Below are 57,671 nucleotides of genomic sequence, written 5' to 3'. Positions count from 1 at the left end.
AAACACGTCACGATCGATAAATACGAGGTCAAATACGCCATCGACAACCGGCGGATCGATCGCCTGAAAACCGGTACGATCGAGGCCGTTCTACTCGTTCAAAAGCCCGAACTCGCCATCCTGATTATCGGCCGGGACAGAACGATCGTCCTCGAACCCTTCCAGCGACTCGAAGACTGTCAGGCCTTTCTCACCGCGCTGGAGAGAGCGATCGAACCCTTCCGAACCCCCCTCGAACCGGAATCGGAAACCCCGTAATTTGCTACGATAATGAATGAAGAAATGTAAATAACGGATTTAGAGCGAAAAAAACGGCATGGGCAACGACACGATCACGTTACTTTCCTCGCGGGAAATCGAAAAAATGCGACGCGCCGGACGATTAGCGGCACAACTCCTCGACCACCTCGCGCCGATGGTCAAACCGGGAGTCACCACCCTAGAACTCAACGATGAAGCCGAGCGCTGGACGCGCGCGAAGGGAGCGAAAAGCGCGCCACTAGGCTATCACGGCTTTCCGAAATCCATCTGCACCAGCATTAACGAGGTGATCTGTCACGGCATCCCCAGCCCCGATCGAGTTCTCCAAGATGGCGATATTATTAACATCGACGTGACCCCGATTCTCGACGGCTACTACGGCGACACCTCGCGTACCTTTTTCGTGGGAACCCCCTCCCCCATCGCCAAAAAATTAGTCGAGGTGACGCGCGAATGTCTACAAAGAGGCATCGACGCGGTAACGCCGGGGGGCAAAATCGGCGATATCGGTGCCGCGATCCAGGAATACGCCGAAGCGCAGGGTTTTTCCGTCGTGAGGGATTTCGTCGGTCACGGTATCGGCAATGTCTTCCACACCGGCCCGCAGGTTCCCCACTACGGGACGCGGGGCAAGGGCAAAAAAATTCGCCCCGGCATGGTATTCACCATCGAACCGATGATCAACGAGGGGACGTGGGAACATATTCTCCTAAAAGACGGCTGGACGGCGATTACCAAGGACGGCAAACTGTCCGCGCAATTCGAGCACACCATCGCCGTCACGGAATCCGGGGTAGAGATCCTCACCCTCTCCGATTAAACTCGATCGGGGGAGTCCGATTTTCCGACTCCCCGTGTCGCGAGATTACCCGCGTTTGTCGCGACGGCTTAAGAATAAACCGCCACCGAGAATTCCCAACGCCATCACCGTCCCCGGTTCGGGAGTGGACGAGAAAGAAGCGTTTTGGATGCTAAAACCATCGACCACACCATTCCCACTACTAAAAAAGATCGAACTGAAATTCGCGGTACCGATAACACCCAAAAATCCATTCGCGCCACCGATAGTGTTATTGACCAAAATGTTTTGAATTCCCAGACCGTCGAAATTGCCCGATAACGTTAATCCATTAGAGTTCGCGCTGATAAAATCGGCACCGAAGGCGAACACGGATTTTGGAAAATCCCAAGTGATCGTGGCGGACGCGGTAGCGCCTCCCGCGGCATTCTGGTACACGCCGCCGGAAACGGAGTTATTATTGAAGGCGTTGGGAAGAGTGACCTCGGGGGAATTGGTCGAAGTAATCCCCGAATCTAAAAGGATCGATTGTGCCGAACCGATATCGGTACTGAAAGTATCGGTGGTGGTGACACCGTTAAGCGCATCAACGGCCGCTTGCCACGCCGCCCGATCGGTGTAAACGGTGAAGGCTCGCGCGGAAGAAAGGCTTCCGAGAACGAAGGTAGCGGTTCCAGCCGCTAAAGCGAAAGATTTTACGGTAGCAGATAGCATCATCTAAATTGACTCCACAAAACAAGAAAGTAGGAAAAAATGGCTCTCTTGTATATGGGCTTAAAATGTATTCGCCGAAGTATTCGCCGAACACGTTTTAAGGTGGTGTACGCTTTTAATCCCTTCCACACCGGCTTGTTACGGCGCCCTTGATCTGATTTTTTGCCGTAACCCCGAGACAGCCGAAACTTTAAACAGACGCTAGATTAGCATGAAAAGTAACATCGGTGTCAAAAACTGTCACGAGCCGTAATATAAAATTAATTTATCGCAATATTTACCGCGTAAATATCAAAAAATACTTTATTTTACTCGAATTTAATTAAAATGTGCTAGACAAAATAATTTTTGTAGCGATCGATTCGATCGAGTCCGTCCGTCGGTGAATCGTCCTCCCGTTCGATCGGTCATAATGGCGATCGAACAGTCACGGACGCGAACACCATGAGTAACCTGAGCGGGACTTGGTTAGGAACCTACTGGCAGGAAGGTCAACCGACGCGATTTGAAATGACTCTGGTACAGGGGGAAAATACCCTCAGCGGCAATATTCTCGATGACGGTTATCTCGGTGAGGCGACTCTCGCCGGGGAAGTCATCGGCCGGCGGATCTCTTTCACCAAAACCTATCTAGGCGGGATCGGCCATTCCGTCGCCTACACCGGAATCGTGGCCGAGGATGAAGATTCCATGTCCGGGGATTGGCAGATTAAAAACCTCGTTACCGGGACTTGGGAAGCCCATCGTAGTAAAGACGATTTAACCGCCGAGTTAATGTCCCGTCTAACCGCGAAAGTTCCCGCGGGAGTCCGTTAAAAACCGTCGGGTGGGTTAGCGAAGTGTAGCCCACCGAAAACCAGGGAAAGGAACCTTTTAAATCAAATTTTCCAGTCTTGGCGATCGAGGGATTCGCCGATCCTCCAACGAATGACATTTTCAGAACCGCGGGCTATTATGGTGACATGAACCATAACGAGATCACCATGTTACCCGTCCCCCCGTTTTTCGATCCCCGGAAAGCCCGGGAAGTCTGGCGCGTTCCCTACCAACAGCGAGCGATCGAGGCGACGGAACACGCGAGAAAGTACAATATTACCCCGTCTAGTGAGGATAGCGAGAAAATTTGCCTATTACTCATCGATCCACAGAATACCTTCTGTTTACCCGACTTCGAGTTATTTGTCGGCGGTCGGTCGGGGACGGGAGCGATCGAGGACACGATCCGGATCTGCGAGTTCATCTATCACCACCTCGATCGCGTCACCCGGATCGCGGTGACACTGGACACCCACGGCGCCATGCAGATCTTCCACCCGATTTTCTGGATCGATGCGGACGGGGAACACCCGAACCCGATGACGCTCATCACTACCGAGGACGTGGAAACCGGAAAATGGCGCGTCAATCCCGCGGTAATGGACGCGTTAGGAATCCAAGATTACCGAACCCTACAGGATTACGCCCGACACTACACCCGCGAACTGGAGAAAACGGGGAAATATTTACTAACCGTCTGGCCCTACCATTCCATGCTCGGGGGAATCGGTCACGCGGTCGTCTCCTCGATCGAGGAAGCGATCTTTTTCCACTCGATCGCCCGGCAGAGTCAACCGCTCTTTGAACTCAAAGGCGGTAATCCCCTCACGGAAAATTACTCGGTTCTACGCCCGGAAGTGCTGGAAAACGAGCGCGGGGAAGCGATCGCCCGCGAGAACCTTCCATTCCTCCAGCAATTACTAGCATTCGACAAAATCATCATCGCGGGACAGGCGAAAAGTCACTGCGTCGCCTGGTCGATCGAGGATTTATGGAAACAGTCCACAGCACACGAACCCGAATTTGTCAAGAAAATCGTTCTCCTCGAAGACTGTAGTTCCCCGGTCGTCGTTCCGGGAGTGATCGACTTTACCGAAGCGGCGGAAGCCGCCTACCGACGTTTCGCCGACGCGGGAATGCGGGTAGTTAAATCCACGGATCTCGATCGATCCCTCTAAAGAAATCCGAATTTTCGTGTGGTTAGGGAGTCAGGAGTCAGGAATCAGGAGTCAGGAGCCAGGAGAAAGAAGATTATCGTTATAAATTGCAGAAAACCTCTATGTACGAATGGCGCGAGGGGATAAATCGGCGGGATTCGATCGACAACATTCTTTACTCTTCCTCCTGGCTCCTTATCCACGCGAAACACGAAAAATTCTCAATTCCGCGCGCGGGCTAAGGTAGATGGATAAGCCTTTCCCCCTTCCCCCTTTCCCCTTTCCCCTTCCCCTTTTCCCCGCTCTTGACGTTCAGAAATTCGGTATTCTCCCTCTCCCGCCAGGATTAAGCGCGAACACTACCGATCAGGTTCGGATACCTACACTATCGAGAACGCGGGGTTATTTAGCACTATAGAGATAACGAAGGAACCGGTGGAGTGGGTATCGCCCCGATCGCCGCGTACCGTTCCCGTTAGCAGTCAATATTTAGTTTGTATCGGAGCAGCGCAAAGTCATGGGAAAAGTAGTTGGAATCGACTTAGGGACGACTAACTCCTGCGTCGCCGTAATGGAAGGGGGCAAACCCACCGTTATCGCCAACGCGGAAGGATTTAGAACCACTCCCTCGGTCGTCGCCTACGCCAAGAACGGCGATCGCCTCGTCGGTCAGATCGCCAAACGTCAAGCGGTGATGAACCCGCAAAATACTTTCTATTCCGTCAAACGCTTCATCGGACGCAAATTCAACGAAGTCACCAACGAAGCGACCGAAGTTTCTTACAAAGTTCTCCAGGACAGCAACGGTAACGTTAAATTAGACTGTCCCGCGCAAGGCAAGCAATTCGCGCCGGAAGAGATCTCCGCGCAGGTTCTCCGCAAACTGGTGGAAGATGCCAGTAAATACCTCGGCGAACCCGTTACCCAGGCGGTAATCACCGTTCCCGCCTACTTCAACGACTCCCAGCGTCAAGCCACCAAAGACGCGGGCAAAATCGCCGGGATCGAGGTTCTCCGCATCATCAACGAACCCACGGCCGCCTCTCTCGCCTACGGGTTAGATAAAAAAGCCAACGAAACGATCCTCGTTTTCGACCTCGGCGGTGGTACGTTCGACGTATCGGTTCTAGAAGTCGGTGATGGCGTGTTTGAAGTGTTAGCCACGTCCGGTGACACCCACCTCGGCGGTGACGACTTCGACAAAAAAATCGTCGATTATCTCGCCGATGAATTCAGAAAAGTCGAGGGTATCGATCTCCGTCAGGATAAACAAGCCCTGCAACGTCTGACCGAAGCGGCAGAAAAAGCCAAAATCGAGCTTTCTAGCGTATCTCAAGCGGATATTAACCTTCCTTTTATCACCGCTACCGCGGACGGGCCGAAACACCTCGATACGACCCTCACCAGAGCGAAATTCGAGGAACTGTGCGCCGACCTGATCGATCGCTGTCGCGTCCCGGTCGAAAACGCCCTCCGCGATGCCAAGATCGACAAGGCGAATATCGATGAGGTAGTTCTCGTCGGTGGTTCGACCCGGATTCCCGCCGTTCAAGAGGTGGTGAAAAAGGTTCTCGGCAAAGACCCCAACCAAAGCGTCAACCCGGATGAAGTGGTCGCGGTCGGCGCGGCGATCCAGGGTGGTGTTCTCGCCGGGGAAGTGAAAGATATCCTTCTCCTCGATGTTAGCCCCCTCTCCCTCGGTGTGGAAACCCTCGGCGGTGTCATGACCCGCATCATCCCCCGCAACACGACGATCCCGACCAAAAAATCGGAAGTGTTCTCGACGGCGGTAGACGGTCAGACCAACGTGGAAATTCACGTCCTCCAGGGCGAACGGGAAATGGCCCGCGATAATAAGAGTCTCGGAACTTTCCGTCTCGACGGTATCCCTCCCGCGCCCCGCGGTGTTCCCCAAATCGAGGTGGTTTTCGACATCGACGCGAACGGGATCTTGAACGTGACCGCGAAAGATAAAGGAACCGGCAAAGAACAGTCGATCAGCATCACCGGAGCCTCTACCCTGCCGCAAAACGAGGTAGAACGCATGGTGAACGAGGCGGAAAACAACGCCGCGGCCGATAAAGAACGTCGCGAACGGATCGATCGCAAGAACCAGGCCGATTCTCTCGTCTACCAGGCCGAGAAACAGTTAAAAGAACTCGGCGACAAAGTTCCCCCGTCGGACAAAACGAAAGCGGAAGGACTGATCAAAAACCTCAAGGATGCGGTCGCGGCCGACGACGACAACAAGATCAAAGAACTCTTACCGGAACTCCAGCAAGCCCTCTACAGCATCGGTAGCAGTGTATACCAACAAGGCGCGCCCGGCGGCCCCGGTGATGGTGGCGCGGGTGGCGCGGGTGGCGCGGGTACCGGTGGCGGTGGCGATGACGTGATCGACGCGGAATTCTCCGATGCCAAGTAAGTAGTTGAATTAGTTGTTTAGGACATGAGGACACGATCGGATCGTGTCCTTTTTGTTGTCGATCGGAGAGAAAAATTGTTATCTTAAACGTAGTCGTTATGAGTTTAAATAAAACGATGGTCAAAATCGTCGGTATTAGCGGCAGTTTACGGGACGGTTCCTATAGCGCGCGGGCGCTGGAAGAGGCGATCGATCGAGCGAGAAAACTCGGCGCGGAGGTAGAACTTCTCGATCTACGGCAACTTTCCCTACCCTTCTGCGACGGGGGGGACGAGTATCCCGACTATCCGGACGTGGAGAAATTGCGCCACGCGGTTCGATCCGCGGACGGATTAATTCTCGCCACGCCGGAATATCACGGGAGCGTGAGCGGCGTACTGAAAAACGCTTTAGATCTGCTCAGTTTCGAGCATTTATCGGGCAAAGTAGCCGGCACGATCAGCGTTTTGGGCGGACAATCGAACAATAACGCCCTGAACGATCTTAGGGTGATTTTACGCTGGGTTCACGCCTGGGTGATCCCGGAACAGGTGGCGATCGGCCAAGCGTGGAAAGCCTTCGATAACGACGGGAAACTGATCGACGAGAAGCTATCGGAACGTCTGGACACTTTCGCAAGAAGTTTGGTCGAGAATACCCGGAAACTCAGATCGATCGAGTGATATCGATGGTGATTTTCCCGCCGAAATCGGGAATCGGGGCGGCCGGTTTCGAGAGTCGCACCCGAACCGATCGAACCCGATCGAGCGTTAGGATATCCTCGGCGATCGCGGTGGCCAGTTTCTCCACGAGGGCGAATCTCTCGTTTTGAATGCGGTGTTTGACGAACTCGATCGCCCGACGGTAATCGATCGTATCCTCGATCGCGTCGCTCGCGCCCGAAACCGAGAGATCCACCTCGATCGAGAGATCCACCTCGAACCACTGCCCCAAAACCCGTTCCTCCGGTAGATAACCCGTGTACCCGTAAGCGCGAATTCCCGTAACGTGAATATTGTCCATAATTTCTAGGTTTTTGTGAAAATAAAGCGAAAATTGGAGCGATCGGCAATCAGCGCGTTTACGGCGACCTTCAATGGCTTTTAAATAGTCGCTAAGGCTGAAAAACTCATATCTTGAAAGCTAATAGCCGATCTCTGATAGCTTAACGCCTCCTAGATCCATCCTCCCGAGACCTTGAAGCGCGATTACTTTTTGAGAATCGAAAATCGAGACAAATTCCAATTTAAAGAGATAGATCGCTCTTGTGTAGAGTTTTGGATGGTTTTATTCTGTATTCCCCCTCCTGACTCCTGACTCCTGTCTCCTGTCTCCTTAACCACACGACAATTTTTGAATTCCGCGAGAGATCTCCGGAGTCCCGAAACGGTACAATATAGAGTTTAGTGATTCGGACGCGGATATCCTAGTTCAAGATTAATATGGCAGAAACCCTATTATTTAACGCCCTGCGGCAAGCGATCGACGAGGAAATGGGACGGGACGAGACGGTATTCGTCCTCGGGGAAGATGTCGGTCACTACGGCGGTTCCTATAAAGTCACCAAAGATCTCTATAAAAAATACGGCGATCTGAGAATACTCGACACGCCGATCGCCGAGAATAGTTTCACGGGAATGGCCGTCGGCGCGGCCATGACGGGATTACGACCGATTATCGAGGGGATGAACATGGGTTTCCTCCTCCTCGCGTTCAACCAGATCGCCAACAACGCCGGGATGTTACGCTATACCTCCGGCGGGAACTTCAAAATCCCGATGGTCATCCGCGGCCCCGGTGGGGTGGGTAGACAACTCGGCGCGGAACACTCCCAACGCTTAGAAGCCTATTTCCACGCGGTTCCGGGCCTGAAAATCGTCGCCTGTTCCACCCCCTACAACGCCAAGGGATTATTAAAATCCGCCATTCGCGACGATAACCCCGTTCTGTTTTTTGAACACGTCCTGCTGTATAACCTGAAAGACAATTTACCCGATCGAGAGTATCTTCTACCCCTCGACAAAGCGGAAATCGTCCGTAAGGGGGAAGACGTAACGATTCTGACCTACTCGCGGATGCGTCATCACTGTGTACAGGCGCTCAAACAACTCGAAAAAGACGGCTACGATCCCGAGATCATCGACCTGATCTCGCTCAAACCCTTCGATATAGAAACGATCGCCGCCTCGATCCGGAAAACCCACCGGGTGATTATCGTCGAGGAATGTATGAAAACCGGCGGGATCGCGGCGGAATTAATCGCTGTAATCAACGATCAGCTATTTGATGAACTAGACGCGCCCGTTCTCCGGTTATCGTCCCAAGATATTCCCACGCCCTACAACGGCAATCTAGAGAGATTAACGATCATTCAACCGGCCCAGATCGTCGAGGCCGTACAGAAAATGGTCGGCGATCGCATCTAATCGCCTCCCGGAAAAATTCCCCTCTCCCCTGAAGTTATGCAGAAACAAAACTGGCTGTTACTGTTAATCGCCGCGCTCGTGATAGCCTCGATCGTCATCCTGATCAAACTGCCCCTCCAACTCGGTTTAGACCTGCGGGGGGGGACCCAGTTAACGGTGCAGGTCAAACCCACCGAACAGGTGAAAACGATCGAACCCAACGATCTCAAAGCGGTACAGACCGTCATCGAGAACCGGGTCAACGCCCTCGGCGTTTCCGAATCCCTCGTGCAAACCGTCGATACCAAAAATCAGGTGATCGTGCAACTTCCCGGAGTCACCGATCCTAAAGAGGCCGAACGGATCTTAAACGTGCAGGCGCAATTAGAATTCCGCCAGCAGAAACAGGGGACAGACGGGGAATTCCGCGCCGAGTACACGGTTTTCCAGCAGAATCAAGCCGAACTCGAAGTGCTGAGAAAACAGAACGACCCGAAAAACGCCCCCCGGATCGCCGAACTGGAAAAATCGCTCGAAAAATCGAAGGCCGCCATTCTCGCGCTGTTTGAATCGGTGGGATTGACCGGGAAAAACCTACAAAACGCCCAGATCAGTTCTACCCAGGGCAGGAACTGGGAAGTGGCGATCACCTTCGACGGGGACGGGGGTAAAAAATTCGCCGACCTCACCAAAGCGATCGCCGGGACGGGACGCACGATCGGCATCTTTCTCGATAACGAGTTAGTCAGCGCGCCCGTGGTCGATATCCAATTCGCCCAAACGGGAATTACCGGCGGAAAAGCCGTTATTACGGGTAATTTCACCGCCGAATCCGCAAACGACCTCGCCATCCAACTCCGCGGCGGTTCCCTCCCCTTCCCGGTGAAAGTGGAAGAGATCCGCACCGTCGGCGCGACCTTGGGGCAGGACAGCATTCGCCGCAGTATCTACGCGGGATTGGTGGGCTTGCTGTTGGTTTTAATCTTTATGGGAGTTTACTACCGTTTACCGGGAGTGATCGCCGACATTTCCCTGATTATCTACACGATTCTCTCTCTAGGAGCCTTCGCGCTAGTCGGGGTCACGCTCACCTTACCGGGTATCGCGGGATTTATCCTCAGTATCGGGATGGCGGTAGACGCGAACGTGTTGATCTTCGAGCGTACCCGCGAGGAACTACGGGCGGGAAAATCGCTGTTTCGAGCCGTGGAATCGGGTTTTTACCGCGCTTTCTCCAGTATTCTCGATAGTAACGTGACGACCCTGATCGCCTGTGCCGCCCTATTCTGGTTGGGGTCGGGTTTGGTGAAAGGGTTCGCGTTAACCCTGGCGATCGGCGTGGCGATCAGTATGTTCACCGCGTTAACCTGTAGCCGTACCTTACTGTACCTGACGGTGTTAAACGTGCCGAGCGTTCGTCAGAAACCGCAACTTTTCTGCCCCAATCTACCCGTCAATCAGTGAGGTGAGTATGACTTTCCGCGTGAGCAAACAGCGTAATTTCTGGTGGTCGTTTTCGGCACTGTTAACCATCGGCGGCCTCCTGGCGATGATCATCTCCTGGTTCACCATTCAAGCGCCCTTGCGTCCGAGTTTGGATTTCGTGGGGGGAACGAGAATTCAGACGACTCTCGCCTGTGCCAAACAGAACAACTGCTCGGAACCATTAACCACCGCGCGGGTGCAGGCAATTCTCGACGAGGAAGGACTGAGCAATAGTAGTATTCAGGTGTTGGATAAATACACCCTCTCGGTTCGCACGAAAACCCTCGACGAGACCCAGAAAACGACCTTAAGAACCGCGCTAAACGAGAAAATCGGGAAATTCGACCCAGAAACGAGTCAGGAAGATACGGTCGGCCCGACGATCGGGCGGGATCTGTTTCAATCGGGCTTACTGGCGCTGATCGTCTCTTTCTTCGGGATCGCCGTGTATCTCAGCTTCCGTTTTCAACGCGATTACGCCTTTTTCGCCATTGTCGCCCTGTTTCACGACGTTTTAATTACCGTCGGCGTGTTTGCGGTGTTGGGCCTGATCGCGGGGGTAGAGGTAGACAGTTTATTTCTCGTTTCCCTCTTGACGATCGTGGGCTTTTCGGTCAACGACACGGTAGTTATCTACGACCGGGTGCGGGAAAATCTGGAGAAAACCCCCGATCTCCCGATCGATGAAGTGGTCGATAACGCGGTCGAGCAAACTTTAAGTCGATCGATTAACACGACCTTAACCACCTTACTCCCTCTCGTGGCGATTTTCCTCTTCGGGGGCGCGACGCTGAAATATTTCGCCCTCGCGTTGATTATCGGGTTCGCGGCCGGCGCGTATTCGAGTATTTTTATCGCCAGTACCCTCCTCGCGTGGTGGCGCGGCCGCGGGAGCAAAACCCGGATGGTAGGAGCGTAGCCTCCTGCCAAAAATCCGAATCTCTGGTCATGACAGGAGACAGGAGCCAGTATTCAGGAGTCAGGAGGAAGGAGGATACATAAATTGTACGAACGCCCGTAAAAACTTTAAAGCTCAGTATTTTCTGTCTGAAAAGTTCGAGACAATTTTACTTTTGCCAGAGGTCTATCAAAGTCAGGACACTTCTCGCCCGAACGATTTTTACAGGATAAAATTTCAGAAATTCGATGTTTAGGAAGATAAATCGCTTTTAAACACGAATATACGGAAAATTTATCTTTATTATTTCTCCTGACTCCTGACTCCTGACTTCTGACTCCTGCCTCCTACTAAGGCAAGGGTTCGATCGCTATCCGCGCTTCCAGTTGTGAATCCAGCCGTAAATCCGTTGTTTTCACCGGTTTCGCCGTTCCCGTCACCGGCGCGCAGTAGGACGGGATCGGACTCGACACGAGGGCGATATGGCGATCGCTCACCGCTAACCCGTGCGTCGGATCGTAACCGCGCCAACCCCCTCCGGGTAGATACACCTCTACCCACGCGTGTAGATCCCTCTCTCCCCCCTCCGGATCGCCCTCCTGGTAGCCGCTGACGAACCGCGTCGCCAATCCCACCGCGCGACACACATCCATGAACAACACCACGAAATCCCGACAAGATCCCTGCCGTTTCGTCCAGGTGATGCCCGGTGTCCAGGGTTCCCCCTCCGGCCGGACGGTGTATTCGCAATCCTCATAAATCCGGCTAGTAAGGGCAGAAAGGAAGGAAATCGGGTTATTTTCCGTTTCGTGGAGAAGATCCCTCGCCAGTTCGCTAACCGCCGGATCGCCCAGCGTCCCGAACGGCTGGAGATAGGGCTGTAATTGCAGTTGTAGGGAACCGGGATAATCGAAGGGTAAACGCGTCGCCCAGGGTTCGAGAAGGTAGTAAAAAGGGTTATCGACGCGCGTTTCTACTCGGCTTTCCGTCTCGATTTTCAGGGTTTCGATCGCCTGTCCGAACCAGATCTGAATACTCGAATTCCCGTCGAGATCGATTATCTCGCTCGTTCCCGACGGGTTCGGGGTTACTTTCAGGGTAAAACGTTCTACCGTCTGCCAACCGTTCGATCGGGGCCGTAAACGCAGGAGATGCGGCGCGAGAATTACCGGTTGATTGTAGGTATAAACGGTCTCGTGATGGATAGAATAGCGCACGAATTAAGCCATGAATTGGGAACTGACTAACTGATTGGTCGGGGTGGGGGTGGGATTGAAAACGAAGAAAGTATCCGAGATTTTTACCCCGACCTCGTTGACGCGTCGTTGGACTCGATCGAGAAACTCGTGTAAACCGATCTCGATAACATCCTCGATCGTCAGATAACCCATCTCCGCGCACAGACGGCCTAACGTTCTCTCCGCGGAATTACTCCACGTCCCGAGGGGGGTTCCCGTCACCTGATGGAGACAGTGTTCCAACTCCCGCAGACAGAAATGGATCGATCGAGGGAATTCTCGATTGAGAATCAAAAACTCCGCCACGTTCCCCGGAGTGATCCGGCGCTGACACTTGCGATACATCTCGTAGGCGCTGACCGATTTCAGCAGGGCGATCCATTGAATCTGATCGAGAGAAGTTCCCACCCATTGCGCCGACGGAAGGAGATAATAGTATTTCACATCGAGGATTCGGGCGGTTTTATCGGCTCGTTCCTGTAAACGACCCATAATCCCGAAATGCCAGCCCTCGTTATGGGTCATCGTCGCGTCCATCACCCCCGCGAACCGGTGGCTGGCCAGTTTCACCCGCGTGAAAAACTCCGGTAACGCGATATGGGACGAGTTTTCGGAAGCCTCGTTCACCAGCCGGTAAAAACCGTTTACTTCCTCCCACATTTCCGAGGAAATCACCTCCCGGATCGATCGAGCGTTTTCCCGCGCCCACCGCACACAGGAGATGATCGAGTTAACATATTCCGTATCAAATGTCAAGAATCGAATCACATTTTCGGCGGTCGCCGCACCGTAGCGTTCTCGAAACTGTTGTAAATCCCCGGTCGTTAACACCAACGGTTCCCACTGTTGCACGACACTCGTGGGAACATCGAGCATGAGATTCAAATTCACATCCACGAAGCGGGCCACATTTTCCGCCCGTTCGATATAGCGATTTAACCAATAAATAGAATCAGCGACCCGACTTAGCATGATAATTTCGGTGAATAAATTGAATGAGGGAATGGGGAGATAGGGAGATAGAGGGATGGGGAAATGGGGAATTTTTTCAAGTAAAAGGGGAAGAGGAAAAGGAAAAAGAGCTTTCTTAATTTTTTCACCTTTACCCTTTACCCTTTTACCTTTTCCCTCACCTCCCTCCTATCTTAAGTCAACACCCAAGTATCCTTACTTCCCCCTCCCTGACTGGAATTGACGACGAGAGAACCTTTTTTCAAGGCGACGCGGGTTAAGCCACCGGGATGGACGTAGATTTCATCGCCTCGGTGGAGAATATAGGGACGTAAATCGACGTGACGACCCTCGATTTCATCGTCGATTAAGGTCGGTACGCGGGAGAGACTTAACACCGGTTGGGCGATGTAATCGCGGGGATTGGCGATAATTCGGGCCGCGAACTCTTCCCGTTCCGCGACCGTCGATTGAGAGCCTACCAGCATCCCGTAACCTCCCGACTCGTTGGCCGATTTCACCACCAACCTATCGAGATTTGCTAACACGTATTCGAGATCTTTTTCCCGCCAACAGAGATAGGTGGGAACGTTATTTAAAATCGGTTCCTCTCCCAGATAATAGCGGATCATATCGGGGACGAACGCGTAAATTACTTTATCGTCAGCGACTCCGGTTCCGGGGGCATTAGCTAACGCGACGCGTCCTTCTCGGAACACTTTCAATAAACCGGGAACCCCTAACAAAGAATCGGGACGGAAAACGAGGGGATCGATAAAGTCATCATCCACGCGACGATACACTACATCCACCCGTCGCAGTCCCTTGGTGGTTTTCATCTGTAAATAGCCGTCTACCACCACGAGATCCCGTCCCTCGACCAATTCCACCCCCATCTGTTGCGCGAGGAAAGAATGCTCGAAATACGCGGAATTATACATTCCGGGGGTTAATACAACTACGGTCGGATTCGGTAATTGAGGAGGGGCGAGATTGAGGAGAGTTTCGAGGAGATGGGAGGGATAATCATCGACCGGTCTGACGTTCATCGTCTGGAAAATTTCCGGGAAGGTGCTTTTCATCACCCGACGATTTTCGAGGACGTAGGAAATTCCGGAGGGAACCCGTAAATTATCTTCGAGAACGTACCACTGTCCATCTTTATCCCGGACGAGATCGGTTCCCGTAATGTGACACCAGATACCCCCGACAGGCTTGAGGCCGATACAGGGTTCGAGGAAACCTTTTGCCGAATTGATTAGTTCGATCGGGATAATGCCATCTTTGACGATCAGCTTATCGCCGTAAATATCGCCGAGAAAGAGGTTTAAAGCTTTAATGCGCTGTTTTAAGCCTTTTTCTAGGTATTCCCAATCTTCCGCCGACACGATGCGGGGGATCACGTCGAAGGGGAAAATTTTCTCGACTCCCTGATTGTCGCTGTAGACGTTGAAGGTGACACCGAGATTGAAGAGGGCGGCCTGGGCGGTCTCTCGATGTTGTTGGAGTTCGTGGGGGGGTAGATGTTGCAACCAATCGATTAAAGGCGCGGCGTAATCGCGGGGAGTGCCTTTCGCCTGAAATAGTTCGTCGTAAAAGCTTTCGGGATCGTAGGTATCTAGTTGCACGCTAACCTCGGTTCGTACCGTAACCTATATTCTAGTGTCCGGCCACGCGGGTGGGAAAAATTGTATTTCAGGCTACAATTTAATTGAAATTTAGGAATTTATACGGATTCGCGGGCGGGGGAACAGATTTCTTGGAATTTCTCGAAAACTCGATCGCTAATTTCTAACCCGAATCCGGAATTTTCGACCTCGATGAAAAATACCGTAACACCATCCGGGAAGTTGTCTCGAAAAATTTTCCGAACCGCCCTCACCGACTGGCGACCGTCTCCGCGCGGGGTACAATTATTCTATGTCTCTACAGAAACTCTATCTCCAACAACCGAACGCGGAACACCTGGAAGCGATCGTCGCCCTCGATCGAACCTGTCTCGGTGGTATCTGGTCGTTAGAGGGCTATCGACGGGAACTCGATAGCCCTAACAGTTATTTACTCGTCCTCTCGCTGTCGGACAACCCGGAAAGTATTATCGGCTGTGGTTGTTTTTGGGCGATTCTAGAGGAAGCGCATATTACCATTATCGCGATCCATCCCGACTATCAGGGGAGAGGATTGGGAAAACTGCTTCTGTTCCGACTTCTAGAGGAGGCTGTACGAAGACGGCTGGAACGGGCTACGCTAGAGGTAAGAGTCTCGAATCAGGTGGCGATCGCCCTGTACGATCGATTCGGGTTTCAAGTCGCGGGACGACGCAAGAATTACTACCCGCAAACCGGGGAAGACGCGCTGATCCTGTGGCGGGGGGATTTACAGAAACCGGATTTCGCGGAACAACTCGATCGATGGCGGGAGGAGATCGCGGGTACAATCGATCGGCGGGGGTGGCGATTCGACGGAGAAACTCAAGATAGAATCAATACCACGACCACGCGTTGTCGCTGATGTCCTGGTGAGGATGGGGAAAGATGAGGATTTTGGTACTAGCCTGGGAATACCCGCCGCGATTAGTCGGGGGAATCGCCCGTCATGTCGCGGAATTATACCCGGAAATCGTTAAATTAGGCCATGAAGTGCATTTAATGACGATCGAGTTCGGTCAGGCACCGAATTACGAGATCGTGGAAGGGGTTCACGTCCATCGCGTTCCCGTCCCCCCCGGTAATGATTTCTTTCACTGGGTTGTCAACATGAACAACAGCATGGGGCAACACGGTGGCAAACTGATGGCCGAATACGGGGCTTTCGATATTATCCACGCTCACGATTGGCTGGTGGGAGACGCGGCGATCGCCCTGAAACATTTATTTAAAATCCCCCTCATCGCCACCATCCACGCCACCGAATACGGACGCTACAACGGGCTACACACCGATACCCAGCGCTATATCGCCAGTAAAGAGGGAATTCTCGTCTATAACGCCTGGCGCGTCATCGTCTGTACCGGGTATATGCGTCACGAGGTACATCGGGCGCTCGGCGCGCCGTGGGATAAAATCGACGTGGTGTATAACGGTATCCGCGCGGAGAAAAAACAACGCGATCCGGATTTCGATTACGTCGCTTTCCGTCGCCGTTTCGCGGGGGATCACGAGAAAATCGTCTATTATGTCGGTCGCATGACGTTTGAGAAAGGGGTCGCGGTGTTACTGAACGCGGCGCCTCGCGTGTTGGCGGAAACCGGCGGGAATACCAAATTCGTGATTATCGGCGGCGGGAATACCGATAAATTGAGACAACAGGCGTGGGATCTGGGAATCTGGCATAAATGCTACTTTACCGGGTTCATGTCCGACGAAGATCTCGATCGCTTCCAAACGGTGGCCGATTGCGCTGTTTTTCCCAGTCTTTACGAACCTTTCGGCATCGTCGCCCTAGAAAGCTTCGCCGCGCGGGTTCCGGTGGTGGTTTCCGATACCTGCGGTTTCCCGGAAGTCGTCCGACACACGGTAACGGGTATCGTCACCCGCGTCAATAATCCCGATTCTCTCGCGTGGGGCATTTTAGAAGTGTTGAAAAATCCGGGCTACGCGCGGTGGTTGATCGATAATGCCTACGAAGATCTCGATCGACGCTTTAATTGGGCGAGATTGGCGCGACAGACCGCGGGAGTATACGGTTTAGTCGTCCAACAACGCGAACTGGTGGAATGGTCGTGATGTGAATCCCGGTCGTCGGAAAAATTTCTAACGGGCGATCCATCGCTCGATTTTACCACCCGGTTTTCGATTAACCGGTACAACGCGGTCGCTCATCCGGGAAAAAATACACCTTATCGAAATATTTACGGGAGAGGATGACCCGTGGACACGGCTACGGGATGATTCTAGGGATTACCGATGAACCCGAAAGCCTTAGCCGCTCCACCGGTGAGAGCGACTACCAGCGCGATCAGAATTCCCCGGTTCGTGAATTCCTGATTGGCGATCCGCGCGGTCAATCCGTTGATTTTCTCGTCTAACGCTTTAATGTCCCCTTTGAGATCGGCCTGCCCGATTTCCAGTTTGGTTAACCGCTCGTCTAATCGCTCGAATTTCTCGTCTACCTTGTCAAATCTCTCATCTACCCGCTTCTCGAACGAGTCGATCTTTCCCTCGATCCTCGTCAGGACGGCTTCTAGGGAATAGGTAACGGTTTCTCCGGACATTTTGATAAACTCCGATTAGGTTTGAATTCCTTCCCCCGTCAATGCCGGTCGATCGGGGGAATACCTTTATTATGGAGTCGATTATTATGGAGTCGATCGCCGACACCGACAGATTGAGAACCCTGCCCGCCTCCCGATCGCTCACTCGGCTTTTACTTTCGGGGAAAGCGCGACCGAAACGGTGGTGGAAACCATCGCCGCTATTACCTGTTCGGGAGAAACCGCGAAGGGTAAACGGTGAATGTCGGAATCGGGCCCGCAGGTGATTTCGGCCGCCTGCCGTAATTCGGCGAGGGAAACCTCTTTTAAGCCTAGATCTTCTAACGTTTTCGGTAGAGCGATCGAATCGTAAAACTGGATCAACTGTTGTCGCGCGGAAGCCGCTAATTGATTTCCCTGAACGATTTCTTCCAGTCGTAACTGGACGAGAATCCCGTAAGCCACTTTTTCGCCGTGTAACGCGTGGTGGGACGCGGGAATATGGGTTAAACCGTTGTGGATGGCGTGGGCGGCCACGGTACGACAGTTCGCGCCGCCCAATCCCCCGATGACCCCGGCTAATAATACCGTCGCGTCCACCACTTCCCGCCAATCCTCACCACCGATATTTTCGATCGCTCCGGCCGATTTTTGGAAGAGGAGATCGCGTAATACCCGCGCTTGCTGTACCGCGGCGATCGTCAGGGTGGCGGTAGAATGACCGCTACTGACCGATGCCTCGTACCATTTCGCGAGCGCGTCGCCGATTCCCGCCACTAATGTCCGGGTCGGCGCGGTGCGGATCAGTCCGTAGTCGAGGATCAGGAGATCCGGACAGCGGGAAAGACCGACATCGTAGAGAAACGCGCCCGCGTCGGAGTAAATGTTAGAAAGGGCCGTCCAAGCGGCGCAGGTCGCCCCGGAAGTAGGAACGGTGGCGATCGATAACCCGCATTGACGCGCGAGTAATTTGGCCGTGTCCAGCGCTTTCCCGCCGCCGACCCCGATAATAAAATCCGCCGAATGATTCTTGACAGATTCCCGTAATTGTGATAGGGAGTTTTCCGAGCAATCGGGGGAGTAGGTTCGGTAGTCGGGCGCGAGTTTGTGTTTTTTGGCGATCGAGGCGAGATGGGGCCGGATCACCTCGATCGAGCGATCGCCGCCGACCACGAGGGGACGTTTTCCCAGGGAACTCAGGCTATCGGCGGATTCTCGGAGGGCGTTTTCCCCCCGGATCACGCGCGACGGCGAAACGAGCAGGGGTAAGACGGCGAGGGTGTTGGACATTTTTTCGGGCAATGGTTTAGGAAGTACGGGGTAGTTTAGCGAAATTTTTCGAGAAAATTTGGATTTCGTCGCTATCTTCGCCGCGAGTTTTCAGCGATCGCTTAATTTCTCCCAAATAGAGGGGAGCCGAGAGGCCGGGTTCCGGGTGAATCAGGGTTCGCGCGCGGACGGTAAAGCGATCGTCTCCCCCGACACCGACCCGACCGTAGGAAAATAGATTCTTACTGGCCTGTTTCAGCGTCGCTTCTACTTCGCTCGGGGTAACGGTGGCGGGAAGGGAGATCACGGCTTGATTGGCACCGTTATCATAGACAAGGGAATATTTGACCGCGCCCTCCACTTCGGTAGGAGTGAACAACCCGAGACCGAGGCCGAAAATCCCTGCCGTGAGAACCCCCATGAAGCTAGTGACCCCGACCAGGCGGAAACGGAAGCCCCAACCCGCGATAAAAGCGACGATCGTGAGGACGAAACAGGCGATCGTGGCGATACCCGACCATTTAGCGTAGGTGGCGAAATCTAGGGGAAGTTCCATACTTTCTATAATACAGAGTCTTATGAAAACGGTTAGCATAACCCATTGTACCTATCCGGTTGTCGAAACTTTCCATTCCGTCCAGGGCGAGGGCTGGTGGACGGGAACGAGCGCGTTTTTCATCCGGTTGGGGGGGTGCGACGTGGGTTGTCCCTGGTGCGATCAGAAAGAGTCCTGGAATGCCAGGCTTCACCCCCGCGAGTCCGTGGCCGATCTAGCCGATCGCGCGAGAAACGCGAATCCGGCGATCGTGGTCATCACGGGAGGGGAACCGCTTTTACACGATCTCGACCCCCTGACGCGCGAGTTACGGGAAAGGGGTTTACGGGTGCATTTAGAAACGTCGGGAACGCGGCCGTTTAGTGGGTCTTTCGATTGGGTGACTTTCTCGCCGAAAGTGTATAAAGCGCCCCATCCGAGTATTTACGATCGAGCGAACGAGATCAAGATCGTGGTCGCGGACGAAAGCGATTTACGCTACGCGGAGGAACAGGGATCGCGAGTGCCTTCTACCGCGGCGCGATATCTACAACCGGAATGGAATACCCCGGAAAGTCAGAGATTAGTGTTCGACTACGTTCTGAAAAATCCGCGGTGGCGCGTCAGTTTACAGACCCATAAGTTTTTAGGGGTTCGGTAGATTGACAGAATCAATACTTCGATCGAGATCACAACCCTGTTAACCTCCAGTTACTTCCTGCTATCGTTGGAAATCGGGCTGAAAGTCTATCTAGAGAAATAGTTTATTTCTCTGGAACTTCTTGATAAGAATTCGGTTCGGTTACTCGTTTACGCCTTATTGTAGAGTCGAGCGCGAGCATTTACATGGATGATCAAGCTTTTCGCAATCACCTCTCCCATGCGAACGGGTACGGCATTTCCAATAAGGCGGCCGAGTCTATTAAAACGAACAGTCTCATTAGGTGATAGGAAGCGATAATCACGGGGAAAAGTCTGTAAAATAGCGGCCTCTCTTAAAGAGATAGCTCGATCTTGTTCGGGATGACCGAAACGACCGTTTCCATATCCAAAACACTGAGTTGTAATCGTGGGAGCTAGTGTATCCCACTCCATACGACCATAAACACTAGGATAAGTCTGTCCCGAATTTTTTCGATGGCAAGGAGCGATTAAGTCTTCGTCCCAATCCCGCCATGTTCTCCCTGGCTTTGAAGCTTTAATTCGGCGAAGATTAAGATCGCTCAAAGAGCTAGAAGTGTGTAGCTTGTCATTAGGATCGGTACCTCCAGCCACTAAAGGGGGTAGATCATAGATCGCTTCACGTACAGTTACATGATGTTGATCGGGAGGTAATAACTCTATCTCTCCCAATTTAGATGCCAACAAGACAAGTCTTTTTCGAGTTTGTGGCACTCCATACCCGGAGCAATCCACAACTTTCCACCAAGTATGATAACCGTCTTTTTTGATTCCTTGTATAAATTTTTCAAAAACGATCTCATCGACGAGTTGTGGTACATTCTCCATTGTTATCAACTCTGGTTTGGTATCATGTATCAGCCTACCAAAATCCGAAACTAAATCCCATTTTTCATCTTGAAATCTAGGGGATTTTTTTCGATTTTTACGCGTATAGGTCGAAAAAGGTTGACAGGGCGCACATCCCGCCAAAAGCCGAGTTTGACTATATCCAAATAGATTATTAATCTCATTACCCGAAAGTTCTCGAATATCCCGTTCTATAAATAGGCTATTATTGTTAGTCTCGTAAGGAAAACAACATTGGGAATCAATATCAACACCGGCAACAACCTTAATCCCTCCTCGAATTAAACCATGTGTAAGGCCGCCAACACCACAAAACAAATCAATACAGCTAATGATTTTGCTCTCATCACTTGAATCAAGTGTTTGGTTTACCTTTAATGCGTTTTTATGCGAATTTTTATTCATGATTTACGCTCCTACCGCCGATCTGGTAGTAGATACTCTCGATTATCTATAGAGGTTTTGAAACAATCTACAATCGCCCTAAGATAATCGGCAGTCCATCGGGTAAGATGACGAAGATCGCTAACAGTAACATTCTCGCCACATTCTGAAAATGATCGGCTCCCATGTGCTAACTCGTTACGAATGTTTTTGATCGATGCGAGCGCACCTTTACCATCTCGAAAAGGGCGTTTAATAGCACTTTGAACGTCACTATCCACCCTCCAGGGTAAGCATAAGCGTCTACATATTAAATCGTAAATTTCTTCATCAGCCCAATTGCCACCTCCACCTTTCTCTATCTTAAAACTTGGTGTTATCGGACGAGCATCTACTAAATGATCGCAAAGCTCTAAAGCGTATTGAAGGCGGTTGTCAGGAGTGAGATCGGTGTGGGTACGGGCAATAAATCTTACCCACTCACCGCGAAAGCTATTCGATAAATCTTTGGGTTGATGACGGTGATAAACGATGGTAGTTGAAACCGCATCTAAGCAACGTGTTACTGTTGATTCTACTAGATTATACAGTTGTAAATAAACACAAGAATAAAGAATTTTTTGTTGTTGCATGGTAATGATAGTACCATTTTGTCCAAGTCTTGGAGAACCGCCTTGAACCTCTCTTTCTAGAGAGTCTAGCAGATCAAGATAAACCTCAATTTCTTGTAGCCTTTCTTCAAAGGCATTTCTAAAATCATCCATTTCTAATCCTCCAGTAATTTATTCCGAACAAAATCGATACGAGCATTTAATCTTTTCTTGACATTAGCACCGTCCGCACCAGTGACAGCTACAAATTCTTTACTACCTAACCAGTCTCTTACTTCCTTTACTTGATTGATTAACTGCGGCCGTTCTTGAATGGCTCTATAGCTCCCAATCGCAATCGCTTCAAATCTCGCTCGTGGAGTCACGTTACCTTTTGCAGTTTTACGGAATCCACACGGAAAATTTTTAGAGACAAATTCCATTGTATTTATGAATTTCTGTCGGTAAACATTTTCAAGATTAAGATTATTTTTGAACTCTAAGTTCATTTTTTTTGTGTAATCAAAAAGAAATGCAGATACTCTATCTTTATAATCATCTAGTCCATCTCCATAGGCAAAAAAACGTGTAACAAGCTCTTCCCTTTCTCGTTCCTTGTCTTGTTTTTTAGTAACTGGTGCAAGAGCTTTGAAAAATTCCTCATTAGAGAGCGAGATAACAAGATCTTGAAAAGCTCCGTTCAAAATGCCTCGGCGAACTTCGGCCGTGTTGGCAATTTTACTTCCTGTATTAATTCTATCGAAAAGTTCAAAGCGCGATTGTTCATCAGCGTGTTCGTTAAGTACAATTCCTCGAATCGAGCGATTCTTAATCTTTCTTTGTCGAGATTCTGGAAGATCTTTAAATCGAAAACCAGAAACTCTTGATAGCTCTTCTAGTTCACCGATCACCCTATCGCCGAGGATAAATTGTTGAATGGTTCTTAATCTTTGTGATCCATCTACTATTTCAAGCTTACCCGTATTTGGATTCTCCCAAAAAAATAGAAAAGGAATCGGAAGCCCCATTAAAAGTGATTCAATAAATCGGGATTTTCGACTGTCTTCCCAAGTGTCATCACGCTGATACAGTGGGACTTCAAAATCTCCGTTTTCCATTTTTGACGCTAAAAGTTCAACGCTAAATTCAGTTAAATAGAACTCGATTCTTTTGGACTGCTCGACAATCTGTTCTTCTGCCGCCGAAACCTGTTCTTCAGTAAACCTAGATTGTTCTTCGTCACTCATTGGCCAGTTCTACCTCGTAATCTACCTTATTTCCCCAATATATTCTCGTTATTCGAGAATATAGCTCCTATTATATACCTTGGATGTCGCTCTTTTTACCAATACACTTAAAAATAACCTGCAATTAGCCCGATCGCTCTAGATCGGATCACTTGGAGATCGAGAATTATACCTCGCCGTTTCCGAGCTAACCTACAGCAACGTGTTTACCATAGAATTGGGACAAATTTTACTGAATAATCAAATTATCAAACTCATGGTCTTCGATGAGGAAAGGGAGGCGATCGAGCGATGGATACCCGAGTAAAGTACCGAGAGATTATTAAAAATGTACTCCGAGATCACGCCGATTATCGGAATACGCCACCCGACGACTACACCTCGCGGGTCGCTTTCGATGACGATCGAGGGGAATACTTGATTTTAGATATAGGCTGGCAGAAGGACAGTTACCTTCACGCCACGCCGATCCATATCAGTCTCATCGGCGATCGGGTTTGGATTCAGTGCGACGACACCGAGGAAGGAGTGGCCGGCGATTTACTCGAAGCGGGCATTCCTAAAGAAGACATCGTTCTCGGTTTCCGTCACCCCAAAGTACGGCCGTATACGGGTTTCGCCGTGGCCTAACAACGGGGGAACGGCGATCGAACCGCGGGGGACGGGACGGGGCGATCGATCCGATAACCTAAAATCTTTCGAGCGATTTGTTCGTTCGGCGCGTCGTTTCCCTTTAAAATGGTCTATCGCGCCTAGACCCCGTGGCAGGTCGAGTAGTGACAGTAGACTGAACAAAGTACGTTAAAAGATTATGGCCAAAGTTCTGGTATCCGATTCGATCGATCAGGTAGGAGTGGAGATTCTCTCGCAAGTCGCCCAAGTGGACGTGAAAACGGGACTCCCCGCCGAAGAACTCGTTAAGATCATCCCCGAATACGACGCGCTGATGCTCCGCTCCAGTACCCGCGTCACCAAAGAAATTATCGAGGCGGGAACCAAATTACAGATTATCGGTCGCGCCGGGGTGGGCGTGGATAACATCGATGTTCCCGCGGCCACCCGTCAGGGAATCATCGTCGTCAACTCCCCGGAAGGCAACACCATCGCCGCCGCCGAACACGCTCTCGCGATGATGCTCTCCCTCTCCCGTCACATTCCCGACGCGAATCAATCGGTCAAGGCGAATAAATGGGAGCGGAACCGCTTCATCGGGGCGGAAGTTTACAAAAAAACGCTCGGAGTGGTCGGTTTGGGGAAAATCGGTTCCCACGTCGCGACCGTGGCTAGAGCCTTGGGAATGAAGATTCTCGCCTACGATCCGTTTATTTCCGCCGAACGCGCCGATCAACTGGGTTGTACCCTCGTCGATCTCGATTTACTATTCGCCGAGTCCGATTACATCACCCTACACGTTCCCAAAACGAAAGAAACCACCCATCTGATTAATAAAGAATCGATGAGCCGGATGAAACCGACCGTCCGGATCATCAACTGTTCCCGTGGGGGAATTATCGACGAACACGCTTTAATCGAGGCGATCGAATCCGGCAAGATCGCGGGCGCGGCGCTGGACGTGTTCGAGCAGGAACCCCTCGGCGAATCCCGACTGCGGGAACTCTCGAACGTGATCCTCACGCCCCATTTAGGAGCCTCTACCGCCGAGGCGCAGGTGAACGTGGCGATCGATGTGGCCGAACAGATCCGTGACGTGTTACTCGGTCTCCCGGCGCGTTCCGCGGTCAATATTCCCGGACTGACTCCCGATGTCATGGAAAAACTGCGCCCCTATCTCCAGTTGGCGGAAACGATGGGCAATCTCGTCGGACAGTTGGCGGGAGGTCGTATCGATTGGTTAAACGTCCGTTTACAAGGAGAATTGGCGGCCAAAGATAGTCAGCCCCTCGTGATCGCGGCGATCAAGGGTTTACTTTCCCAGGCTCTCCGGGAACGCGTAAACTATGTCAACGCGGCGATCGAGGCTAAAGAACGCGGCATCCGGGTGATCGAAACCCGCGACGCGTCCACCCGCGACTATTCGGGATCGATCCATCTAGAGGCCCGCGGTTCGATGGGCGAGCATTCCGTCACGGGCGCGCTGTTGAGTACGGGAGAGATCCGGATTACCGACCTCGACGACTTCCCGATCAACGTCCCGCCGAGTAATTATATGCTGTTCACTCTCCACCAAGATATGCCGGGCATTATCGGTAAAATTGGCGCGTTATTGGGCAGTTTTAACGTCAATATCGCCAGTATGCAGGTAGGACGGAAAATTATTCGCGGTGACGCGGTGATGGCCCTGAGTCTCGACGATCCTCTCCCGGAAGGATTGCTCTCGGAGATCACCAAGGTGTCCGGTATCCGCGACGCGTACACGGTGAAACTCTAGTTTCGGGCTAGGATAGTAAGGTTGGGCATCGATCGCCCGACCTTACCGAGAGTTTGAATTATGCCGAATTGGCGATGTATCACCGGCTGTGGCGCGTGTTGTCAACTGAACCCCGACGAGCGCGACCTAGAAGACTATCTCACCGAAGCGGAATTACAGCAGTATTTGAGCATGGTGGGCGAGGGGGGATGGTGTATTCACTTCGACCATCAGACCCGTCTCTGCACGATTTACGAGAATCGCCCGATTTTCTGTCGCGTGAAACCGGATATTTTCGAGAGAATGTATCAAATTGAACCGACAGAATTCGATGAATTCGCGATCGATTGCTGTCATCAACATATCGAAGATCTCTACGGGGAAGATAGCGAGGAAATGAATCGTTATTTACAAGAGGTAGGGTAAGCGGTGGTATGACGCGACGGGAGAAAATTTCTTTGTGGTATGACGATCGCTTTCGGAAAATTTTTCTTCAAGCGATTATTTTCCTGATCGTTTTCTCGATTCTTTTCTATTTCGGTCGGAATCTGGTTTTGAATTTTCGACGGTTGCGGTTGAGTTTCGGGTTCGGGTTTCTGTTCGATCGCTCCGCTTCGTTCTCGATCGGCGATTCCCCGATTCCTTTCAGTCCGAGCGATCCCTATATCCGCGCCGTTTTCGTGGGATTGTTGAATTCTTTACGGGTGATGATCTCTGGAATTATCCTATCGATCGCTCTCGGGGTGGCGATCGGATTGGGGCGATTGTCGGATAATTGGTTAGTGCGTCAGTTAGCGACCGTTTACGTGGAAACAATCCGCAATACTCCCCTACTTTTACAGTTATTTTTTTGGTATTTCGCCGTTTTCCTACAACTACCGAAAATTGACGATCCCTTACAAATCGGGGCAAGTATTTTCATCAGTAACGCGGGAATCTATCTACCGTTTCCCGCCAATAGTTTACAGACTTGGTTATCTTTAATCATCATTATTATCAGCCTAGTTGCCGCTTGGTTTCTCTGGAGGAGAGAGAGCGATCGAACCTCGGAAAAACTTGTTTTCATCCCCGTTTCTATCGCGATAATCGCCCTAGTTTTCGGGCTACAGTGGCGAGTCCCGCGATTCGATTCTATCGAGCAAAGTATCGATTCGGGCTTACATCTTTCCTCGGAATTCTCGACCTTATTAATCGGGTTAACCGTGTATACGGCGGCTTTTATCGCGGAAACGGTGCGCGCGGGAATTCAATCGGTGAGTAAGGGACAGTGGGAGGCGGCGAGAGCGATCGGTTTACAACCGGGGACGATCACGCGTTTAATTGTTTTCCCGCAAGCGTTACGGGTGATGATTCCCCCGCTGACGAACGAGTGTTTAAATCTGGCGAAAAATTCCAGTTTGGCGATAGCGATCGGTTATACCGATATCTACGCGGTTTCCAGCACGATCGCCAACCAAACGGGTAAATCCGTGGAAATGTTAATCGTGGTGATGGCGACATATTTATCGTTCAATCTCATCGTCTCGTTAATCATGAATCGGGTCAATCAACGGGTAAAGATACCGGAGCGATAAAACCGCGATAGCCAGTTGTATAGGTTATGTTAAGTTTGTTTAAATGACCCTAATATTTTAAGGGGCGCAAGCCTCGCGCCCCTACGTTAAATCTTAATTTTCTTGCGGTCGATCGAAAGGATCGAGTATCGCGAGAGATCTACTGTCGGTTAAACCCGCGCTTAATACGATCGCTTTTTCGGACGGAAATAAGCGACCGCTTCCACTAAACCGAGGGCGATAAAATTGGTTAACAGAGACGATCGACCGTAACTCATCCACGGTAACGGAATCCCGGTGATCGGCGCGAGTCCCACCGTCATACTGATATTAATAATCGCCTGGAACGCGATCATCGTCAGAACCCCGATCGCCAGGAGAGAACCGAAATTTTCCCGCGCGCTCGTGGCGATCACCAGCAAACGCCAACAGATCACGAAAAACGTTAGTAGCACCAAAATACTGCCCACGAAACCGAGTTCTTCCCCCACCACCGAGAAGATAAAATCGGTGTGCTGTTCGGGAATAAAATTTAACTGGGTTTGCGTGCCTTGATGTAATCCCCGTCCGGTTAATTCCCCGGAACCGATGGCGATCCGCGATTGAATTAATTGATATCCTCCCCCTAACGGGTTCTTTTCCGGGTTGAGGAAAAGCGTTAATCGCTCTTTCTGATATTCCTTCAGTAAACCCCACAATATCGAACCGAGTTTCCCGGCCGCGACGTTCACCGCGACCGCGATCGCCGTCGCGAAAAATCGCCAGGGTAACGTGTAAAGGGCGATAGCGACTATTATTACCATCCAGACGATCCAGCCGGGAAATAGAAGATTAAATAAAAACGCCGAAACTAACGGCGAGAGCATGAGAACGATCCAGCCGAGTTTCGCGTTCGCCCAGTAGAGCATTCCCAACGTGATCGCCCCGAATACCAGTCCGGTTCCTAGATCCGGTTGCGCCATGATCAATAGCCAGGGAACCGCCGTCACCGCGAGAACTCGGGCGATCGAGAGGAGATTATCGGCGGGATACTGGTGTAATAAAGCGGCAATGGTAATAATCACGCCCATTTTGGCGAATTCCGACGGCTGTACGTTGAAACTGCCGATATTAATCCAACTTTGCGCCCCGTTCGCCGTTACCCCGATCGCGATCACGGCCAGTAGGGATAGATTGGTGAGCGCGTAGGTGAGCCAGTGCCAGCGTAGAAGTTTCTCGTAGCGACAAAAGGAAAGAAATACCGCGATCGCCGTGCCGATCGCCCCGAATACCCAATGTTGCCACCAATCGATCGCTCCCGTGTGAAGTTCGGCGCTACGGATCATCAATCCCCCGAAAAACGTCAACCCCACCACCGCGACGAACAATGTCCAGTCGATGGGGGGTAATCGATCGATCGCCCAAGATAGAGGATTCTCGATCCTCGATCGTCTTCTCACTCTCACTCGCATCGCTCACACCTCGGAATTTTCCGCTCGAATGATAACTTGTCGTCGAGATAGGAGTCAGGAGGCAGAAGGCAGGAGTCAGGAGTCAGGAGGTAAGATAGATTACCTTTTTCACTACCCCATTTCCCTCACCTTCCCCATCGCCCTCACCTCCCCTATCTCCCCATCTCCCTAACTATAGGCCGCTACGGAGACCTTAGCGGCGATCGCTTTGGCGATATCGATCAGCGCTTTGGCCGAGGCGGATTCCGGTTCGCTGACGACGATCGGGATACCCGCGTCGCCCCCTTCTCGGAGGGAGATCTCGATGGGTACACGACCGAGTAGGGGAACCCCGAGTTCCTTCGAGGCTTTCTCTCCTCCCCCGGAACCGAAGAGATCGTAGGCTCGATCGGGCAGATCCGGCGGGATAAAATAACTCATATTCTCGACGATGCCCAATACCCTCGCCCCTAACTGCTGGAACATTTTCAAGCCGCGACGGGCATCGAGCAGGGAAACGGTTTGCGGGGTGGTGACGATCACCGCGCCGGCGAGGGGGACGGCTTGGATCAGGGTTAATTGCGCGTCTCCCGTCCCCGGTGGCATATCCACGATCAAGTAGTCGAGTTCGCCCCAATTCACCTGATAGAGAAACTGACGGATGATACCGTTGAGCATCGGGCCGCGCCAGATCACCGGCTGATCCGGATCGATTAAAAAGCCCATCGACACCATTTTGATGCCGTGATTAAAAGCGGGTTCGAGAATGTCCTGATTGCCGCTCTGGACTTTTACTTCCGCGTCCGCGAGTCCCAGCATCGTCGGCGCGTTCGGCCCGTAGATATCCGCGTCTAATAAGCCCACTTTCGCGCCTAGATTGGCGAGGGCGACGGCGACATTGACCGCGACCGTACTTTTGCCCACGCCTCCTTTGCCGCTAGAGATGGCGATGATATTGTTCACGCCGCCGATCGATTCCCGATCGGGTAACGGTTTCTGCTTCGGGGTTTCGGCGGTCACGGCCACGTCTACCGTTTCCACTCCCGGAAGTTGTTTCACCGCTCTCTGACAATCCTCGACGATAAACTCCCGTAACGGACAGGCGGGAGTCGTCAGCACCAGGGTAAAGCTGACCTTTCCCCCGTCGATCGCCACGTCGCGGATCATGTTTAATTCCACTAAACTTTTTTGTAATTCGGGGTCTTGCACCGGGCGCAAAACCTCCAGTACCGAGCGCGTGTCGAGCGTCATGACGATTGAATCTCCTACGATTCCGGGATCGCGCCCGAAATCCTGATTTAAATTTTTTTGAAATTACAAGGGTTATCACGTCAACGAGGTGGGGTCTTTCGTCGGACACGAGATTCCGAACGACCGGCGCCGAACTCCTGTCGTAACGATTAATTATCTTAACGTTTTCAGGCCATCCGTTCTTCGGCGGCGTGGGCGAGTTCGGCGGCGACTCGGGCGAGATAGGGACGGCTGAGCCACCAGATAAACGGCGATAACCAACCGCGCAGGGTGACGGAGTAGGAAATATACGTCCCGCAAACGGTGGACTCGACCTGATAGGTCATCTTTTGTTCCATGCCGGGGATGGCTAACACGCGCAGGCTGAGGAGTTCGCCGGGGCGCACGTTTTCCACGAACAGGCGGATCGGGATCGGGGTCAACCGGGTGACGGCCTGATAGATCAATCCGGGTTTGGCGATCAGTCCGAGGGGAACGTCGGCTTTGGCGATCAGGGGATGCCAGGAAACGTCGGCCACGTTGATTAATTTCTGCCAGAGGACATCGGCCGGGGCTTTACTGACCACCCGATAGGTTTTGTAGAGCGAGAATTTACAGAACAGCTTGCCTTTGGCCGCCACTACCCGAAGAGAGAAATTGAATATCACCGATTGCCTCCCGCGAACTCGATCGGGCGAAATTACTATTTTAGAAAAAAATCGGGATCGGCGCGGCGGTGTCGTTACCGATCGTGACGATCGCGCGCGGCCCCGGCGGTCGCGATCACCTGGAGTAACTGCTCGATCCGGCTCTCCGTCGGCGGGGCGAGACAGGGAAACACCGACAGTTTCGGGATCTGGTTGGCGGCCTCGGTGACGCTGACATCGAGGGTGACGAGGGGGATCGCGGCCAGTACCTCGGATCGGGCGAGTTCCCGGAGATAGGCGAGGGGATCGTCGGCGCTCGATCGATCCAGTACGATCGCGTCCACTTCCCAAACACTCGCCAAAAGTTCCGCCTGCTCTAAACTATCGGCCTCGATAAAACGGTAGTTTTCCTGTACTAACTGACTCGTCCAAACCCACTGGAACGGGGAAAGCTCGGGGGCGGTTTCCGGACTGCCGTGTAAGCGGAGGAGGGTGGGGGAGGTTTTCCGCTCGCGGGCGGGCTGAGGGGGCGCGGCGAGGTTCAAGCAAGCTTGGAGGGCGGAGGAGGTGATCGGCGGCACGAGAAAGCCGTCCGCGCCCTGTTGTTCGCTGTGCTGTTTTTCCGAGGCGGGAGCGGTGACGATCACTTTAATGTCTTTGGTGCGGGGGTGAGATTTTAGCAGGGTCAGCACGTCCCAGCCGGAGAGTAGGGGAAGTTCGGGCGCGAGGAAGATACAGCGGGGCTGGAGTTGCCGGGCTTTCTCGATCGCCTCCGTCCCGGTTCGGGCGATGATCACTTTCATGCCCAACTCGCCCAATCGATCGACGAATTGCTCGATCGCCTTCGGAGCGGAATTGACCACGAGGACGAGGCGCTGTTTCCCCGGCGGATCGCTGTTTTCCGCGAGGGGGTGGGGGGGGAGAAGTAGGGTGAACTGACTGCCCTGCCCGACCTTGGACACGAAGGAGAGATCGCCCCCGTGGGCGCGGGCCAGTTTTTGGGTGAGGACGAGGCCCAATCCGGTTCCCTCGAACTGTCGGGTGAGCGGGCTTTCTAGCTGTTGGAATTTCTGGAAGATCAGGTGTTGCGATTCTTCGGGAATGCCGATGCCGGTATCGGAAACGGTGAAAGCCAGCCAATTTTCCCAACGGTTGACCTTGAGGCCGAACGTGCCGCCATCGGCGGTAAATTTCACGGCGTTATCGAGCAGATGCACGAGCATCTGTTGCAATCGGGACTCGTCGGCGACGATGGTTTCGATACCCGGTTCGATCTCCGACCGGAAGACGATCGCGCGATCGACCCGTCCGGGATATTTCTCCGCGATCGTCTCGCGGACGCGCTGACAGAGGCGATCGAGCCGCACCCGCGCCGGGGTTAATTTTAACTGTCCGGTTTCCAGACGGGTGAGATCGAGGAGATCGTTTACCAAGCTCATTAACTGCCGACCGCTACGATAGATCAGATCGGCGTATTTCGACTGACGGGGATTGAGTTCGCCGATTTTCTGCTCTCTGAGAAGATTGGAGAGACCCACGACCGCCGTCAGGGGCGATTTAAATTCGTGGCTGATACAGGCGAGAAATTCGTCTTTGAGGCGGTTAAGATGGACGAGATCGGCGTTTTTGACCGCCAGTTCGTGACAGCACTGCTGTTGTTCGGTGACATCGGTGGCCACGATCAGCCAGACCTCGCCGGGGGTGGCTAGGGACGGCTCGATCGACAGGGACAGGGGAACGCGGACGAACTGCCAGACGCGGGTGATGTCCCCCTCGGGGATGTCTAGGCGTTGCGGGACGGGAGAGAGCGTCGGGACTTCTAACTCCTCCCCGCCGACGGCGACCGGCGTTCGATCGAGGCCGGCCGGCGCTCGGAACCGGAAGCAATCGCCGATCCGCTCGCGCCATTGACGGTTCCGATAGAGAATTTCCCCGTCATCGTAATACAGGAGGACGGGTAGGGGTAACTGTTCGAGAAAGTCGATCGGTCGTTCCCGCCAGACCCGATCGGGGGGGCGAGGATTAACGGTGTCTTCTAGGAGAACGTGGCCGAGAGAAAATCGTAATAAACGCCCGGTATCTAACCTACCGATAAATTTTCCCCGATTATCGACGAGAACAGGCTCGAAAAGCGGCGATTCCCCGGTGAGCGTTTCCAGAAATTCCGTCACCGACATCCCCGCGTTCAGGGGAACGACCGGTCGGGCCAGCGCGTTCAGATCGATCGGTCGCGTCGGTAGGGTTCCTGCGGTTTCCCCCCGCTGTCTCCCCTGTCGGTAGAGAAGATGGGTGAGCAGAAACCGACTCTCGATCGAGCCGATCGGGGCGCCGGCCCGATCGACCACGACGATCGGGCCGGCCGGGTGAGCGCCGACGAGTTCCAGTAACGTGTTACTATCGGCGATCGAACCGCAGGTCGGTACCGGCTGGTTAAAGTGCTTCAAACTGAGCGTGAGACTGGGCATGACAATCGCGATACTCGAAATCGAACAACCGCGGGAAATACGGTTAACAGCGAGAGCTACCGAATCGAGTTCCGGGCGCCTGAAAAGTAACCCCGAGAGTTTCCTTCCTTTATTATGACGCTCTCTTCCCCTCACGACCGCTCGATTGATTACAATTAGTAATAATGGGGGCCGATCGGTCCCGAACCTCGTCACTTTTCTCGACGTTCCTTCCCGCGGACCGGGATGTTTTCCCGATCGCGCCATGCTATCCTGACTTGAGGTATTTTCTTTACTATCTTTCGGGTAAGAAAACATTGTCTCTTCGACTGACTATCTACGCTTTTGTCCCGGTGGACCCGATCGCCCGTTCCCTGCGAGCCTTCCTGGGCGATGAACGCTATCATCTCACCCTGGTAGGGTCGTCGAAGGAACTGCTCGACAGTATCGAGGAACACAAGGAAAAAATCGATTGTCTGGTGGTTCTCCAGCGGGGGGATCTACAGCCGGCTCTGAATTCTCTCTACGAATCGGGACTCCTCCTGCCGGTGGTGATGATCCGGCCGGGGGCCGAACCGCTCCCCGCGGCCGGAGAATCCCCCACCTGTCTCTATCACAGCGCGGAGATCGTCATTCCCGAAGAAAAATTAGAAGAGATCGCCGAGACGATCGATCGGGCGATCGCCCGTTTTCTCCATCTCGCTCCCACCTGTTCCCTGTCCGACCACCCGGCGATCGTCAGCAAACCCGATCTAGCGGAAAATAAACAGAGTTTCCTGTTATTACAACAGAGGCGACTGGCGGAAAAGTTAAAGGAAAGACTGGGCTATCTCGGAGTGTACTACAAGCGGAACCCGGAATATTTCTATCGGAATCTCCCGCCGATCGAGCGGGAAGAGGTGATCGATCGACTCCGGGAAATGTATCAGGAGATCATTTTAAATTACTTCGCTCAAGACTATCCGATCAATCAGGCGATCGATGAATTTGTCAATCAAGTTTTCTTTATCGATCTGTCGGTGTCGCGGATTTTAGAGATTCACATGGACTTGATGGATCGATTCTCCCAACAGTTAAAACTAGAGGGCAGGAGCGAGGAAATCCTGCTCGATTACCGGCTCGCGCTGATCGATATTCTCGCCCATCTCGGGGAAATGTACCGTCGATCGATCCCCCGCGAGGATATTCCCTACGATCTGTTATTCGGTTTAGATTAGCTTTTAGCGTTCGGCGATCGAGCGGCGGCTTACCATTCAGGAAAAGGAGGAACCTTGCCGATAGAGAAACTTTCCCGGAACGGCTAAAGGCTCTCGATCGGACCCGAATACATCTAGAATTCCTGACTTTCTCGCTTGAAAAATGTTGCCATTTATGCTTATTTATGTTCGTTCGATCGAGCGTTAAAACCGAAAGAGAACCCCCGCGAAATCCGCGAACTTTTCTCGTTTCCCGCCGTCGAACCACGATTCCCGCTCTCTCCTTTTCGTGTTAACGTTATCGATAAGCCCCCACTTGACACCGTACCTAGCCCATGAGCATCTTTAAAAAAACCTACGTTTTAAAACTGTACGTCGCGGGAAACACGCCCAATTCGGTGCGCGCGTTGAAAACCTTGAAAAATATTCTCGAAGAGGAGTTTCAAGGGGTGTACGCGTTAAAGGTGATCGACGTGCTGAAAAACCCGCAACTGGCCGAGGAAGACAAGATCCTCGCCACCCCCACCCTCGCCAAAGTCCTTCCCCCCCCCGTACGGAAAATTATCGGCGATCTTTCCGATCGAGAGAAAGTATTGATCGGTCTGGATCTTCTCTACGAAGAGATCCGCGATCGGAATGACGATCTCTGAGACAATAGACTTCGGTGGTGGGATAATATCTATCTTTTTAAAAAGACCGATTAATACTTGTGGATGGCGATCGACAGAAAATGAACCAACCGAACCCGAATGGACAATCCAACTCTCCCGTTAACCCGAAAGGCGTTCGTAAAATCCGCACCCTGATCGAGGGATTCGATGAAATCACCCACGGCGGTTTACCTTCCGGCCGAACCACCCTCGTCAGCGGCACGTCGGGAACGGGAAAAACCTTACTCGCGATTCAATTCCTCTACCACGGAATCAAATATTTCGATTATCCGGGGCTTTTCGTCACTTTTGAAGAGTCGCCGGTAGACATCATCCAAAACGCCCACAGTTTCGGCTGGGATCTCGAAGCGCTGATCGAACAGGGGAAACTCTTTATTCTCGACGCGTCTCCCGATCCGGAGGGGCAGGAAGTGGTCGGTAGTTTCGATCTTTCGGCACTAATCGAGCGAATCCAGTACGCGATCACCAAATATAAGGCGAAATTGGTCTCGATCGACTCCGTGACCGCCGTTTTCCAACAGTACGAGGCGGCCTCGGTCGTCCGGCGCGAGATTTTCCGTCTCGTGGCCCGGTTGAAAGCGCTGGATGTTACCTCGATCATGACCACCGAACGCGTCGAGGAATACGGGCCGGTGGCGCGTTTCGGTGTAGAAGAGTTCGTATCCGATAACGTGGCGATCGTCCGCAACGTCTTAGAGGGAGAGAGAAGACGCAGGACGATCGAGATCCTCAAACTGCGCGGGACGACGCACATGAAAGGCGAGTATCCCTTCACCATCACCAACGACGGGATCAATATATTCCCCCTAGGAGCGATGCGATTGACCCAGCGATCGTCTAACGCCCGGATTTCCTCCGGCGTGAAAACCCTCGACGAGATGTGCGGGGGGGGGTTCTTCAAGGATTCGATTATCCTAGCGACCGGCGCGACGGGTACGGGAAAAACGCTCCTGGTGAGCAAATTTCTCGAAGAAGGCTGTCGGCGCGGCGAGCGGGCGATCCTCTTCGCTTACGAGGAATCCCGCGCCCAATTGTCCCGAAACGCCTCTTCTTGGGGGATCGATTTCGAGGAAATGGAACGCAAGGGACTCTTAAAATTACTCTGTTCCTACCCGGAATCGGCGGGATTGGAGGATCATTTACAGATGATCAAGTCGGAAATTTCCGAGTTCAAACCCTCCCGAATCGCGATCGATTCCCTGTCGGCCTTGGCGCGGGGGGTGACGAATAACGCGTTCCGTCAGTTCGTCATCGGGGTGACTGGATACGCGAAACAGGAGGAAATCACGGGATTTTTTACGAATACCACGGATCAGTTCATGGGAGCTCACTCGATCACCGAGTCGCATATCTCCACGATCACGGACACGATTCTAATGCTCCAGTACGTCGAGATCCGCGGCGAAATGTCGCGCGCGATCAACGTCTTCAAAATGCGGGGTTCGTGGCACGATAAGGGGATTCGCGAGTACAGCATCAGTCAGGACGGCGCGGAAATCAAGGATTCTTTCCGCAACTACGAGCGCATCATTAGCGGTTCCCCCAGCCGGATCACGGTGGACGAGAAAAGCGAACTCTCCCGCATCGTCCGCAATGTCCGCGATAAATTACAAGACGAGTAAATCTCGATCGGGAATCACCGGTTTTCGATGATTTCCGTCAATATATTTTGAATTTCCTCTAATCCGCGGCCGGTGGGGGATTGCGCCCAAGTCAAGAGCGCGTCCACGCGACTGGCTTGAGCCGCTTGCGGGGGAGGGATGAAACCGGCGGGTACGTTGAGCGCGTAGATCAGGTCGCTAAAGTCGGCGACGGTGAGCGATTGTAGGGTTCGCCGGAGTTTCAGGCGATCGATCGCGCCGGACGGGTTCGCTGTCTGGGTGGGTTGTCGCGTTCCTTGTAGTTCGGCGATTTTCCGCTTACATTCTTGGATTTCCTGTATTAGCTGGAATTTGATGGAGGGATCGGCGGTTATGGCTTCCTGTTGTTGTAGGAAGTCCAGTTTCTTCTGCCAGATCTCTAACGCGGGGGAGTTCATGGGGGAGAGCGATCGATCGCGGCTATCTCTTGTTTTAGCACGATCGGGCGGGAGAGTGAGAGGCACTATATATTGATAAGTTCGTTTTAAGGTTCCCAGCGACTTGGTTTTTGCGGATCACCGGCTAGATCGATCGCCGAAACCCCCAAGAAATCCCGACGGATCAGAACGCCGATCCCGAACTCGCGTTAAAATTCGATAAAACCGAGCTAAGGAGAGTTCTCGAATGCCCCTGCCAGATGGACCCAAAACATGGCCCTTATTACAGATGTTTCATTTTCTAACCCGTCCACTAGAATATCTAGACAACTGCGCCCGAGAGTATCCCGATATTTTCACGGCGCCCGTCGGTATCACCGGACTTAAACCGACGGTGTACGTGAGCCATCCCCAGGGCAATCAACAACTACTTACCCGTGACACGAAAGAATTTGAAGCTCCTGGCTGGGTAAACCAAATTTTACTACCATTGGTGGGAAACCAATCCCTGTTGATGCTTGAAGGCGAGAATCACCGCCGCGCGCGACAACTATTGATGCCTTCTTTTCACGGGGAACGGATGCGGCATTATGGTCAAGTGATTTGTGATCTCGCGAGAGAAGTATCGAACCAGTGGCAACCGGGCGAGAGATTTATCGCCTTTGAGACCATGCAGAAAATTTCCCTAGCGGTTATCTTGCGGGAAGTGTTTGGCTTAGAGGAGGGGCCACGCTACGAAAAACTAGAACAACTCATTAGTTCAGTATTAAAAAGACTCAGTTCTCCTCTAGGTGTCGCCCTGTTATTTATTCCAGCACTGCAACGGAATTTAGGTTCTTGGAGTCCTTGGGGACGTTTTTTAGAAGAACAACAACAGATTGACGAGCTTCTATACGCCGAAATTAAATATAGACGGGCGAACTTCGATCCTACTCGCACAGATATTCTTAGTCTAATGCTCGCGGCACGAGATACTCAAGGTCAACCGATGACCGATCTAGAACTACACGATGAACTAATTAGTTTATTAATCGGAGGCCACGATACGACCGCCACCGCTCTAGCTTGGGCATTATACTGGATTCACAAACTGCCACCGGTGCGAGAACAATTACTCCAAGAACTGGCAACATTAGGGGAGAATCCCGATCCGATGGAAATAGTTCGGTTGCCCTATTTGAGTGCTATCTGCTCGGAAACATTGCGAATTTATCCTATGACGATTCATACCCTTCCCCGGCAGGTTAAATCCTCGGTAGAGTTGATGGGATATCAGCTTTCTCCCGGTACAATGGTGGTCAGCTTAATCTATTTAACTCATCACCGAGAAGATCTTTACCCAGAACCAAAACTTTTTAAACCAGAACGGTTTTTGACAAAGCAATTTTCACCCTACGAATACCTTCCCTTTGGTGGGGGAGCGCGTCGTTGTATAGGAATGGAGTTCGCTCAATTCGAGATGAAATTAATATTGGCGACTATTCTATCTAATTGGGAGATAGAATTGGCCGATAGTCGTCCGGTGAAGCCCGTTCGCCGCTGGGTTACGTTGGGTCCCTCCAATGGGGTGAAACTGGTAGCGATCGCTCCTAAGCAAAAAATATAGGTCAGGAGTCGGATGTTTTAAACGCTTTCATAGAAAGGTTTCTCAAACTTCAGCGCTCGTTAAACCAACGGTCTCATTCTCGATCATCCTCGTTCGATCTCTGTAGGAGTACCGTCGATTTCCGGGTCGATCGAAATTCTTGTCTAGTCTAGATTTTGAGCTTGAGTTACCCACAATTTCGCTCGTTCACCGAAAACACTCCTCTGGCGATAAACGGCAACAATTACCGGATGACAAATCGAACAAACTTCGCTCTCTCGGTGTTAGGATGACCCACTCATCCTATCGAGGAGAGGACCGATGCCATACAGCCCTACCATCCATCCATTGTCTAATGTAGGGGCGCGAGACTCGCACCTATCCCGTAACGGAGAACACAATTTTCACCGGATTCCCGATCGAGTCATTGTTTCTACCCATCATTTGTCTCGTTTGTCAAGTCCGATCGATCGGGAATTTAGAAGCGCTTATTCTGAATATTTTAAGATATATTAAGATTCAAGCTGAACACGCATCGAGAGATGTGACGTGGCTTATACGGGGGTACTATCCACGGACCTACAGTATCGAGAGTAGAATCCGCGCGGGTACGCGAGTGAAATCTTTTGAGGGTGAAAAAAATCATGCAAATTGAACTGGTATCTTTTCGCCGGGGCTTAGTCGGTCGATTACTAGAGAGCGTTTATCGGGAAATTCGCATAAGTTGGCAATTCATCTATCGCGATATTTCGAGCGCGATCGTACCGGAACTGTTATTTTTACTGGCGGCGTTAAATAGTCAATCTTTACCCGCGATCGAGTGGATCGGGGGCTTGGCACGCGGCCTCCTCTATTTTTACCTGTATCTTTTTTCCTTTTGTCTATCCAACCAAATCGTAGGCATTGAAGAAGATCGAATTAATAAACCGGATCGTCCTCTAGTCACGGGAGCCGTTTCTCATCATGGAGCGATCGTTCGGTTAGCGATCGGTATGGCACTATCGCTAGGGGTTGCCTGGTTGTGGGGGGTACTAGAGTGGGCGATCTTGTGGCAAGTGTTCGTCATTTTATATAATTTCGGACGGGCCGGTACCCATTGGTTAACGAGAAATCTCGTAATTGCCGGGGCAACTGTCGCGCAACTCGCACCCGCTTGGCAACTAATCAGGCCGATCACGCCCATCGCCTGGCACTGGATTTTAATGGCGGCCGGTATGTGGTTGCTTTTAGGTGCCGTCCAAGATCTACGAGATATAGAAGGAGATCGTGTCATTCACCGCAAAACACTTCCCCTCGTGGTCGGCGAAATACCGTGCCGAATTCTATTAATATCGGGTTTTATTGTTTTTCCCATAGTCTTTTATTTCGCGTTGATGATGTCAACTTCGTGGAGAGGGGAGATTATTTTAGGAAATATGGTACTTGCCGTTATCAGTTGGAGTATCGCGGTACGGATTTTAGTTTTTCGCTCCCCTCAAGCCGATGATATGACCTATAAGCTATTTACTTACTTATATTGCTCGATCCCGTTCATCGCGATCTTTACCCTCTAGGAAACATCGAGCGGCCAGTGATGTTGATAACGCGATAAGGCTACAAAAGTGTTGTTATCCGATCGGGGACGGGTGAGAGAACCGGGTAATGATCTATCCGGGCTGATCGTATTACAGTAAATTAGTAGGTCGGTTGAGGAACGAAACCCGATAAAACCCCGATCGCCGGGTTTCCCCTCCTTCCACCGATAGATGCTCAAATGTGTCGTTTCTGTACCGAGGAGATTAGTGTTTATGAAAGCCGAGGAATTTGATAGAAAATTCGATGACGGGGAAGATATGAGCGAATTTTTCGATCTATCCCGAGCCAGAAGACCCAACCGAGAAAAACAAAAAATCGAACTCGATTTACCCCTCTGGATCATTCGCAAACTAGAAGCCGAAGCCGGAAAAGAGGGCGTTTCCACGCAAACTTTTCTAGAAAACTATCTAGCCCGACACCTCGCCCCCGCTCCTTAATCCACGATCGAAGCCGAAATTAGAGCCTAACCGATCGATGTCGCTCTCGGAGAAGCCGGACGCACCCCGCGGTTCGATCGGGCCTACGCCTTGTTAAAATGGGCGGAATCCCCACCGGTTACGGACTAGAGAAAGTTCAAACCCTTTTAGAAGAAATCCTACCGTATAGTTGAAACCATGCCGATCGAATTACCGGAAAAACTGTCTCGCGCCGACGCGGAAGCTATTTTAGAACGTTTGCCCGATCGCATTCGAGATCGAATACCCGATCGAGGCGATAATCGAGATGGCGATCGCCAGTTTTCTCGACACGGAAGCGCTAGATTTCGCCGATTGTAAACCCGGACGCGGACAGTAAAGCGATACGAAAGAAGTCAGCGACGAAATGATTCGATCTATGCCCTCTCCACGATCCGCGCTCTCGATCGCTACTAATTTACTATTTTTTGCCTGAAAACTCGATCGAGCTTTCCGAATCCGACTAAATTCTTTAATGTCGTACCTGATCGGCCCAAGGAGTGAGGAGACGGGAAACCCACTTTAACGCGTAATCGATCGCCAGTCCGATCGCCCCGATTAAAACAATACAGAACAGCACTTTATCCGTCTGTAAAAAGCGTTGCGCTTGAATAATTTTAAAGCCTAAACCATTTTGTGATGCGAGCAATTCCGCGATCACGAGAAAGTTCCAAGCCCCAGAAATATTCACCCGTAAGGTATCTAAAACACTGGGGAAAGTCGCGGGAACGATCACTTTCCATAACACATCGCGGCGGTTCGCGCCCATCGTGTAGGCCACATTAATCATCTCGTCGGGAATAAATTTCACCGCGTCGGCCACCATGATCGCGTTATACAGCACCACCCCCAACATAATAATAATAATTTTCGAGGTTTCTCCCAATCCCACCCAGATAATAATTAACGGTACGAATCCGGTGACGGGCATATATCTCACCGTACCGACGATCGGCGCGAAGAAACTATCCATACTATAAAAAGTTCCCATCAACAATCCGATCGGCACACCGATCGCCGCCGCCACCACAAAACCCGCCAATACCCGACCGCTACTCGCCAAAATATCGGCTAACAAATTCGCCTCGGCGAACATCGTCATTCCCGCTTGGAAAACCGCCATCGGAGTCGGTAAAAAAGTGGGCGGGATCACCTGTAGGGAACTGAGAACCGTCCAAACAAGCAAGGGAATTCCCAACGATAACCCCATTAATAACAACGATAATCGCTTGGGAAATCCCTGTCGGATACTCCAAAATACCGACGGTTTCAGATAGCGATACTGTCTCGATACGGGTTCGTTCACCGCGGGTGCGTCTCCGGCGTTCGATTCGGTGGGAGCGGATTCGAGCATTGTGGGTAACTCCTGATGGTTAGGGAAGAGTGGGGGATGGGGGAGTTTTCGGGGAAAAGGGAAAAGAGCGATTTTAATTCTTGACTCTTTTACCCCCTTCACCTCCTTTCCCCTATTAGAAAAATCGTAAATATCGATCGATCTCCCAATCGGAAACGTGGCAGTGATATTCCTCCCACTCCCGCGTTTTGAAATCGATAAAACTGTTGTACATCGTCGTCCCCATCACCTTCTCACTGAGGGGATCGCTGGCGAAGGCGGCGATCGCTTCCCCTAGAGTCCGCGGCAGGAAAGAGATCCCCATTTCCCGCAGTTGTTCGAGGGAACAGGTATACATATTTTCCCGGTGGGGTTCGCCGGGATCGAGTCCCTCGCGAATCCCCTCCAGTCCGGCCGCGAGCATCATAGCCGCACCTAGATAGAGATTACAGGAGATATCCGCGGCGCGACACTCTACCCGTCCCCCCGCGAGCGGAATTCTCATCATATTCGTCCGATTATTGTTGCCGTAGCAGACGTACACCGGCGCCCAGGTAAAGCCGGACATACTGCCGCGCGCGACTAGGCGCTTATAACTGTTCACCGTCGGCGCGATGACGGCACAGATGGCGCTCGCGTGTCTGAGAACGCCCGCGATGAACTGATAGCCCAATTTCGAGAGCTTACACCCTCTCGGATCGCTATTATCGACGAATAGGTTCTTTCCCGTCTCTATATCGGCGAGAGACATATTATAGTGCGCGCCGCTCCCGGTTCGATCGGCGAAGGGTTTCGGCATGAAGGTGGCGAAATAGCCGTGTTTTCGGGCGATTTCCTTGACCATCAGCCGGAAAAAGGTAAATCGATCGGCCATCGTCAGCGCGTCCGCGTAGGCGAAATCGGTCTCGAATTGTCCGTTTCCGTCCTCGTGGTCGAAGGAATAGACATCCCACCCGAGCGCGTTCATCGCCTCGACGATTTCCGTCACCCAGACGTAATTATCGAGCAATCCTTGCAGGTCATAGCAGGGCTTGGCTAGGGTATCCCGATCGCTCACCGGCGCGACTTTTCCCCCCTCGGTTTCCTTGAGGATAAAAAATTCGGTCTCGATACCTAGATTGAAGGTGAACCCCATCGCGGCCGCTTCCTGTAGAATCCGCTGGAGAATCCCCCGACTACACGCGTCGAAGGGTTTCCCGGATAGATAGAGATCGCTGGCGAACCAGACGATTTCCGGGTTCCAGGGTAAAATCGTCGCCGAACGCGGATCGGGAAAGGTAGCGACCTCTTCATCACAAACCTCTTGGGGAACCCCATCGAGCGCCGCGCCGGTAAACAATTCCGATCCCGCCATCATCTGTCCGAAGTGGGAGATCGGAACCGATTTCGCCTTACACATCCCGTGTATATCGACGAAACTCGCCAGCGCGTATTTCACCCCGCGCGATTCGAGGGATTTTTTCAGGTTTTCGAGTTCTGGAGTTAAATTTTCCGTCATTTTTTGTCCTTAGCGCTTGGAAAAATGGGGGGTACGGGACTTCTCGTGTCGATCGGTTTTTACGATCTAAAAACTTGATAATCGAGCGTCTAATTAGATAGATCGCTTTTTTCTCCGAATTTTAGATAGCTTATGCTGTAATCTTCCTCCTGCCTCCTGCCTCCTGCCTTACAATTCGGACGGACAGCCGGGTTTTCGCCGTCGATCGAGATATTCTTGTAGGATCTGATGGTATTTTTCCCGTCCGAATCCCGAATAATGTCCGGGATACACGGTATCCACGGGGAGTGTTTGCAATCGCTCGTAACTGGCGATATAGGTGGGAATATGACTGCAATGGAGTTCATCGAGCAATTCCCCGTCGTAAATCACGTCGCCGGAGAAGAGGGAACGCGAACGCGGTTCGTAGAGCGCGATACAGCCGGGAGAGTGTCCGGGTAGATGGAGAACTTCCAGGGCCCGATCGCCGAGATCTAACACGTCCCCTTCCTGTAAGATCCTCGTGGGAGTCGCCCCGCGCAGGGTGTAGGATTCGATCGAGAATCCCGCGAACGGTAACTGGTGAAAGTGATCCTCGTGCATCCACCCCTGTTCCGGCGAACACAGCGCCTCGTAATCGTCCCCCCTAGCGAGCGCGTCCGCTTCGGCGGCGTGAATGGCCCGATCGTCGAACTCGTGCATTCCTCCCGCGTGATCGAAATGGACGTGGGAGGCGATCGCCAGTAACGGTTTATCGATCAGCGAGGCGATATGCTGTCGTAAACTGGCTACCCCTAACCCCGTATCGAGCAGTAAATCCCGGTCGCGTCCCTTGATCAACCAGAGATTCGCGCGATTGTACCAATAGTAATGGGGTTCGGTGATCAGGTACAGACCGTCCTCGATACGGGAAGTAGAAAACCAGTGGTCACAGACAGTTTTACTCACGATTTCTCCCCCTAGCTCGCTTTCACTACCGAATCATCGTACAGCGTTTCCACTTTCAGGGGTTGCGGGACGAGCTTGTATTCGTAAGCGCCCTTGGCGGTTAATTCGAGATTGCCGATCAGACTGTTGGAATCTTTCGGATTGAAAGCGATCGTCTTATTTTCGTCCAGATCGAATAATTTTACCCCTTGTAACTGCGTTTTTACCTCGTCCGCGCTCACTCCCAGTCTCGCGCCCGCGATCTTGAGCGCTTCCGCGTCTCCAGTATTGAGTAGTTTAACCGCTTTATCCGTCGCTTTCAGATACGCTTGTAAATCGGCGGAACGGTTCTGGATCAGGCTGTCACGCACCGCGATCACGTCGGCGATTAAATTCGTGTCCTTGGTGGAGAAAATCACTTTCCCCCCTCCCTGCGCGGCCGCTTTTGTCAGGTAGGGTTCGTAGGTAACGGCGATATCCACCTGTTTCGCGGCGAAAGCGGCGGCGGAATCGGCCGCGGATAGATCTTTTACCGTCACGTCTTTTTCCGTGAGTCCGGCTTTATCGAGATAGGCTTGCAAGAGAATTTTCTCGAAAAGAACATTCTCGCGGGCGACGGTTTTTCCCTTCGCGTCCTTCGGGGAGTTAATATCGCGGCCGAGAATGCCGTCGGAACCGTTGGAATAATCCACTAGATAGATGATTTTTACCGTGGGATCTTTCGCGATTAACTGGACGGCATCCCCGGAGGTTAGCCAGGCGACATCGACTTTATTGGCGAGAAAAGCGGTCATTTCCTCGGTCGCGCTCTGGAAAAAGAGATCTTGAACGGCTAATCCCGCTTCTTTGAAAAAATCTTTGCCGACGGCGACGTGATGCCCGGAATAGCCCACCCAGTTATTCGTCGCGGAAACGAGGGGCGCGGAGGGGGAGGAATTCGCGTTCGGCGCGGTGGCATTCGGTTGTTGATTACAGGCGATGGTTACGGAAAGGGAAACGAGTGCGAGAAACAGCCAGCGAAGCCAAGAAGGTAATTTGAACATGGAAATCGATAGGGTTAGGGAAACGATCTATGGTTTTTTCTCGATGCGATTAACGGGAATTTTACCGGATCGATCGAGAAAAAGGAAAAAAGAGACAATATCTATCTAGATTTTGACGGAAACCAACGGGTTACAAGCTAGGGAACAAAGTTTTTTGGGGAAGTCTAACCTCTCTCCAAAAACCTACCTCCTGCCTCCTGCCTCCTGCCTTCTCCGACTTCCTGCCAGTTCGCTAATTTCCCGACGGGGACGAGAAAGGAAACGCCGATCGCCCCGTAAAATTGTTCTAGGGTTTGTCGGTCGGACTCGATCGCTTTTCCCTGTCCCTCGAAAAGACGGCGAATTCTAAAGCGATGATAGTTTTTTAACAAAGGGAAAAAGGTAAAATGATACGCGCTCTCTCGCGGGTATAACTCCTCGTCCAATCGTCGTAGATTATACCAGGGACAGTTCATGATCGCGTGATGGGCGTTGTGATAACCGAAATTGAGAAGTAATAGATTCAACAACCAAAAACGTCTCGATAGGAGCGTGGAAAATGTATTTTCCTGTTCGTAGATCGAATCTCTCGATCGAACGATCGTCGCGATCGTTTCCGGGCTTTGTTCCGTCGAGATCACTTCGTAGGTATGTTGGAAAGCGTCCATAAATTGCAGGACGATGACCATCCCGATAAAACTGATAAAGTAAAGGAATAGGGCTTTGATTGAAAAATAGGCGAGAATGGAAAACAATGTTACCCTGATCGCTAAAAAAGTAAAAACGCTAACTCTCGCTTGTTGAAGATCTTCTCGAAAGAAGGGGAGAAAGATCTGCCGCCCGCGTAACCAGAGGGCGATCGAGGGAAAATGGAACCACTCTAGGGCTAAGATTACGGGTTTAAAAGGGGTTCGATCGAGAAATTCCGCCGAGTTGAAGGGAGAGATATCCACTTTATCCCGATGGTGCGCGATATGGAGTTTCTGTAATTCCGAAAAACCGAAATAACAACTCCCGTTGATCCATAACATTAGGTTACTGAATATTTGATTCGCCGTTTTATTTTTAAAAACGGTATTGTGAATAAATTCGTGGGTCATGTAGGCGGATAGAATCAGCGAGTGAGTTAGCAAGATAACGCCGAAAAAATTCACGAGAAGATCGCTAGAAAAGAAAAGTAGGATTCCCGATAGGTAAGTGAAAACGATATATAGAATCCCTAAAATATTCCATCGATCGAGCCGTTGATGGGCGTATTTCTGGATCAAGGGTTGAAGATTGTTGACCATGTTGAAATTTGCCATAAATTTCACCGAAACCATATTATCATCGAGAGAGATCGTTAGGAAAGTATGTTAGAAATCTATAACCGTTCGGTTTGACCGTGTATACGTTCATCGCCTCGATCGATCCGCTAACTCCCCGAACTCGATCGATGATTTCCAAGACGATCGCGAGGCATTCTTTCCCCTAATATCCCTCCCGCAGACCGTGGAGAACCTGACGCTTGATGTCGATAAACTCGGGGGAAAGTTTAATCTCCAGTTCGCGATGTTCGGGGAGGGGAATAGAGATTTCCGCCTCGATCCGTCCGGGATTCGCGCCCAACACGTACACCCGTCGCGCCAGATAGATCGCCTCCTCGACATCGTGGGTGATCATTAAAATCGTTACGTGAGTTTTTTCCCAAAGTTCTAATAAAAATTCCTGCATTTGTTCCTTCGTTTGCGCGTCCAGCGCGCCGAAGGGTTCATCCATTAAAAGAACGGCCGGTTCGTTGGCGAGGGCGCGGGCGATCGCTACCCGTTGTTTCATCCCCCCGGATAGCTGTTTCGGGTAACTATTGGCGCGCCCCGAGAGACCGACCACGTTGAGAAAATAATGAACGCGCTCGCGTTTTTCCGACGCGCTCAAATTTTGAAATTGCAAACCGAAAGCGACATTTCCCGCGACGGTTAACCACGGATAGAGAGTGTATCCCTGAAATACCATCCCCCGATCGGAACCCGGCCGTCCGGTGACACATTGACCGTCTACAAACACCCGGCCGGAACTAGGCGGCAAAAGCCCGGCGATTATATTTAATAACGTGGATTTTCCCGAACCGGAAGCGCCCACCAGACAGATAAATTCCCGCGGGAAAATTTGGAAATTAATGTCTTGTAGGATGACGGAGGCGGGTTTTCCCTTGACGGGATAACTCTTGTTGATATTTTTCCCCTCTAGTTTGGCGCGCGGGGGAGAAGTCGGATCGATCGAGGATTGCATGGTTTCCGAGGGGCGGGGCGTGTGTAGCGAGATCGGGGCGCGGGAAATAGAACCGCCGGGTATAGAACAGAGGGGAAGTGTAACCGATCGAAGTTCGCCGATCTGTATCGAATGTCACCCGATCGAGTTCTCGCGGGAATTCGATCGATCGGGCGAAAAATAACGGTTTTTCGGGCGATTCTTCCCGAGCCGACCCGAAACGCCCCCTCTCCCGCTCCCGATCGAATTTTTTAAAATTTCTCCCGTGGCGAAACCGACCGGGCGCGGGTAGAATTGATTATTGATTTGTTCGTGTGAGGAGCGATAGTACGCGATGAATACTCGATCGAAACCAAGTTTCCTTGGCTATCTCTGTCGTCGTATGCCGAGCGGTAGCTGGCTAATCCTCGTCTTCTGGATGTTGATGTTCGCCCCCGTACAGGCCGCCGTAGAACTGAGAATCGCCATCTCGAAAAACGCCGGCGCGATTTCCGTCGGTAGTTCCACCGACGCGGTAGTAAAAGACGGCTCGGGAAGGGTGTTAGGCGAACTCGGGGCGATGAACGCGACCGACGCTTCCGTTAGAGGGAAAGGGGTGGGAGTCGATCGATTTTCCGCGTCCCAATTAATTATCGAACCGAAAGATGATGGGGTCGTCTGGATTAACGATCGCTGGTACCGGGGACGGACTCGCCTTCTCCGCATGGGTTCCGGGGTAACGGCGATCAACCTGATCGATCTCGAACAATATCTCTATAGCGTCGTCGGCGCGGAAGCGATCCCTTCCTGGCCGCTGGAAGCGTTAAAAACTCAAGCCGTGGCCGCCCGTACCTACGCGATTTATAAGAGCAATACCTCGGGAAATCGTTTCTACGACCTCGATACCACCACCCGAACCCAAGTGTATAAGGGCATGGAAACCGAGTTCACCACCACCCACGACGCGGTAAACTCCACCGAGGGACAGATCATGACCTACAACGGCAAAGCGATTCTCGCCGTTTTTCACTCCTCTTCCGGCGGTCACACGGAAAATGTCGAGGACGTGTGGAATTCTTCCCTTCCCTACCTGCGCGGCGTGGTGGATTACGATCAGGTAGCGCCGGTGTTCCAGTGGTCGAAAACCTTTACCGCGAGCGAGTTAGGACGTTTACTCGGTGGCGTGGGGCGGGTTCGATCGCTCGTTCCCCAGCGCGTAACCCCCCTCGGACGGATTATTAAACTCCGCGTGGTGGGCGATCGGGGTTCTAAACTGGTATCCGATGACCAACTGCGACAGGTTCTCGATCTCCGCAGTACCCTATTCACCGTTTCCGAGAGTAATAATACTTTCGAGATCGACGGTCGCGGTTATGGCCACGGCATCGGGTTGAGTCAGTGGGGCGCTTTCGGACTCGCCTCCCAAGGTCAAACCTACGATCGCATTCTCACCCACTACTATCAAAACGCCCAACTAACCGCGCTGGGCGATCGCTAGGCATTCCCGACGCGGGAATTTCTGATGGGCTATCCGTCGCCAGGATAGCGCTCGGATCTGTATGTCTCTATCGATCGCGCGGGGCTAGATCTCGACGCGAAAACCGGGGGCTAGATCTCTAGAGGGAACTCTCGATCGAATAGTTCCCGTTCCCCCTCTCCCCCGACAAAAACCCAAAATCTCTCGTCGGGACAGAAGCCACCGAGTCAGGAGGGATAAAGAGGTGTAAAAACCTAAAGAATCGTTTTTTTTGAATATTCCTGAAAAAATAGCCTTCGAGTTGATTCTGACTTTCGATTTTCACGGGCGCGGGAAGTCCGGTACAGCTAAAGAAACATAAAAAAGTTTAAAAATCTATTAAACAAGTTCGTATCAGGATATAAGCTCGCTTAAACTAGCCTTTTAGATAAATTCTCGGGTCGTATCGCTTCGATAGTAGTACCCGCGACGATCGACCTACCCGACAAGTTCGATCGGTCTCTCGTCCCTAACCTTCCCGAATTTTTGCCGTCCCTTCTTTACTTCTTTGGCACAAACCCATGACAGAACCTTCCGAATCGAAAAGAAAAGCCAAACCCGCAGAATCCGATCCCGTCGTGGAATCCGCCCCGATTATCGATACCCCTCCTAGCGATGACACCGAAACCCTGTCCCCCGGAGAAGTGATCGCCGCCGTCCAAGAGAGTCAGAGAATGGCGCTCGCGGGGATTCAACAAATGGAACAACAAGGGCTGACCACCGCCTCCCTATCCTCCCAACCCGTTACCGCCAGTTCCGCCGATGTCACCGATGAACTGACCCGAGGGGGGCCGGCTCTCGGTTCCTTCGTTTCCGCGATCGGTCTCGCGGTAGCCGAAGCCCAGAAAAAATTAGACGAAACGCTAGTCGCGACCGCCCAGAAACTCTCCGAGACTCAAATCGATGTCATCGCCGTCTTCGAGCAGGTCATCGATGATAAAAACGGGCAGATGAGCCAGGGCAACGTTTACGTCCAAAAATTACCCCTGATTAACTACCTGATGCCCACCGCCTATAAATGGTCTCGCGTCTATCTCGAGGCGGACATGAAAGTGCAGGAGTTTAATTCGGCCAACGGGGTGAATATTCAATCCAAATCCGCTAACTTCGGACTGAATGCCTCCGCTAGTTTCGGGAAGACGGGTTTCGGGGCCTCGGCGGGGACGAATTTTAATATCGGTTCCTCGGAAACGAACGTGGGGATCTCTTCTTCCCAAGATTCTGCCGCCGGGAATTTACACCTAGAAGCGACCCTAGAACCGCGAGAGGTGGACTTACCCAGACCTTTTATCCTCCAAAAAGGCCCCTCGTTGTCGCTATCCGTCGGCGATCGGGAGGATCTCTTGGGTCCGAAGACAGGAGACGCTCCAGCACCCGTGATCGGTCGCCAGATCACGGTTCGGGCGATCTTGAAAAAAACAGACGGTTCACCGCACAAGGCTATCAAGTTAGATGTCACGGTCGATCCGCCGATCCTGAACTATCCCGGAACCGTTACCACTCTCAGTACCGATACGGAAGCGGGCGAGTGTAATATCCTCATCAAACGGGAGGGAGCGGCCTTTAACAAAGATACTTTTATCAATGCCACCGTTCGCGTTCGCTTCGGTCTGGTTTCTCAGATGATCGTGGTAACGCTATGACGCTTCGACTCACGGACTTTCGCGACTTCAAGGATAGTCTCGAATCGCTCCTCTCCGACCCTCCCAAGCGTACCAAGTCGGAAGACCGCGCCGCGTCCGCATCCCCCTCCGGCCCCTCGAATTCCGATCGCCTGACGGACTTTCACGGCTTTCCGGACGGGACGCGCTGGCGGTTGGTCGCCGGGGGGGTGGAGATCGAGGGGAGCGGGATCGAGCGTACCAAGGGACAACCCGTGACCGTCACCCGGATCTGGGAACGGTACGCGACGGAGATCAACGAGGTCGCCCGTCAGTACCGGGTTCCCTGCGCTTTAATTCTCGCCACCATCTGCACCGAATCGGGGGGAAAACCCGACGCGGTACGGGAGGAGCCGGGCTATCAATCCGACGAGAAGACCCCGCATAAAATCAGCGCGGGCCTGATGCAAACGCTGATCTCGACGGCTCGGGAAACCCTACAACTCTCTCTCGATCGATCGTGGTTAACGAGACCGAAAAACTCGATCCTCGCCGGGACGGCCTACATCGCCAAACAGGCCAGAAAAACCCGTCTCGATCCTCCCCTGGTGGCGGCGGCCTATAACGCTGGCGACCTGTACCGCAACACGGGCCGGGAAAACCGGTGGAAACTGCGTCAGTATCCCATCGGCACCGGCGCTCACCTCGATCGCTTCGTCAAATTCTTTAACGACGCGGTGTTCGTCCTCGGTCAACATCCCACAGCCCCGGCGGTCGGTATCGACGGATTGTTAGGGGAAACGCCCCCCCGTCCCCGCACCAATACCCCCCCGCCGAGTAGCGAGCCGACCCCCGCGCCGTCCGGATCTACCGCCCCGTCCCGAGGTTCTACCTCCGGGACCCGCTCCTCCAGCGAGACAACTACAACCGCTCTCAGCGGTGCGTCCTGGGTGAATCTCTTCCCTACCAGTCGGAGCGTGGAGGATCTGGAAGTCACCTTCGCCAACAAGGTCAAGCGTTTTCTGGCGGCCCTACGGGACGCGGGGGCCGAGGTAAAAATTAACGCTACCTACCGTCCCCCCGAACGCGCCTATCTAATGCACTGGTGTTGGAAGATCCATAAGGGAATTTGTAAACCCGAAGAGGTGCCGTCGCGGGAGGGAGTCAATATCGTCTGGTCTCACGATACACCGGAGAAATCGCGCTCAGCGGCTCGGGAGATGGTGAACGGGTACGGGATGCAGAATCTAGAGGTCGCGCCCTCGCTCAAATCGCGCCATATTCTCCGTCGGGCGATCGATATGAATGTCTCCTGGACGGGGAATCTGGAAATCCGAACGGCGGACGGCAGACCGCGGGTAATTACTTCCAATCCCAAGGATGGAACGAATCCCGACCTGATCGAGGTCGGCAAAACCTACGGAGTGGTTCACTTCGATCCGCCCCACAAAGATCGCCCTCATTGGTCGGAAGATGGCAAATAATTGGCTCGCGCTCGGGGATATAGCGGCCGGTCTCGCTCGCGATCTGGTAGACGCGCAGTTCGCCCTCGATCGACACGCGGAGGAGCGGGCGATCGTCGCGGACGAGGAGGGGATTCCCCCTTCGGCCTTCCGGTGGTCGCGTTTCGGTTGTAGTCTGGCCGCGAGCTATCGCGTCCGGCCCAAACAAACCCACGCCGAAACGACGCGGTTATCTCTCGCGCCCGCGTCCCGCGATCTCGCGCGACTTCGCTTGACCTTCCGTTACGCGCCCCCGGCGAGGGAAGATGGAGAGAATGGAAACAGCTAAGGATATGGTCGAGGCATCTTACGGATACGGTTCGACGGAAGTGGTGCTGAAGGAACTCGGCGAGAGCGTCGCCGATTCGGTGGCGAGTTTACAGAGGGAACTGTCTCGCTATCCGAGTACCCTGGGCGCGTTCGTCCTCGATGAGATGGAACTGAATATTCCCGTCTCTATGCGGGTAGATGACATCGGCCAGTTAATGGTCACGGTGATCGATGGGGATACTCTCCCGAAATCGCGGGTGGGCAGGTTACGCCTGCGATTTAAACCGGTTTTGGGAACGCATGAACCGCTCCCGACGATCGCCGAACAATCTTTAGAGACACTGAACTGTCTCTCGCCCGAAGAGATCCAACTGCTCAACTCGCGCCGGATTTTCACCGTGGACGATGTTCTGCGGGTGACGAATCACGCGTCCGGCCGACAGGGTTTATACGCGATGGGCTTGAAGACCGAGATCGAACGTTTGCGAAATCGCGCTTTCCTGCGTTCCCTCTCCGTCCTTCCCGCCGATATCGTGGACGCTCTTTTTTTACTCGATATCGACTCTCTCGATCGCTTTCTCGGTCTGTCGGCCCCGACCCTGACCGAGCAACTGCGAAAGGTGGATAGATTGAGTCAATCGCTCACCTCGGACAAGGTGCGATCGCTACAGGAAGAAGTCCGGAAATACCTGTACGGCGATTCCGCCCCTGCCTAGATGCCGAAACCCTCCTGGATCTCCAGTAATCGCCCGGTCGCCTCGCTCGCGTTAAGGGCGAGTCCGGCGAATTCCAGAAAACGCCTCAATTCTTTGCGGAGTAAATTCCGTTCCACTTCCCACGTCTCGCGATCTAACTTCGGGGGGATGACGATCGAATCGAAAAGGGTCGCCTTATCCTTGCCCGGATGGGGTCGCAAGATCCGACCGCGACGCTGGATAAACTGCCGGGGATTACCGCTACTGGCGAGGATCACGGCCGTCTCGATCGAGGGAATGTCCACCCCTTCATCGAGGCAACGGATCGCTACAATTCCTTGAAGGACACCTCGATCGAACTGTTCCCGAATCCGCTCGCGTTCTTCCAGGGGAGTATCCGCGGTGTAAGCCGTCACCCGATAGCCCAATTCCGTCCCCAACAGATGCGTCACCGCGTTCACCTGACGGCGATAGCGGGAGGTTTCCCCCTCCACGTAGCCATCGCCGCAATAAAACAGCGTGCGCGCCGTATCCAATCGGTCGCGCATCAACTCCCGCAGGGCCGACAATTTATTCGTCGCGGAACCCACCAATCGCGCCCTCCGCATCAATAGCGATGTCACCGTCTCCGAGCCGAGAAAACCGTCATTTTTCCCCAAAGCCCAACCGATACGCTGGGTGAGTTTGGCATAGGTTAACGCCTCCGCTTCGGTTAATTCCACGAAAATCGGGTAATAGAGATAATTGACCAGCGCGCCTTTCGCGATCGCGTCCGCGAGGGTGAATTCCGGTTGCAATACCCGGCCGAAATAGTCGAGAATCGCGTCGGTTCCTTCCTCGTCAAAGTATCTTTCCGGCGTCGCGGACAGTCCGAGACGTAAACCGATACCGCGGGGTAATAATTCTTCTAAACGCGGGGAACCGAGATTATGCACCTCGTCGCCGATTATTAAAGTTTTTTCGGGGAAAAATTGGATCTGTGATTGAAATCCCTCGGTGATAAACGTGGAATTGGTGGTTAATACCGTTAGGAACGCTTGGCGGCCGGAACGCAGGTTATACAGACCGGTCGATAGTTCATTCTGCCACGATCGAACGTTTTCAAACGCGAGAATCGGTTGTAGGTTAAATTTCTCGCACTCGCGACCCCATTGGTTGACGAGATGGCGATAGGGACAGAGGACGATAACCGCTTGTAGATCGATCGCTTCGTAGAGTTCGGTAGTGATGGCGAGGGCGGCGATCGTTTTCCCGCTACCGGTCGCCATTTTCAACGTACCCCGGCCGCGCGCGCGAAACCAACCGACGATCGCCGTATTCTGATAGTCGCGCAGTTCGAGATCGGCGGGAATTCGCGGTTTTCCGTCCGGTGGAAGGCGATAGATCCCCCGCGCTTCGGCGACTTTTTTCCCCCTCGCCGATTTCTGGAAATCCCGCGCCAGTCGTTCCCAATCAATATCGAGAACCCGATCCATAGATTCGTTATCGAGAAATTATGGAAAGATTATAGAGGATTTTTAGCTACCTACAAATCCCGATGGGTGAACGATCGCGCGTTTTCCCCGGAATAACTGGCGACGATGTGACCGTCCCCGATTAACCGATATTTATACGTTACCAATCCCTCTAAACCCACCGGGCCGCGCGGGGGAAGTTTCCCGGTACTGATGCCCACTTCCGCGCCGAAACCGTAGCGGAAACCGTCCGCGAAACGCGTGGAACAGTTGCGAAAAACCCCGGCGGCATCGACTCGATCGAGGAAACTTTCCGCGGTCGAATCATTCTCGGTAATAATCGCTTCCGTGTGTCGCGAACCGTAAGTATTAATATGTTCGATCGCTTCCTCTAAACTCCCGACAATCTTGATCGAGAGAATTAAATCGCTGTATTCCGTCCGCCAATCGTTTTCCGTCGCGGGTTCGACCTCGATCATCCGACAGGTTTCCCCGTCTCCCAGTAATTTAACCCCTTTTTCCCGTAACTTCAAAGCGACGCGGGGGAGAAATTCCGGGGCGATTTCCCGATGAACCAACAGGGTTTCGATCGCGTTACAAGCGGCGGGATACTGGGTTTTCGCGTCCACGGTAATCTCGATCGCTTTCTCGATATCCGCGTCTCTATCCACGTAGAGATGACAGATTCCATCGGCGTGACCGAGAACGGGAATCCGCGTATTATTCTGGATATAGCGAACGAATTCGTTCGAGCCTCGGGGGATAATTAAATCCACGTACTCGTCGAGTTTTAATAACTCCTGAATTTCTTCCCGCGTCGTTAATAACCGCACCGCGTCGGGATGGACTTTCGTGTTTTCCAGCGCTTTATGAATAATCGTAACTAACGCTTGACAAGAGCGCGTCGCTTCCTTTCCACCCTTGAGAATCACGCCGTTTCCCGATTTGATCGCCAGACTGGTAATCTGGATCAACGCGTCGGGGCGCGCCTCGAAAATAACTCCTAAAACGCCTAGCGGGGAACTTATCCGCTTGAGGATTAATCCGCTATCTAATTCTCGATGGATCTGAATTTTTCCCAACGGATCGGGCAATTTCGCCACATCCCGTACCCCGGCGATCGCCCCTTTCAACTTACTCGGACTCAACTCTAAGCGAGAACACAAAGCCGCGGGTAACTGTTGCGCTTTGGCGGTTTGGAAGTCCGCGATATTGGCCGCGAGAATTTCCGAGGAATTGTCCGCTAAAGCGGTCGCGATCGCCTCGATCGCCTCGTTTCTAGCCTCCGTGGACAGGGTGGCGAGTTGGCGGCTGGCTTGACGGACGCGACGGGCGAGATCGGGAAGGGAGAGGGATGTCGTTACCATAGCAATAGATCGATCGATTTCTCTAGGGTATCATTTCCCCCGCGTGGCCAGCGCTCGATGAGGTTTACCTGACGATCTTCGCGGGGAAGTTATCCCGCGGTAATCATCGATTCTAATCGCGATTTTCGAGGAATCGATCGATCGAAACGGGAAACCAGTTCCCATCTAGTACCTGTTCGAGCGCGAAAAAAGGTTCTTCGGGAATCGAGTTTTTATCGACAATTCTCGCCAGAATTATCGATTTTCTCGCATCCGAGTAAGCGGGATCGAACGAGTCTCGCGCGTGATTTTCGAGCGGGGTGGTTTTCATCCGTTTTTCCAATTGTACTCGAAAGTTCGCGATTTCCACGAGCCAATGACGGGCGTTTCTTTCCCGTTCCGATGTCCAATACGTTAACTTGAGTAGGTATTCGATTAGAACGGTTAATAAACTTTCTACCGCTTGTCTCTCGCTTCTTCCCGTACTCTCGACTTCCTCGATTAAATTTTCGAGATCCAGATCGGCAAAAGCTTTCCGGCGTAACTGTTCCGACGTTTTTTCCGTCCAGAGAACGAAATCTCGATCGTATAAACTTTTCGTGGATAACGCGATTCTCTCCGTCATAAGTACCTCGACAACATTAATCACACATTTTGATAACTCTCTTTTCTATTGCCTGTCTCGACCAGGAAACTTATTTTTCACGACTACTTATATACTCTCAATATTTCCGGTTACCGTTCCGCCATCCGATCGACCCGTTCGCGGATCAGTAAAACGATCGAGGAACGCAGGAAAAATAAACCGAATAAACCGGCTAACCCGAACGGCACGATCGCGAGAGAGTGATACACGGTAGAAAGTAAAGCGATCGCCGCGAGAATACTAAATCCCGTCAAACAAGCGTTAATTAATACTTTAATCGCTAGATAAATTCGTTGTAAAATGCGTTCACTCTCGCGCGATCGAACGGGAAAAGACAGATTTCCGCTCTCGATTTTCTCCTCCAACTGTCGGACTAAACGTTCGTTCCTACCTTCTCTTTTCCATTGTTGTTGTAGGAAATTCCGCGCTTGATTGGCTAGGGCGATCATCGTGTTGGTCGTGCCTCCCGAAACCGCTAAACTTTTCACGAACGGTTGACTGGCCGCCAGTAAATTATACCGCGGGTCGAGCGATCGGGCGATGCCGTCGAGCGTTGTTACCGATTTAATAATAAAGGTCATCTGCGCGGGTAAACGAAACGGTTGTTGTTTGAACATATCGTAAACCCGATCGCTAATTCTCTCGAAAGCTCGCACATCGATCGGTTTATCGCGAAACTCGTCTAACAGGAATTGAACGATATCCCGGATCGGTTTCATATCCTTCACCGGTTCGATCAATCCCATATACATTAACGTATTAATCACCGTATCCGTATCCTTGCGTAACACGGCGAAAAAAGTCTCGATCATCTGTTCCTTCGCGACGGATTTGACCTCGAACATCGTCCCGAAATCGTAGAAAATTAATTCCCCCCGATCGCTAACCGCCATATTCCCCGGATGGGGATCGGATTGAAAGAAACCGTCCTGCAAAAGTTGTTTAAGATAGGAACAGATTCCCAATTGAATCACGCCATCCACATTAACGCCGTTCGCCAGTAAACTCTCCCGATCGTCTACCTTAATCCCCGGCGCGTATTCTAGGGTTAACACCTTTCGCGTCGTGTACTGCCAGTAAACGAGGGGAACTTTCACTTGAGGATAATTTTTAAAATTCTCGCGAAAGCGATCGGCGTTTTTGCCCTCGTGAATATAATCGATCTCTTGAAAAAGTAGCTCGAAAAATTCCTGATACAGTTCCTCCAATTTATACTTGCGAACTCCGGGGATCAGATTCAACCAACGCGACATCCGGAGCAGAAGTTCAAAATCGAGATTGAGTAACCGTTCTAAATTCGGTCGCTGTACCTTGACGACCACTTCCTCCCCGCTAAACAAGCGCGCGCGATGCACCTGTCCCAAACTCGCGGACGCGAGCGGGGCGATCTCGAAACTCTCGAATAACGTATCGATCGACCGTCCCAATTCCGTCTCGATCACCGCGATCGCCTCGATTCCCTCGAACTCCGGAACCCGATCCTGAAGGTGCGTTAACCGCTCGATATACTCGATCGGGATCAGATCCGCGCGCGTGGAAAGCGACTGCCCGATCTTAATAGACCTCCTGCACGAATCAAGAAGAGTGTGCCAGTTCATAATTGAGTAATC

Annotated in this window: 56 protein-coding genes and 1 pseudogene (1 of these 57 running past the window's edge); 31 read left to right on the top strand and 26 right to left on the bottom strand. The window is 52.2% G+C overall.

The genetic code is table 11. The annotated features are described in order from the left end of the window. Both V0288_RS08610 and map read left to right on the top strand, forming a co-directional pair. Positions 1–258, top strand: partial view of a hypothetical protein gene (locus tag V0288_RS08610; protein WP_332864671.1) — the final stretch only. It extends 1,008 nt beyond the left edge of the window; the window shows 258 of its 1,266 coding nt (coding positions 1,009–1,266); its start codon lies off the left edge, out of view; it ends in the stop codon at positions 256–258. A 58-nt stretch (positions 259–316) separates the two neighbouring features. Beyond that, positions 317–1,081, top strand: coding sequence for a type I methionyl aminopeptidase (gene map / locus V0288_RS08605; protein ID WP_332864670.1), 765 nt, complete (start codon positions 317–319; stop codon positions 1,079–1,081). 45 nt (positions 1,082–1,126) lie between these two features. On the opposite strand, the gene V0288_RS08600 is transcribed toward map, so the two are convergent. Next, on the bottom strand, positions 1,127–1,777 hold the full coding sequence (locus V0288_RS08600; protein ID WP_332864669.1) for a PEP-CTERM sorting domain-containing protein: 651 nt from the start codon (positions 1,775–1,777) through the stop codon (positions 1,127–1,129). A 441-nt stretch (positions 1,778–2,218) separates the two neighbouring features. Between V0288_RS08600 and V0288_RS08595 the strand changes: the two genes are divergently transcribed. The 4 genes from V0288_RS08595 to V0288_RS08580 all read left to right on the top strand — a co-directional run bounded on the left by V0288_RS08595 (position 2,219) and on the right by V0288_RS08580 (position 6,834). Then, positions 2,219–2,590, top strand: a complete 372-nt coding sequence (locus V0288_RS08595; RefSeq protein WP_332864668.1) for a hypothetical protein — start codon at positions 2,219–2,221, stop codon at positions 2,588–2,590. 146 nt (positions 2,591–2,736) lie between these two features. Beyond that, positions 2,737–3,768, top strand: coding sequence for an isochorismatase (locus V0288_RS08590; RefSeq protein WP_332864667.1), 1,032 nt, complete (start codon positions 2,737–2,739; stop codon positions 3,766–3,768). Between the two features lie 496 nt (positions 3,769–4,264). Continuing rightward, positions 4,265–6,172: a molecular chaperone DnaK gene (gene dnaK, locus V0288_RS08585; protein WP_332864666.1), complete on the top strand. Its 1,908-nt coding sequence runs from the start codon at positions 4,265–4,267 to the stop codon at positions 6,170–6,172. Between the two features lie 116 nt (positions 6,173–6,288). Continuing rightward, positions 6,289–6,834: an NADPH-dependent FMN reductase gene (locus V0288_RS08580; RefSeq protein WP_422661938.1), complete on the top strand. Its 546-nt coding sequence runs from the start codon at positions 6,289–6,291 to the stop codon at positions 6,832–6,834. Here V0288_RS08580 and folB read toward each other — a convergent pair. Beyond that, a complete protein-coding gene (gene folB, locus V0288_RS08575; protein ID WP_332864664.1) occupies positions 6,818–7,174 on the bottom strand; it encodes a dihydroneopterin aldolase in 357 nt (118 codons plus the stop codon). The genes V0288_RS08580 and folB overlap by 17 nt on opposite strands. Positions 7,175–7,593: 419 nt before the next feature. Here folB and V0288_RS08570 point away from each other — a divergent pair, with 419 nt between their 5' ends. The 3 genes from V0288_RS08570 to secF are packed head-to-tail and all read left to right on the top strand — an operon-like array spanning position 7,594 to position 10,960. After that, entirely contained in the window at positions 7,594–8,577 is a 984-nt protein-coding gene (locus V0288_RS08570; protein WP_332864663.1) for an alpha-ketoacid dehydrogenase subunit beta, read from the top strand. A 36-nt stretch (positions 8,578–8,613) separates the two neighbouring features. Further along, entirely contained in the window at positions 8,614–10,020 is a 1,407-nt protein-coding gene (secD, locus tag V0288_RS08565) for a protein translocase subunit SecD (protein WP_332864662.1), read from the top strand. 7 nt (positions 10,021–10,027) lie between these two features. Next, complete coding sequence (gene secF, locus V0288_RS08560) at positions 10,028–10,960, top strand: protein translocase subunit SecF (protein ID WP_332864661.1); 933 nt, start codon at positions 10,028–10,030, stop codon at positions 10,958–10,960. 329 nt (positions 10,961–11,289) lie between these two features. On the opposite strand, the gene V0288_RS08555 is transcribed toward secF, so the two are convergent. The 3 genes from V0288_RS08555 to V0288_RS08545 all read right to left on the bottom strand — a co-directional run bounded on the left by V0288_RS08555 (position 11,290) and on the right by V0288_RS08545 (position 14,756). Further along, complete coding sequence (locus V0288_RS08555; RefSeq protein ID WP_332864660.1) at positions 11,290–12,156, bottom strand: transglutaminase family protein; 867 nt, start codon at positions 12,154–12,156, stop codon at positions 11,290–11,292. A 3-nt stretch (positions 12,157–12,159) separates the two neighbouring features. Continuing rightward, positions 12,160–13,149 (bottom strand): alpha-E domain-containing protein, encoded by a 990-nt coding sequence (locus tag V0288_RS08550; RefSeq protein WP_332864659.1) that lies wholly within the window; start codon positions 13,147–13,149, stop codon positions 12,160–12,162. Positions 13,150–13,322: 173 nt separating this feature from the next. Then, entirely contained in the window at positions 13,323–14,756 is a 1,434-nt protein-coding gene (locus V0288_RS08545) for a circularly permuted type 2 ATP-grasp protein (protein ID WP_332864658.1), read from the bottom strand. A gap of 292 nt (positions 14,757–15,048) precedes the next feature. Between V0288_RS08545 and rimI the strand changes: the two genes are divergently transcribed. Continuing rightward, on the top strand, positions 15,049–15,639 hold the full coding sequence (gene rimI, locus V0288_RS08540; protein ID WP_332864657.1) for a ribosomal protein S18-alanine N-acetyltransferase: 591 nt from the start codon (positions 15,049–15,051) through the stop codon (positions 15,637–15,639). 23 nt (positions 15,640–15,662) lie between these two features. Continuing rightward, positions 15,663–16,853 carry a glycosyltransferase family 4 protein gene (locus V0288_RS08535; RefSeq protein ID WP_332864656.1) on the top strand — a complete coding sequence of 397 codons (1,191 nt, stop codon included), beginning with the start codon at positions 15,663–15,665 and terminating at the stop codon, positions 16,851–16,853. A 167-nt stretch (positions 16,854–17,020) separates the two neighbouring features. Here the strand turns inward: V0288_RS08535 and V0288_RS08530 are convergent, their stop codons facing one another. From V0288_RS08530 to V0288_RS08520, 3 genes are all read right to left on the bottom strand, one after another. Then, the gene (locus V0288_RS08530) at positions 17,021–17,341 is read right to left on the bottom strand and encodes a DUF4164 domain-containing protein (protein WP_332864655.1); all 321 of its coding nucleotides are present in this window, start codon (positions 17,339–17,341) and stop codon (positions 17,021–17,023) included. A 141-nt stretch (positions 17,342–17,482) separates the two neighbouring features. Then, entirely contained in the window at positions 17,483–18,610 is a 1,128-nt protein-coding gene (locus V0288_RS08525; protein ID WP_332864654.1) for an iron-containing alcohol dehydrogenase family protein, read from the bottom strand. Positions 18,611–18,626: 16 nt separating this feature from the next. Next, positions 18,627–19,145, bottom strand: coding sequence for a Ycf51 family protein (locus V0288_RS08520; protein ID WP_332864653.1), 519 nt, complete (start codon positions 19,143–19,145; stop codon positions 18,627–18,629). Between the two features lie 22 nt (positions 19,146–19,167). Between V0288_RS08520 and V0288_RS08515 the strand changes: the two genes are divergently transcribed. Further along, the gene (locus V0288_RS08515; RefSeq protein WP_332864652.1) at positions 19,168–19,785 is read left to right on the top strand and encodes a 7-carboxy-7-deazaguanine synthase QueE; all 618 of its coding nucleotides are present in this window, start codon (positions 19,168–19,170) and stop codon (positions 19,783–19,785) included. Between the two features lie 149 nt (positions 19,786–19,934). Here the strand turns inward: V0288_RS08515 and V0288_RS08510 are convergent, their stop codons facing one another. From V0288_RS08510 to V0288_RS08500, 3 genes are read right to left on the bottom strand one after another with little or no spacing between them, the layout of a single operon-like run. After that, on the bottom strand, positions 19,935–21,059 hold the full coding sequence (locus V0288_RS08510; RefSeq protein WP_332864651.1) for a DNA cytosine methyltransferase: 1,125 nt from the start codon (positions 21,057–21,059) through the stop codon (positions 19,935–19,937). An 11-nt stretch (positions 21,060–21,070) separates the two neighbouring features. Beyond that, on the bottom strand, positions 21,071–21,802 hold the full coding sequence (locus V0288_RS08505; RefSeq protein ID WP_332864650.1) for an MAE_28990/MAE_18760 family HEPN-like nuclease: 732 nt from the start codon (positions 21,800–21,802) through the stop codon (positions 21,071–21,073). Between the two features lie 2 nt (positions 21,803–21,804). Beyond that, positions 21,805–22,875, bottom strand: coding sequence for a DUF262 domain-containing protein (locus tag V0288_RS08500; RefSeq protein ID WP_332864649.1), 1,071 nt, complete (start codon positions 22,873–22,875; stop codon positions 21,805–21,807). 142 nt (positions 22,876–23,017) lie between these two features. On the opposite strand from V0288_RS08500, the gene V0288_RS08495 reads away from it, so the two are divergent. From V0288_RS08495 to V0288_RS08475, 5 genes are all read left to right on the top strand, one after another. Beyond that, positions 23,018–23,182: an element excision factor XisH family protein gene (locus V0288_RS08495; RefSeq protein ID WP_332864725.1), complete on the top strand. Its 165-nt coding sequence runs from the start codon at positions 23,018–23,020 to the stop codon at positions 23,180–23,182. Continuing rightward, complete coding sequence (locus V0288_RS08490; RefSeq protein ID WP_332864648.1) at positions 23,167–23,505, top strand: XisI protein; 339 nt, start codon at positions 23,167–23,169, stop codon at positions 23,503–23,505. The genes V0288_RS08495 and V0288_RS08490 overlap by 16 nt, the downstream gene beginning before the upstream one ends. Positions 23,506–23,686: 181 nt before the next feature. Then, complete coding sequence (serA, locus tag V0288_RS08485) at positions 23,687–25,264, top strand: phosphoglycerate dehydrogenase (protein WP_332864647.1); 1,578 nt, start codon at positions 23,687–23,689, stop codon at positions 25,262–25,264. Positions 25,265–25,324: 60 nt separating this feature from the next. Further along, a complete protein-coding gene (locus V0288_RS08480) occupies positions 25,325–25,669 on the top strand; it encodes a YkgJ family cysteine cluster protein (RefSeq protein WP_332864646.1) in 345 nt (114 codons plus the stop codon). Positions 25,670–25,677: 8 nt separating this feature from the next. Then, positions 25,678–26,817 (top strand): amino acid ABC transporter permease, encoded by a 1,140-nt coding sequence (locus tag V0288_RS08475; protein ID WP_332864645.1) that lies wholly within the window; start codon positions 25,678–25,680, stop codon positions 26,815–26,817. Between the two features lie 161 nt (positions 26,818–26,978). Here the strand turns inward: V0288_RS08475 and rodA are convergent, their stop codons facing one another. Beyond that, a complete protein-coding gene (rodA, locus tag V0288_RS08470; RefSeq protein WP_422661934.1) occupies positions 26,979–28,247 on the bottom strand; it encodes a rod shape-determining protein RodA in 1,269 nt (422 codons plus the stop codon). A 28-nt stretch (positions 28,248–28,275) separates the two neighbouring features. On the opposite strand from rodA, the gene V0288_RS08465 reads away from it, so the two are divergent. Next, positions 28,276–28,419, top strand: a complete 144-nt coding sequence (locus tag V0288_RS08465) for a hypothetical protein (RefSeq protein WP_332864643.1) — start codon at positions 28,276–28,278, stop codon at positions 28,417–28,419. Here the strand turns inward: V0288_RS08465 and V0288_RS08460 are convergent. The 3 genes from V0288_RS08460 to V0288_RS08450 form a co-directional block, all read right to left on the bottom strand. Next, positions 28,416–29,477, bottom strand: coding sequence for an Mrp/NBP35 family ATP-binding protein (locus tag V0288_RS08460; RefSeq protein ID WP_332864642.1), 1,062 nt, complete (start codon positions 29,475–29,477; stop codon positions 28,416–28,418). The genes V0288_RS08465 and V0288_RS08460 overlap by 4 nt on opposite strands. A 167-nt stretch (positions 29,478–29,644) precedes the next feature. Further along, positions 29,645–30,124, bottom strand: a complete 480-nt coding sequence (locus tag V0288_RS08455) for an SRPBCC family protein (protein WP_332864641.1) — start codon at positions 30,122–30,124, stop codon at positions 29,645–29,647. Positions 30,125–30,198: 74 nt separating this feature from the next. Further along, a complete protein-coding gene (locus V0288_RS08450; RefSeq protein WP_332864640.1) occupies positions 30,199–32,568 on the bottom strand; it encodes a hybrid sensor histidine kinase/response regulator in 2,370 nt (789 codons plus the stop codon). 296 nt (positions 32,569–32,864) lie between these two features. On the opposite strand from V0288_RS08450, the gene V0288_RS08445 reads away from it, so the two are divergent. From V0288_RS08445 to kaiC, 3 genes are all read left to right on the top strand, one after another. Beyond that, a complete protein-coding gene (locus tag V0288_RS08445; RefSeq protein ID WP_332864639.1) occupies positions 32,865–33,764 on the top strand; it encodes a circadian clock protein KaiA in 900 nt (299 codons plus the stop codon). Positions 33,765–34,078: 314 nt separating this feature from the next. Next, positions 34,079–34,393 carry a circadian clock protein KaiB gene (gene kaiB, locus V0288_RS08440; protein WP_332864638.1) on the top strand — a complete coding sequence of 105 codons (315 nt, stop codon included), beginning with the start codon at positions 34,079–34,081 and terminating at the stop codon, positions 34,391–34,393. Positions 34,394–34,473: 80 nt separating this feature from the next. Further along, entirely contained in the window at positions 34,474–36,036 is a 1,563-nt protein-coding gene (gene kaiC, locus V0288_RS08435; protein WP_332864637.1) for a circadian clock protein KaiC, read from the top strand. A 14-nt stretch (positions 36,037–36,050) separates the two neighbouring features. On the opposite strand, the gene V0288_RS08430 is transcribed toward kaiC, so the two are convergent. Then, complete coding sequence (locus tag V0288_RS08430; RefSeq protein ID WP_332864636.1) at positions 36,051–36,452, bottom strand: hypothetical protein; 402 nt, start codon at positions 36,450–36,452, stop codon at positions 36,051–36,053. 226 nt (positions 36,453–36,678) lie between these two features. Here V0288_RS08430 and V0288_RS08425 point away from each other — a divergent pair, with 226 nt between their 5' ends. The 4 genes and pseudogenes from V0288_RS08425 (at position 36,679) to V0288_RS25100 (ending at position 40,386) form a co-directional block, all read left to right on the top strand. After that, positions 36,679–38,037, top strand: coding sequence for a cytochrome P450 (locus tag V0288_RS08425; protein WP_332864635.1), 1,359 nt, complete (start codon positions 36,679–36,681; stop codon positions 38,035–38,037). A 623-nt stretch (positions 38,038–38,660) separates the two neighbouring features. After that, the gene (locus tag V0288_RS08420) at positions 38,661–39,569 is read left to right on the top strand and encodes a UbiA family prenyltransferase (protein ID WP_332864634.1); all 909 of its coding nucleotides are present in this window, start codon (positions 38,661–38,663) and stop codon (positions 39,567–39,569) included. Positions 39,570–39,803: 234 nt separating this feature from the next. Then, positions 39,804–40,028 carry a type II toxin-antitoxin system BrnA family antitoxin gene (gene brnA, locus V0288_RS08415; protein ID WP_332864633.1) on the top strand — a complete coding sequence of 75 codons (225 nt, stop codon included), beginning with the start codon at positions 39,804–39,806 and terminating at the stop codon, positions 40,026–40,028. A gap of 177 nt (positions 40,029–40,205) precedes the next feature. Then, positions 40,206–40,386 (top strand): annotated as a pseudogene (locus tag V0288_RS25100) (hypothetical protein). A 132-nt stretch (positions 40,387–40,518) separates the two neighbouring features. Here V0288_RS25100 and V0288_RS08410 read toward each other — a convergent pair. From V0288_RS08410 to V0288_RS08385, 6 genes are all read right to left on the bottom strand, one after another. After that, complete coding sequence (locus V0288_RS08410; RefSeq protein WP_332864632.1) at positions 40,519–41,400, bottom strand: ABC transporter permease; 882 nt, start codon at positions 41,398–41,400, stop codon at positions 40,519–40,521. 115 nt (positions 41,401–41,515) lie between these two features. Continuing rightward, a complete protein-coding gene (gene glnT / locus V0288_RS08405; RefSeq protein ID WP_332864631.1) occupies positions 41,516–42,877 on the bottom strand; it encodes a type III glutamate--ammonia ligase in 1,362 nt (453 codons plus the stop codon). A gap of 168 nt (positions 42,878–43,045) precedes the next feature. Beyond that, on the bottom strand, positions 43,046–43,804 hold the full coding sequence (locus V0288_RS08400) for an MBL fold metallo-hydrolase (protein WP_332864630.1): 759 nt from the start codon (positions 43,802–43,804) through the stop codon (positions 43,046–43,048). Between the two features lie 11 nt (positions 43,805–43,815). Further along, on the bottom strand, positions 43,816–44,826 hold the full coding sequence (locus tag V0288_RS08395) for an ABC transporter substrate-binding protein (protein ID WP_332864629.1): 1,011 nt from the start codon (positions 44,824–44,826) through the stop codon (positions 43,816–43,818). 164 nt (positions 44,827–44,990) lie between these two features. After that, entirely contained in the window at positions 44,991–46,109 is a 1,119-nt protein-coding gene (locus V0288_RS08390) for a fatty acid desaturase family protein (protein WP_332864628.1), read from the bottom strand. 166 nt (positions 46,110–46,275) lie between these two features. Next, positions 46,276–47,073 carry an ABC transporter ATP-binding protein gene (locus tag V0288_RS08385; RefSeq protein ID WP_332864627.1) on the bottom strand — a complete coding sequence of 266 codons (798 nt, stop codon included), beginning with the start codon at positions 47,071–47,073 and terminating at the stop codon, positions 46,276–46,278. Here V0288_RS08385 and V0288_RS08380 point away from each other — a divergent pair. From V0288_RS08380 to V0288_RS08355, 6 genes are all read left to right on the top strand, one after another. Then, entirely contained in the window at positions 47,072–47,236 is a 165-nt protein-coding gene (locus V0288_RS08380; RefSeq protein WP_332864626.1) for a hypothetical protein, read from the top strand. The two genes, V0288_RS08385 and V0288_RS08380, sit on opposite strands and share 2 nt — an antisense overlap. Before the next feature lie 150 nt (positions 47,237–47,386). After that, a complete protein-coding gene (locus tag V0288_RS08375) occupies positions 47,387–48,529 on the top strand; it encodes a SpoIID/LytB domain-containing protein (RefSeq protein WP_332864625.1) in 1,143 nt (380 codons plus the stop codon). A 539-nt stretch (positions 48,530–49,068) separates the two neighbouring features. Then, positions 49,069–50,190, top strand: coding sequence for a hypothetical protein (locus V0288_RS08370; protein ID WP_332864624.1), 1,122 nt, complete (start codon positions 49,069–49,071; stop codon positions 50,188–50,190). Continuing rightward, positions 50,187–51,632 carry a transglycosylase SLT domain-containing protein gene (locus V0288_RS08365; RefSeq protein ID WP_332864623.1) on the top strand — a complete coding sequence of 482 codons (1,446 nt, stop codon included), beginning with the start codon at positions 50,187–50,189 and terminating at the stop codon, positions 51,630–51,632. Before V0288_RS08370 ends, V0288_RS08365 begins: the two co-directional genes overlap by 4 nt. Beyond that, complete coding sequence (locus tag V0288_RS08360) at positions 51,622–51,939, top strand: hypothetical protein (protein WP_332864622.1); 318 nt, start codon at positions 51,622–51,624, stop codon at positions 51,937–51,939. Before V0288_RS08365 ends, V0288_RS08360 begins: the two co-directional genes overlap by 11 nt. Further along, entirely contained in the window at positions 51,926–52,636 is a 711-nt protein-coding gene (locus tag V0288_RS08355; protein WP_332864621.1) for a hypothetical protein, read from the top strand. The genes V0288_RS08360 and V0288_RS08355 overlap by 14 nt, the downstream gene beginning before the upstream one ends. On the opposite strand, the gene V0288_RS08350 is transcribed toward V0288_RS08355, so the two are convergent. From V0288_RS08350 to V0288_RS08335, 4 genes are all read right to left on the bottom strand, one after another. After that, positions 52,633–54,090, bottom strand: a complete 1,458-nt coding sequence (locus V0288_RS08350; protein ID WP_332864620.1) for a DNA phosphorothioation system restriction enzyme — start codon at positions 54,088–54,090, stop codon at positions 52,633–52,635. The genes V0288_RS08355 and V0288_RS08350 overlap by 4 nt on opposite strands. Positions 54,091–54,140: 50 nt before the next feature. Further along, complete coding sequence (locus tag V0288_RS08345) at positions 54,141–55,436, bottom strand: glutamate-5-semialdehyde dehydrogenase (RefSeq protein ID WP_332864619.1); 1,296 nt, start codon at positions 55,434–55,436, stop codon at positions 54,141–54,143. Positions 55,437–55,548: 112 nt separating this feature from the next. Beyond that, complete coding sequence (locus tag V0288_RS08340; RefSeq protein ID WP_332864618.1) at positions 55,549–56,040, bottom strand: DUF29 domain-containing protein; 492 nt, start codon at positions 56,038–56,040, stop codon at positions 55,549–55,551. Between the two features lie 110 nt (positions 56,041–56,150). Beyond that, positions 56,151–57,659 carry an ABC1 kinase family protein gene (locus V0288_RS08335; RefSeq protein WP_422661937.1) on the bottom strand — a complete coding sequence of 503 codons (1,509 nt, stop codon included), beginning with the start codon at positions 57,657–57,659 and terminating at the stop codon, positions 56,151–56,153. Positions 57,660–57,671 lie beyond the last annotated feature (12 nt).

Source organism: Pannus brasiliensis CCIBt3594 (genome assembly GCF_036688125.1).
Lineage (GTDB): Bacteria > Cyanobacteriota > Cyanobacteriia > Cyanobacteriales > Microcystaceae > Pannus > Pannus brasiliensis.
The sequence above is the reverse complement of the archived record's forward strand: the minus strand, read 5'-3'. Positions and strand labels throughout refer to the sequence as shown.

Bases quoted from the DNA above. Each gene is read 5' to 3' on its own strand.
- V0288_RS08375 (WP_332864625.1), top strand. From the start codon at position 47,387: ATGAATACTCGATCGAAACCAAGTTTCCTTGGCTATCTCTGTCGTCGT.
- V0288_RS08365 (WP_332864623.1), top strand. From the start codon at position 50,187: ATGACGCTTCGACTCACGGACTTTCGCGACTTCAAGGATAGTCTCGAA.
- V0288_RS08480 (WP_332864646.1), top strand. From the start codon at position 25,325: ATGCCGAATTGGCGATGTATCACCGGCTGTGGCGCGTGTTGTCAACTG.
- V0288_RS08530 (WP_332864655.1), bottom strand. From the start codon at position 17,341: ATGTCCGGAGAAACCGTTACCTATTCCCTAGAAGCCGTCCTGACGAGG.
- V0288_RS08600 (WP_332864669.1), bottom strand. From the start codon at position 1,777: ATGATGCTATCTGCTACCGTAAAATCTTTCGCTTTAGCGGCTGGAACC.
- V0288_RS08515 (WP_332864652.1), top strand. From the start codon at position 19,168: ATGAAAACGGTTAGCATAACCCATTGTACCTATCCGGTTGTCGAAACT.
- V0288_RS08385 (WP_332864627.1), bottom strand. From the start codon at position 47,073: ATGCAATCCTCGATCGATCCGACTTCTCCCCCGCGCGCCAAACTAGAG.
- dnaK (WP_332864666.1), top strand. From the start codon at position 4,265: ATGGGAAAAGTAGTTGGAATCGACTTAGGGACGACTAACTCCTGCGTC.
- kaiB (WP_332864638.1), top strand. From the start codon at position 34,079: ATGAGCATCTTTAAAAAAACCTACGTTTTAAAACTGTACGTCGCGGGA.
- V0288_RS08460 (WP_332864642.1), bottom strand. From the start codon at position 29,477: ATGACGCTCGACACGCGCTCGGTACTGGAGGTTTTGCGCCCGGTGCAA.
- secD (WP_332864662.1), top strand. From the start codon at position 8,614: ATGCAGAAACAAAACTGGCTGTTACTGTTAATCGCCGCGCTCGTGATA.
- V0288_RS08525 (WP_332864654.1), bottom strand. From the start codon at position 18,610: ATGTCCAACACCCTCGCCGTCTTACCCCTGCTCGTTTCGCCGTCGCGC.
- V0288_RS08420 (WP_332864634.1), top strand. From the start codon at position 38,661: ATGCAAATTGAACTGGTATCTTTTCGCCGGGGCTTAGTCGGTCGATTA.
- V0288_RS08380 (WP_332864626.1), top strand. From the start codon at position 47,072: ATGGTTTCCGAGGGGCGGGGCGTGTGTAGCGAGATCGGGGCGCGGGAA.
- rimI (WP_332864657.1), top strand. From the start codon at position 15,049: ATGTCTCTACAGAAACTCTATCTCCAACAACCGAACGCGGAACACCTG.
- V0288_RS08335 (WP_422661937.1), bottom strand. From the start codon at position 57,659: ATGAACTGGCACACTCTTCTTGATTCGTGCAGGAGGTCTATTAAGATC.
- V0288_RS08350 (WP_332864620.1), bottom strand. From the start codon at position 54,090: ATGGATCGGGTTCTCGATATTGATTGGGAACGACTGGCGCGGGATTTC.
- V0288_RS08595 (WP_332864668.1), top strand. From the start codon at position 2,219: ATGAGTAACCTGAGCGGGACTTGGTTAGGAACCTACTGGCAGGAAGGT.
- V0288_RS08490 (WP_332864648.1), top strand. From the start codon at position 23,167: ATGGATACCCGAGTAAAGTACCGAGAGATTATTAAAAATGTACTCCGA.
- V0288_RS08510 (WP_332864651.1), bottom strand. From the start codon at position 21,059: ATGAATAAAAATTCGCATAAAAACGCATTAAAGGTAAACCAAACACTT.
- serA (WP_332864647.1), top strand. From the start codon at position 23,687: ATGGCCAAAGTTCTGGTATCCGATTCGATCGATCAGGTAGGAGTGGAG.
- folB (WP_332864664.1), bottom strand. From the start codon at position 7,174: ATGGACAATATTCACGTTACGGGAATTCGCGCTTACGGGTACACGGGT.
- V0288_RS08395 (WP_332864629.1), bottom strand. From the start codon at position 44,826: ATGTTCAAATTACCTTCTTGGCTTCGCTGGCTGTTTCTCGCACTCGTT.
- brnA (WP_332864633.1), top strand. From the start codon at position 39,804: ATGAAAGCCGAGGAATTTGATAGAAAATTCGATGACGGGGAAGATATG.
- V0288_RS08570 (WP_332864663.1), top strand. From the start codon at position 7,594: ATGGCAGAAACCCTATTATTTAACGCCCTGCGGCAAGCGATCGACGAG.
- V0288_RS08475 (WP_332864645.1), top strand. From the start codon at position 25,678: ATGACGCGACGGGAGAAAATTTCTTTGTGGTATGACGATCGCTTTCGG.
- V0288_RS08390 (WP_332864628.1), bottom strand. From the start codon at position 46,109: ATGGCAAATTTCAACATGGTCAACAATCTTCAACCCTTGATCCAGAAA.
- V0288_RS08340 (WP_332864618.1), bottom strand. From the start codon at position 56,040: ATGACGGAGAGAATCGCGTTATCCACGAAAAGTTTATACGATCGAGAT.
- kaiC (WP_332864637.1), top strand. From the start codon at position 34,474: ATGAACCAACCGAACCCGAATGGACAATCCAACTCTCCCGTTAACCCG.
- V0288_RS08550 (WP_332864659.1), bottom strand. From the start codon at position 13,149: ATGCTAAGTCGGGTCGCTGATTCTATTTATTGGTTAAATCGCTATATC.
- secF (WP_332864661.1), top strand. From the start codon at position 10,028: ATGACTTTCCGCGTGAGCAAACAGCGTAATTTCTGGTGGTCGTTTTCG.
- V0288_RS08505 (WP_332864650.1), bottom strand. From the start codon at position 21,802: ATGGATGATTTTAGAAATGCCTTTGAAGAAAGGCTACAAGAAATTGAG.
- V0288_RS08465 (WP_332864643.1), top strand. From the start codon at position 28,276: ATGATAACTTGTCGTCGAGATAGGAGTCAGGAGGCAGAAGGCAGGAGT.
- V0288_RS08580 (WP_422661938.1), top strand. From the start codon at position 6,289: ATGGTCAAAATCGTCGGTATTAGCGGCAGTTTACGGGACGGTTCCTAT.
- V0288_RS08355 (WP_332864621.1), top strand. From the start codon at position 51,926: ATGGAAACAGCTAAGGATATGGTCGAGGCATCTTACGGATACGGTTCG.
- V0288_RS08590 (WP_332864667.1), top strand. From the start codon at position 2,737: ATGAACCATAACGAGATCACCATGTTACCCGTCCCCCCGTTTTTCGAT.
- V0288_RS08360 (WP_332864622.1), top strand. From the start codon at position 51,622: ATGGCAAATAATTGGCTCGCGCTCGGGGATATAGCGGCCGGTCTCGCT.
- V0288_RS08345 (WP_332864619.1), bottom strand. From the start codon at position 55,436: ATGGTAACGACATCCCTCTCCCTTCCCGATCTCGCCCGTCGCGTCCGT.
- V0288_RS08425 (WP_332864635.1), top strand. From the start codon at position 36,679: ATGCCCCTGCCAGATGGACCCAAAACATGGCCCTTATTACAGATGTTT.
- V0288_RS08450 (WP_332864640.1), bottom strand. From the start codon at position 32,568: ATGCCCAGTCTCACGCTCAGTTTGAAGCACTTTAACCAGCCGGTACCG.
- V0288_RS08370 (WP_332864624.1), top strand. From the start codon at position 49,069: ATGACAGAACCTTCCGAATCGAAAAGAAAAGCCAAACCCGCAGAATCC.
- V0288_RS08430 (WP_332864636.1), bottom strand. From the start codon at position 36,452: ATGAACTCCCCCGCGTTAGAGATCTGGCAGAAGAAACTGGACTTCCTA.
- rodA (WP_422661934.1), bottom strand. From the start codon at position 28,247: ATGCGAGTGAGAGTGAGAAGACGATCGAGGATCGAGAATCCTCTATCT.
- V0288_RS08410 (WP_332864632.1), bottom strand. From the start codon at position 41,400: ATGCTCGAATCCGCTCCCACCGAATCGAACGCCGGAGACGCACCCGCG.
- map (WP_332864670.1), top strand. From the start codon at position 317: ATGGGCAACGACACGATCACGTTACTTTCCTCGCGGGAAATCGAAAAA.
- glnT (WP_332864631.1), bottom strand. From the start codon at position 42,877: ATGACGGAAAATTTAACTCCAGAACTCGAAAACCTGAAAAAATCCCTC.
- V0288_RS08535 (WP_332864656.1), top strand. From the start codon at position 15,663: ATGAGGATTTTGGTACTAGCCTGGGAATACCCGCCGCGATTAGTCGGG.
- V0288_RS08520 (WP_332864653.1), bottom strand. From the start codon at position 19,145: ATGGAACTTCCCCTAGATTTCGCCACCTACGCTAAATGGTCGGGTATC.
- V0288_RS08500 (WP_332864649.1), bottom strand. From the start codon at position 22,875: ATGAGTGACGAAGAACAATCTAGGTTTACTGAAGAACAGGTTTCGGCG.